This is a genomic window from Giesbergeria sinuosa, assembly GCF_042652905.1.
Taxonomy (GTDB): domain Bacteria; phylum Pseudomonadota; class Gammaproteobacteria; order Burkholderiales; family Burkholderiaceae_C; genus Simplicispira; species Simplicispira sinuosa.
In genome coordinates this window covers 191,594-249,264 of record NZ_JBHSHJ010000004.1, presented here as the reverse complement: position 1 = coordinate 249,264, position 57,671 = coordinate 191,594, and the positions used below count along the sequence as shown (strand labels likewise).

42 protein-coding genes, 7 tRNA genes, 1 pseudogene and 1 riboswitch (2 of these 51 running past the window's edge) are annotated in these 57,671 nt (G+C 57.7%); of the genes and pseudogenes, 16 read left to right on the top strand and 34 right to left on the bottom strand.

Going from position 1 to position 57,671, the window contains the following annotated elements; translation table 11 throughout:
* The 10 genes from ACFO6X_RS07715 to rpsB form a co-directional block, all read right to left on the bottom strand.
* Positions 1–514, bottom strand: the 5' portion of a protein-coding gene (locus tag ACFO6X_RS07715; protein WP_382431682.1) for an OmpH/Skp family outer membrane protein. The gene continues 2 nt to the left of window position 1, outside the view; only the first 514 of its 516 coding nucleotides appear in the window; its start codon is at positions 512–514; its stop codon straddles the left edge of the window (only 1 of its three bases is visible, at position 1).
* Complete coding sequence (bamA, locus tag ACFO6X_RS07710) at positions 514–2,811, bottom strand: outer membrane protein assembly factor BamA (RefSeq protein ID WP_382431680.1); 2,298 nt, start codon at positions 2,809–2,811, stop codon at positions 514–516. The genes ACFO6X_RS07715 and bamA overlap by 1 nt, the downstream gene beginning before the upstream one ends.
* Before the next feature lie 45 nt (positions 2,812–2,856).
* Entirely contained in the window at positions 2,857–4,218 is a 1,362-nt protein-coding gene (gene rseP, locus ACFO6X_RS07705; protein WP_382431678.1) for an RIP metalloprotease RseP, read from the bottom strand.
* Positions 4,219–4,249: 31 nt separating this feature from the next.
* Positions 4,250–5,440: a 1-deoxy-D-xylulose-5-phosphate reductoisomerase gene (gene ispC, locus ACFO6X_RS07700; RefSeq protein WP_382431676.1), complete on the bottom strand. Its 1,191-nt coding sequence runs from the start codon at positions 5,438–5,440 to the stop codon at positions 4,250–4,252.
* A gap of 20 nt (positions 5,441–5,460) precedes the next feature.
* Positions 5,461–6,309 carry a phosphatidate cytidylyltransferase gene (locus tag ACFO6X_RS07695; RefSeq protein ID WP_382431674.1) on the bottom strand — a complete coding sequence of 283 codons (849 nt, stop codon included), beginning with the start codon at positions 6,307–6,309 and terminating at the stop codon, positions 5,461–5,463.
* Between the two features lie 9 nt (positions 6,310–6,318).
* Complete coding sequence (uppS, locus tag ACFO6X_RS07690) at positions 6,319–7,056, bottom strand: polyprenyl diphosphate synthase (RefSeq protein ID WP_382431672.1); 738 nt, start codon at positions 7,054–7,056, stop codon at positions 6,319–6,321.
* A 19-nt stretch (positions 7,057–7,075) separates the two neighbouring features.
* Complete coding sequence (gene frr / locus ACFO6X_RS07685; protein ID WP_382431670.1) at positions 7,076–7,636, bottom strand: ribosome recycling factor; 561 nt, start codon at positions 7,634–7,636, stop codon at positions 7,076–7,078.
* A 63-nt stretch (positions 7,637–7,699) separates the two neighbouring features.
* Complete coding sequence (gene pyrH, locus ACFO6X_RS07680) at positions 7,700–8,422, bottom strand: UMP kinase (RefSeq protein ID WP_382431668.1); 723 nt, start codon at positions 8,420–8,422, stop codon at positions 7,700–7,702.
* A gap of 58 nt (positions 8,423–8,480) precedes the next feature.
* The gene (gene tsf / locus ACFO6X_RS07675) at positions 8,481–9,380 is read right to left on the bottom strand and encodes a translation elongation factor Ts (RefSeq protein WP_382431666.1); all 900 of its coding nucleotides are present in this window, start codon (positions 9,378–9,380) and stop codon (positions 8,481–8,483) included.
* A 97-nt stretch (positions 9,381–9,477) separates the two neighbouring features.
* A complete protein-coding gene (rpsB, locus tag ACFO6X_RS07670; protein WP_382431664.1) occupies positions 9,478–10,233 on the bottom strand; it encodes a 30S ribosomal protein S2 in 756 nt (251 codons plus the stop codon).
* A gap of 165 nt (positions 10,234–10,398) precedes the next feature.
* Here rpsB and ACFO6X_RS07665 point away from each other — a divergent pair, with 165 nt between their 5' ends.
* From ACFO6X_RS07665 to ACFO6X_RS07655, 3 genes are all read left to right on the top strand, one after another.
* A complete protein-coding gene (locus ACFO6X_RS07665; protein WP_382431662.1) occupies positions 10,399–11,769 on the top strand; it encodes an amidase in 1,371 nt (456 codons plus the stop codon).
* A 135-nt stretch (positions 11,770–11,904) separates the two neighbouring features.
* Positions 11,905–14,595, top strand: coding sequence for a bifunctional acetate--CoA ligase family protein/GNAT family N-acetyltransferase (locus tag ACFO6X_RS07660; RefSeq protein WP_382431660.1), 2,691 nt, complete (start codon positions 11,905–11,907; stop codon positions 14,593–14,595).
* Positions 14,596–14,607: 12 nt separating this feature from the next.
* Positions 14,608–16,122 (top strand): NAD(P)H-hydrate dehydratase, encoded by a 1,515-nt coding sequence (locus tag ACFO6X_RS07655; RefSeq protein ID WP_382431658.1) that lies wholly within the window; start codon positions 14,608–14,610, stop codon positions 16,120–16,122.
* A 33-nt stretch (positions 16,123–16,155) separates the two neighbouring features.
* Here ACFO6X_RS07655 and rnr read toward each other — a convergent pair whose 3' ends face one another.
* Positions 16,156–18,399 carry a ribonuclease R gene (rnr, locus tag ACFO6X_RS07650; RefSeq protein ID WP_382431656.1) on the bottom strand — a complete coding sequence of 748 codons (2,244 nt, stop codon included), beginning with the start codon at positions 18,397–18,399 and terminating at the stop codon, positions 16,156–16,158.
* A 34-nt stretch (positions 18,400–18,433) separates the two neighbouring features.
* On the opposite strand from rnr, the gene ACFO6X_RS07645 reads away from it, so the two are divergent.
* Positions 18,434–18,518 (top strand) — tRNA-Leu (locus ACFO6X_RS07645).
* 104 nt (positions 18,519–18,622) lie between these two features.
* A tRNA-Leu gene (locus ACFO6X_RS07640) sits at positions 18,623–18,707 on the top strand.
* 119 nt (positions 18,708–18,826) lie between these two features.
* Here the strand turns inward: ACFO6X_RS07640 and ACFO6X_RS07635 are convergent.
* Both ACFO6X_RS07635 and ACFO6X_RS07630 read right to left on the bottom strand, forming a co-directional pair.
* Positions 18,827–21,496 (bottom strand): DUF349 domain-containing protein, encoded by a 2,670-nt coding sequence (locus ACFO6X_RS07635; RefSeq protein ID WP_382431654.1) that lies wholly within the window; start codon positions 21,494–21,496, stop codon positions 18,827–18,829.
* Positions 21,497–21,657: 161 nt separating this feature from the next.
* Positions 21,658–25,368 carry a DUF748 domain-containing protein gene (locus ACFO6X_RS07630; protein WP_382431652.1) on the bottom strand — a complete coding sequence of 1,237 codons (3,711 nt, stop codon included), beginning with the start codon at positions 25,366–25,368 and terminating at the stop codon, positions 21,658–21,660.
* A gap of 323 nt (positions 25,369–25,691) precedes the next feature.
* Between ACFO6X_RS07630 and ACFO6X_RS07625 the strand changes: the two genes are divergently transcribed.
* The 3 genes from ACFO6X_RS07625 to nrdR all read left to right on the top strand — a co-directional run bounded on the left by ACFO6X_RS07625 (position 25,692) and on the right by nrdR (position 28,483).
* Positions 25,692–26,543 (top strand): lytic transglycosylase domain-containing protein, encoded by an 852-nt coding sequence (locus ACFO6X_RS07625; protein ID WP_382431650.1) that lies wholly within the window; start codon positions 25,692–25,694, stop codon positions 26,541–26,543.
* Between the two features lie 33 nt (positions 26,544–26,576).
* Positions 26,577–26,736: riboswitch (ZMP/ZTP riboswitch) on the top strand.
* Positions 26,737–26,774: 38 nt separating this feature from the next.
* Positions 26,775–28,019, top strand: a complete 1,245-nt coding sequence (gene glyA, locus ACFO6X_RS07620; protein WP_382431648.1) for a serine hydroxymethyltransferase — start codon at positions 26,775–26,777, stop codon at positions 28,017–28,019.
* Positions 28,020–28,033: 14 nt separating this feature from the next.
* The gene (gene nrdR / locus ACFO6X_RS07615; protein ID WP_382431646.1) at positions 28,034–28,483 is read left to right on the top strand and encodes a transcriptional regulator NrdR; all 450 of its coding nucleotides are present in this window, start codon (positions 28,034–28,036) and stop codon (positions 28,481–28,483) included.
* A 27-nt stretch (positions 28,484–28,510) separates the two neighbouring features.
* On the opposite strand, the gene ACFO6X_RS07610 is transcribed toward nrdR, so the two are convergent.
* From ACFO6X_RS07610 to fumC, 4 genes are all read right to left on the bottom strand, one after another.
* Positions 28,511–30,286 (bottom strand): bifunctional metallophosphatase/5'-nucleotidase, encoded by a 1,776-nt coding sequence (locus ACFO6X_RS07610; RefSeq protein ID WP_382431644.1) that lies wholly within the window; start codon positions 30,284–30,286, stop codon positions 28,511–28,513.
* A 5-nt stretch (positions 30,287–30,291) separates the two neighbouring features.
* Entirely contained in the window at positions 30,292–31,386 is a 1,095-nt protein-coding gene (gene aroC / locus ACFO6X_RS07605; RefSeq protein WP_382431642.1) for a chorismate synthase, read from the bottom strand.
* Positions 31,387–31,431: 45 nt separating this feature from the next.
* Positions 31,432–31,896 carry a CBS domain-containing protein gene (locus tag ACFO6X_RS07600; protein WP_382431640.1) on the bottom strand — a complete coding sequence of 155 codons (465 nt, stop codon included), beginning with the start codon at positions 31,894–31,896 and terminating at the stop codon, positions 31,432–31,434.
* A gap of 89 nt (positions 31,897–31,985) precedes the next feature.
* On the bottom strand, positions 31,986–33,389 hold the full coding sequence (fumC, locus tag ACFO6X_RS07595) for a class II fumarate hydratase (RefSeq protein ID WP_382431638.1): 1,404 nt from the start codon (positions 33,387–33,389) through the stop codon (positions 31,986–31,988).
* Positions 33,390–33,552: 163 nt separating this feature from the next.
* On the opposite strand from fumC, the gene ACFO6X_RS07590 reads away from it, so the two are divergent.
* Positions 33,553–35,109, top strand: a complete 1,557-nt coding sequence (locus tag ACFO6X_RS07590) for a fumarate hydratase (RefSeq protein WP_382431636.1) — start codon at positions 33,553–33,555, stop codon at positions 35,107–35,109.
* Between the two features lie 153 nt (positions 35,110–35,262).
* A complete protein-coding gene (murI, locus tag ACFO6X_RS07585; protein ID WP_382431634.1) occupies positions 35,263–36,129 on the top strand; it encodes a glutamate racemase in 867 nt (288 codons plus the stop codon).
* Between the two features lie 5 nt (positions 36,130–36,134).
* On the opposite strand, the gene ACFO6X_RS07580 is transcribed toward murI, so the two are convergent.
* The 13 genes and pseudogenes from ACFO6X_RS07580 to ACFO6X_RS07520 all read right to left on the bottom strand — a co-directional run bounded on the left by ACFO6X_RS07580 (position 36,135) and on the right by ACFO6X_RS07520 (position 48,596).
* Complete coding sequence (locus tag ACFO6X_RS07580; protein WP_382431787.1) at positions 36,135–36,608, bottom strand: M48 metallopeptidase family protein; 474 nt, start codon at positions 36,606–36,608, stop codon at positions 36,135–36,137.
* Positions 36,609–36,716: 108 nt separating this feature from the next.
* Positions 36,717–37,337, bottom strand: a complete 621-nt coding sequence (locus tag ACFO6X_RS07575) for a DUF6806 family protein (RefSeq protein ID WP_382431632.1) — start codon at positions 37,335–37,337, stop codon at positions 36,717–36,719.
* A 13-nt stretch (positions 37,338–37,350) separates the two neighbouring features.
* Positions 37,351–37,442 (bottom strand) — tRNA-Leu (locus tag ACFO6X_RS07570).
* 102 nt (positions 37,443–37,544) lie between these two features.
* A tRNA-Gly gene (locus ACFO6X_RS07565) sits at positions 37,545–37,620 on the bottom strand.
* A gap of 58 nt (positions 37,621–37,678) precedes the next feature.
* Positions 37,679–37,752, bottom strand: a tRNA-Cys gene (locus ACFO6X_RS07560).
* A 50-nt stretch (positions 37,753–37,802) separates the two neighbouring features.
* Positions 37,803–37,878: transfer RNA gene (locus ACFO6X_RS07555), tRNA-Gly, on the bottom strand.
* A gap of 69 nt (positions 37,879–37,947) precedes the next feature.
* Positions 37,948–40,413, bottom strand: a pseudogene (gene lon / locus ACFO6X_RS07550) (endopeptidase La).
* 119 nt (positions 40,414–40,532) lie between these two features.
* Positions 40,533–41,795: an ATP-dependent Clp protease ATP-binding subunit ClpX gene (gene clpX / locus ACFO6X_RS07545; protein ID WP_382431630.1), complete on the bottom strand. Its 1,263-nt coding sequence runs from the start codon at positions 41,793–41,795 to the stop codon at positions 40,533–40,535.
* Positions 41,796–41,905: 110 nt separating this feature from the next.
* A complete protein-coding gene (clpP, locus tag ACFO6X_RS07540; RefSeq protein ID WP_382431628.1) occupies positions 41,906–42,514 on the bottom strand; it encodes an ATP-dependent Clp endopeptidase proteolytic subunit ClpP in 609 nt (202 codons plus the stop codon).
* Between the two features lie 129 nt (positions 42,515–42,643).
* The gene (tig, locus tag ACFO6X_RS07535) at positions 42,644–43,954 is read right to left on the bottom strand and encodes a trigger factor (RefSeq protein ID WP_382431626.1); all 1,311 of its coding nucleotides are present in this window, start codon (positions 43,952–43,954) and stop codon (positions 42,644–42,646) included.
* 86 nt (positions 43,955–44,040) lie between these two features.
* A tRNA-Leu gene (locus ACFO6X_RS07530) sits at positions 44,041–44,127 on the bottom strand.
* An 85-nt stretch (positions 44,128–44,212) separates the two neighbouring features.
* On the bottom strand, positions 44,213–47,404 hold the full coding sequence (locus ACFO6X_RS07525; RefSeq protein WP_382431624.1) for an efflux RND transporter permease subunit: 3,192 nt from the start codon (positions 47,402–47,404) through the stop codon (positions 44,213–44,215).
* Positions 47,405–47,411: 7 nt separating this feature from the next.
* The gene (locus ACFO6X_RS07520) at positions 47,412–48,596 is read right to left on the bottom strand and encodes an efflux RND transporter periplasmic adaptor subunit (RefSeq protein ID WP_382431622.1); all 1,185 of its coding nucleotides are present in this window, start codon (positions 48,594–48,596) and stop codon (positions 47,412–47,414) included.
* A gap of 79 nt (positions 48,597–48,675) precedes the next feature.
* Between ACFO6X_RS07520 and hpnC the strand changes: the two genes are divergently transcribed.
* The gene (gene hpnC, locus ACFO6X_RS07515) at positions 48,676–49,527 is read left to right on the top strand and encodes a squalene synthase HpnC (RefSeq protein WP_382431785.1); all 852 of its coding nucleotides are present in this window, start codon (positions 48,676–48,678) and stop codon (positions 49,525–49,527) included.
* Positions 49,528–49,539: 12 nt separating this feature from the next.
* Here the strand turns inward: hpnC and ACFO6X_RS07510 are convergent, their stop codons facing one another.
* Together ACFO6X_RS07510 and ACFO6X_RS07505 are read right to left on the bottom strand one after the other, a co-directional pair.
* Positions 49,540–51,153, bottom strand: coding sequence for a FapA family protein (locus ACFO6X_RS07510; RefSeq protein WP_382431620.1), 1,614 nt, complete (start codon positions 51,151–51,153; stop codon positions 49,540–49,542).
* A gap of 129 nt (positions 51,154–51,282) precedes the next feature.
* The gene (locus ACFO6X_RS07505) at positions 51,283–52,923 is read right to left on the bottom strand and encodes a methyl-accepting chemotaxis protein (RefSeq protein WP_382431618.1); all 1,641 of its coding nucleotides are present in this window, start codon (positions 52,921–52,923) and stop codon (positions 51,283–51,285) included.
* Between the two features lie 105 nt (positions 52,924–53,028).
* On the opposite strand from ACFO6X_RS07505, the gene hpnD reads away from it, so the two are divergent.
* Complete coding sequence (gene hpnD, locus ACFO6X_RS07500) at positions 53,029–53,868, top strand: presqualene diphosphate synthase HpnD (RefSeq protein WP_382431783.1); 840 nt, start codon at positions 53,029–53,031, stop codon at positions 53,866–53,868.
* On the top strand, positions 53,865–55,199 hold the full coding sequence (hpnE, locus tag ACFO6X_RS07495; RefSeq protein ID WP_382431616.1) for a hydroxysqualene dehydroxylase HpnE: 1,335 nt from the start codon (positions 53,865–53,867) through the stop codon (positions 55,197–55,199). Before hpnD ends, hpnE begins: the two co-directional genes overlap by 4 nt.
* A 16-nt stretch (positions 55,200–55,215) precedes the next feature.
* Here the strand turns inward: hpnE and ACFO6X_RS07490 are convergent, their stop codons facing one another.
* Both ACFO6X_RS07490 and ACFO6X_RS07485 read right to left on the bottom strand, forming a co-directional pair.
* Positions 55,216–55,428, bottom strand: coding sequence for a DUF2788 domain-containing protein (locus tag ACFO6X_RS07490; RefSeq protein ID WP_382431781.1), 213 nt, complete (start codon positions 55,426–55,428; stop codon positions 55,216–55,218).
* A gap of 136 nt (positions 55,429–55,564) precedes the next feature.
* Complete coding sequence (locus tag ACFO6X_RS07485) at positions 55,565–56,251, bottom strand: HAD-IA family hydrolase (RefSeq protein WP_382431614.1); 687 nt, start codon at positions 56,249–56,251, stop codon at positions 55,565–55,567.
* A gap of 221 nt (positions 56,252–56,472) precedes the next feature.
* Here ACFO6X_RS07485 and ACFO6X_RS07480 point away from each other — a divergent pair, with 221 nt between their 5' ends.
* From ACFO6X_RS07480 to hemH, 3 genes are all read left to right on the top strand, one after another.
* Positions 56,473–56,835, top strand: coding sequence for a TraR/DksA family transcriptional regulator (locus tag ACFO6X_RS07480; protein ID WP_382431612.1), 363 nt, complete (start codon positions 56,473–56,475; stop codon positions 56,833–56,835).
* 91 nt (positions 56,836–56,926) lie between these two features.
* On the top strand, positions 56,927–57,559 hold the full coding sequence (locus tag ACFO6X_RS07475) for an Lcl C-terminal domain-containing protein (protein WP_382431610.1): 633 nt from the start codon (positions 56,927–56,929) through the stop codon (positions 57,557–57,559).
* Positions 57,559–57,671, top strand: partial view of a ferrochelatase gene (gene hemH / locus ACFO6X_RS07470; RefSeq protein ID WP_382431608.1) — the start only. 1,003 nt of this gene lie beyond the right edge of the window; only the first 113 of its 1,116 coding nucleotides appear in the window; it begins with the start codon at positions 57,559–57,561; the stop codon falls past the right edge of the window. The genes ACFO6X_RS07475 and hemH overlap by 1 nt, the downstream gene beginning before the upstream one ends.

Below are 57,671 nucleotides of genomic sequence, written 5' to 3'. Positions count from 1 at the left end.
ACTTGGCTGCGGCATTCAACGCCTTGATCACTTTGTCAGTGATGTCGTGCTTGGGATTGATGTAAACCGCCTGATCCAGAATCACATCGTATTTTTCTGCCTCTGCCACCTGCTTGACCACCTTGTTGGCACGCTCCAACACTTGGGCCAGTTCTTCATTTTTGCGGGTGTTCAGGTCTTCTTGAAACTCGCGGCGCTTGCGTTGCAGGTCACGGTCTTGATCCACCAATTGGCGCTGGCGGGCCAAACGCTGGCTCTCCGCCATCGTGGGTGCTTCACGCTCGAATTTTTCTGTAGCAGCCTTCAGGGCGTTGCCTTGGTCGATGATTTCCTTGTCGCGGCGGGAAAACTCCTGCTCCAGACGGCCTTGTGCCGCTTTGGCCGTGCCAGCTTCACGGAAGATGCGATCGGTGTTGACAAAGCCGGCCCTGAAGTCCTGCGCCTGTACAGGTGCAGCCACAACCAAGGAACCCAGCACCAGTGCCAGGGACAGAGAGCGAGAAAATGTTTTCATTAGAAAGACGTTCCAATCTGGAATTGCAGTTTCTGGATTCTATCGCCAGCAAACTTACGCACTGGCTGTGCAAAGGCCAGACGCAGTGGCCCCAAGGGAGAAATCCAACTCAAACCCAAGCCCACAGATGCCCGCATATCACCCCAAGCGACCTTCTCGTTTTCGCCAAACACATTGCCTGCGTCAACAAAGGTAAACATGCGCAAAGTGCGGTCGTTACCCGCCCCTGGGAAGGGCGTGATCAACTCCAGGTTAAGCGTGACTTTTTTCGGGCCACCCAAAGACGCCCCTGTCACATCGCGTGGCCCCAACGTACCTTGGTCAAAACCACGCACCGAACCCAGACCACCCGAGTAGAAATTCTTGAACACTGGGAAGGGTCGGTTGTTCATCCCTTTGCCCCAGCCCAATTCTCCATTGAAAGCCAGCGTAAATCGCTTGCTCAATGGCACATATTGCTGATACTGGTAATTGGCACGCACGTAACGCGCGTCACCAGCCACCGACCATTCAGAATTCAGGCGCTGATAGCGGCCGGTGTTGGGTGCCAGCGCGCTGTCGCGGGCATCACGCGCCCAGCCAATGGTCAGAGGCACGGAAGTGCTGGTATCGCCAAACTCGTCTGCGTAGGCCAAGTAAGCCGCTGGGATATTGGTGCCCGCCTTAATCTGGTTGCGCTCGGCACCACCACCAAAGAATACGGTATCGGTCTCACTGAACGGAATGCCAAAACGGACGCTGGCCCCGGTGCTGATCAACTCGTAGTTGCCGCCCTGGTCTTGATAGGGCTTGTTGGTACGATGGTACAGGTCGAGGGTGCGCGAAATACCATCGGCTGTGAAATATGGGTTGGTGGTACTAAAAACCAAATTGCGGTTGTACTTGCTGGTATTGACATCCACCCCAAGGTAGTTGCCAGAACCAAACACATTTTCTTGCTTGATGGAGAAAGAGAACGATACCTTCTCGGCGCTCGAGAAGCCAGCGCCCAATTGCAGCGATCCGGTTGGCTTTTCCGCTACGGTAACGACCAAATCCACCTGATCGGGAGCGCCAGGGACTTCCTGAGTCTCAATGTCCACACTGGTGAAGTAACCCAACCGATCTACCCGGTCGCGGGAGAGACGGATTTTCTCGCCGTCGTACCATGAGGATTCAAACTGGCGGAATTCGCGGCGAATGACTTCATCGCGGGTGCGGTTGTTACCTGCCAACTGAATGCGGCGCACATAGGCTCGACGCGATGGCTCGGCCTGCAACACCAGTACCACCCGATTGTTTTCTCGGTCAATTTCTGGGGCGGCTTCTACACGGGCAAAGGCAAAACCAAAATTACCAAAATGCTCTGAGAATGCCTTGGTGGTCTCGGCTACTTGGTCAGCGTTGTAAGGCTCACCGGGGCGAATGGCTACCAATGCCTTGAATTCGTTCTCACGCTCCAGGTAGTTGCCCTCGAGCTTGACTGCCGACACCACGTAAGGCTCACCCTCCGTGACGTTGATGGTGATGGAAATATCCTGCTTGTCGGGCGAAATAGCCACCTGGGTCGAATCGATGCGGAACTCCAGATAGCCCCGTTGCAGGTAGTAAGAGCGCAGTGCTTCCAGATCGGCATTGAGTTTGGAGCGTGCATAACGGTCGGACTTGGTATACCAACTCAACCAGCCCCCGGTATCCTGATTGAACAAGTCTTTCAAGGTGGCATCACTGAATGCCTTGTTGCCCACGATCTGAATATCTTTGATGCGTGCGCTCTCGCCTTCGACAATGGTGAAGCTGAGGTTCACCCGGTTACGCTCCACAGGAGTGACGGTGGTGACCACCTCGGCCCCATAAAACCCTTTGTTGATGTATTGGCGCTTGAGCTCTTGCTCGGCCCGATCGGTCAGCGCCTTGTCATAGGGGCGGCCATCGGCCAAGCCCACATCGCGCATACTCTTTTTGAGTGCATCCTTATCAAACTCGCGGGTGCCTGCAAAATCCACATCGGCAATGGTAGGGCGCTCTTCAACCACCACCACCAGCACATTACCATTGGCTTGCAGGCGCACATCCTTGAACACACCCAACGCAAACAAGGCACGGATAGCTGCGGCACCCTTTTCGTCGTTGTATTGTTCACCCACCCGCAGCGGCATGGAGGCAAACACAGTGCCTGGCTCAATGCGTTGTAAGCCCTCAATACGGATGTCTTGAACCTGGAAAGGCTCCAGTGCCCACGCTGCCTGGGCAGCAAAAATCATGGCGGCAACAGCCGATGCAGTACGCATGCCAAAGCGGTGGATATGTGTTTTCATGGATCAAGCGAATGCCACCGCTGCCATCCAGCGGTGTGCGTAAGATTAGCCGAAAAGCCGGGTGATATCGTTGAACAAGGCGATAGACATCATGAGCAACAGCAGAGCAACACCGCCACGCTGTAGGCGCTCCATCCAAGCATCGGAAACCCCTTTGCCTGTTACGCCCTCCCAAAGATAATACATCAGGTGCCCACCATCCAAGACCGGCAAGGGCAACAGATTGAGCACACCCAAGCTGACACTGATCAGTGCCAAGAACAACACATACTGGGTCAGCCCCATGCTGGCAGAACGCCCCGCATAATCGGCAATGGTGAGTGGGCCGCTCAGATTTTTGAGCGAAGCCTCTCCCACCACCATACGCCCCATCATGCGCAGGGTCAGCAGTGCTACATCCCAAGTGCGCACAGCACCATTCCAGAGACTTTCCCCCAGGCCATATTCCACCACCACCAGTTCAGGAGGAGCGCCCACATAAGCACCAATGCGGGCCACCATACCGGCGGGCTCCTGCATCAAATCTGGGGTCACTTCCAGTGTCAATACCTGCCCAGCACGTTGCAAACGCCAAGTCTGTGTGATGGGCTGACCTGCGCGGACAGAGGTTCGGATCAGTTCACGCAACTGTTGCCCATCAACCACATCAACAGCGCCCACCTGCAAGACCAAATCGCCCTCGCGCAAACCAGCCCGCTGACCGGCCCCTTCAGGCTTGAGGCTACCAATCAGTGGACGAGTCCAGGGTGAAACAATGCCCACCTTGCGCAAAAGCTGGGCATCAGCCTCTCGCACATCGAGTTGCTCGAAAGACAATACCACTGAACGCAAGCGCGCACCTTCTGCCGACTGCACCTCTAACCGAATTGAGGTTGTGTCCAGTGCCGCCTGGGTCAACATCCAGCGCAGGTCTTCAAACGAACGCACCGGACGGAGTTCTTCGCTCCCCATAGCTGCATTGCGCACCCAATCGCCACCCTGCAAACCGGCCTTTTGCGCAACTGACTCTGGCACCGGACTGGCTAGCCGTGCTACTGGCTCTTCCACCCCTGTCCAATTCACCCCTGGATACAGGAAGATAGCCAGTAGCAAATTGGCTACTGGCCCCGCAGCCACGATGGCGGCCCGCACCCGTAAAGGTTGCGTATTGAATGCCAAATGGCGCTCATGGGCTGGCACAGGTGCCTCGCGCTCATCCAGCATCCGTACATAACCGCCCAAAGGAAAGGCTGCCAGTACAAACTCCGTTCCGGACACAGGGGATTGCCAACGCCACAACGGTTGACCAAACCCCACAGAAAACCGCAGCACCTTGACACCACAAGCCACTGCCACCCGATAGTGCCCATATTCATGCACAGCAATCAGGATCCCCAATGCCAATACAAAAGCCACAACGGTCAGCATGGTAGAGATGTCTCCAGCAGGACAAACCGCTTCATGCAGCCATACGTGCCGCAGCACGGTGTGCGGCGGCACGGGCCTGTGCATCCAGTGCCAACAGATCTTGTAAAGAATCTGGATGTGCCGGCACTACCGCCGCCAAGGTGGCTTGATTCACCGCATGGATCTGATCAAAGCGGATGCGGCGCTCCAGAAAGGTGGCGACAGCGACCTCATTGGCAGCATTGAGCACCGCTGTGGTGCCTGTTGGTGCCTCCAGCGCCTCCCAGGCCAGCCGTAGCCCTGGAAAACGCCCTGGGTGACCGTGGTCGTCAATGGCCTCGAAAGTCATGGCGGAGAGCGCATGAAAGTCCAATGCAGCCGCTCCAGACTCGATGCGATCGGGCCAAGAAAGGCCGTAAGCGATTGGCACGCGCATATCGGGCGTACCCAACTGTGCCACCACCGAGGTATCGCGGTACTGCACCATCGAGTGAATGATGCTTTGTGGATGAATGACCACATCCAGCCGTGCCGGAGCCAAACCAAACAGATAACGGGCCTCAATCACCTCCAAGGCTTTGTTCATCATGGTGGCTGAATCAACCGAAATTTTGCGCCCCATCACCCAGTTGGGATGGGCACAAGCTTGCTCTGGGGTCACTTCCCGCAAGGTTTCGGGGGCTCGACTGCGAAATGGCCCCCCCGAAGCAGTCAGGATAATTTTTTCGACCCGCCGCTCCCAAGTAGAAGGGTCTTCGGGCAGGGATTGGAAAATAGCGGAGTGCTCGCTATCGATGGGCAACAGGGTTGCACCACCTTCACGCACGGCACGCATAAACACCTCGCCCCCCACCACCAGCGCCTCTTTGTTTGCCAACAGCAATCGTTTGCCAGCCCGTGCAGCCGCCAGACAGGGAGCCAAACCCGCCGCACCCACAATGGCGGCCATCACCGCATCCACATCAGGGTGGGCTGCAATGGTTTCTAGCGCATCAGGGGTAGAGAGCACTTGGGTTGTCAGCCCCTGGGCTTGCATTTTGTCTGCCAGCAGCTGTGCATGGGGGGCACTGGCCATGACAGCATAACGGGGCCGGAACTGGGCACATTGCGTCAGCATCAAGTCCACTTGGGTGGCAGCACTGAGAGCAAAAACCTCAAAACGCTCTGGATGGCGTGCCAGCACATCCAAGGTATTGCTACCAATCGAGCCGGTCGAACCCAGCACCGTAATCCGTTGTTTCATGGGCTTCTTGTGCTCGCTTTTTACAGCAAAGAGAAAAACATCATCGCCAAAGGCAGGGTCGGCAGCAAGGCATCTACGCGGTCTAACACACCACCGTGACCAGGTAACAGGCGGCTACTGTCTTTAGCACCTGCAGCACGCTTGATGAGTGATTCGACCAAATCACCCGCCACACTCATCGCCACCATAAACAACACCACAGGCAACAGCAACCACCAGCTTTGCTGGGCTAGGCGCGCAAACAAACTGGCCACGGGTGTATGCCAAGCAGCCTCGGCTGCTACCCAGCCCCAAGCCAACAACAGCACACCCACCGCCGCGCCACCCACGCCTTCCCATGTTTTACCAGGGCTGATGGATGGTGCCAACTTCTGGCGAGTGAAACGCAAACCCAATGCCCGGCCTGCACCGTAGGCGGCAATGTCGGCCACCCACACCAAGGCCAGCGCCGAGAGCAAAAAATTGATACCTACCAGACGGGCTTGCACCGCTGCCAGCCAAGCCAGCCACAGCGCCACGACCCCAGCGACCAACCGCACTGTCATCGGAATGCGTGGCCAACCCGTGACCCCCGCACGCAACATGAGCACCACACTCACCACCCAAAACAGCCCAGCGCCCAACCACAATGGCATCAGGGCTTGCTGTAGCCAACCTAGCCACCAAGTCAGTAAACACAATGCCACACAGCCTGCACCTAACAACAAAGCAGGCAACATGGCACAGCCATTGAGCCGTCCCCACTCCCAAGCGGCAGCCGCCATCAGCACCAATACCACCAAGGCAAAAGGCACAAACGAGGGATAGATCAGGGCTGGCAACAAAATTGCCAGCAAAGCCAAGGCCGTGAGTACGCGCTGTTGCAGCATGGTGCCCTTTCAGGCTGGCAAAGAGGGGCTAGGCACGGCCAGCACTTGCTCGGAGGTTTTACCAAAACGGCGCTCACGCGTGCGGTAATCGGCAATCGCTGCGTCTAATGCAGCTTCATCAAAGTCGGGCCAGAGTTTATCGCTGAACAACAGTTCAGAGTAAGCCGACTGCCAGAGCAGAAAATTACTCAGGCGCATCTCCCCACCGGTGCGAATGAGCAAATCGGGATCAGACACCCCCGACAGAGCCATTGCTGCATTCAAACTAGCTTCAGTGATCGGCTCGCCACGAGCAGCCAATGTGGCCGCTGCTTGGGCAATATCCCAACGGCCACCATAATTAAAGCAAATGTTGAGCAGCAAGCGGCTGTTGTGGGCGGTGGTGGCTTCGGCCTGCTCCAAGCCTTGACGCACCCTAGAGGACAAACTGACGCGGTCGCCAATAAAGCGCACACGCACGCCATCCTTGCACAACTGGGGCACTTCACGCGATAAGGCCAAAGCCAGCAAGTCCAACAGACCCGTGACCTCTTCAGCAGGACGGCCCCAATTTTCGGAAGAAAACGCAAATACCGTCAGCACGGCCACACCCCGCTGTGCACAAGCTTGCACACATCGACGCAAGGCTGTTACACCCTGTTTGTGCCCGGCCAGACGCGGCAGGAAACGGCGCTGAGCCCAACGCCCATTGCCATCCATCACGATGGCAATATGGTGGGGAACTGGTGCAGAAAGAGCGGTAGACACAGAACGCTGCTGCCTGGCCTCAAACCGCCATAATTTCTTGCTCTTTGGCCGCTACCAGCGTATCGATCTCAGCAATATGCCGGTCTGTGACTTTCTGAATTTCGGTTTCAGATCGCTTTTGCTCGTCTTCAGAAGCGAGCTTGTCTTTGACAAGCTTTTTCACCGATTCGTTGGCATCACGGCGCAGGTTGCGAATGGCAATTTTGGCCGACTCGCCCTCGTTGCGCGCCAACTTGGTCATCTCTTTGCGGCGCTCTTCGCTCATAGGAGGCATGGGCACGCGAATCAAATCCCCCATCGAGGCGGGGTTCAGACCCAAATCACTCTCACGGATGGCTTTTTCGATCTTGGAGCCCAAGTTCTTTTCCCACGGCTGCACGCTGATGGTGCGCGAATCCAGCAGCGACACATTGGCCACTTGGCTCAGGGGCACCATCGAGCCATAGTATTCGACGTGGATCACATCCAACAAAGCCGGATTGGCCCGACCTGTGCGGATTTTTTGCAGGTTGCTTTTGAAAGCCACAATGGACTGATCCATTTTGGTTTCCATGGTTTTCTTGGTATCGGCAATCGTCATGTTGTTTCCTGAAATGCAATGCTGGCCCATGTGCCACACAGCGTGGCAATACAGACCCACATGTCAAGCGTAAACCAGCGTGCCTTCATCTTCACCGAGCACCACACGCTTGAGGGCGCCAGGCTTGATGATGGAAAACACTTTTACAGGCAGTTTCTGGTCGCGGCACAGGGCAAAAGCGGTAGCGTCCATGATGCCCAGATTGCGCACCATCGCCTCATCAAAGCTCAACTGAACATAGCGCGTGGCGGTAGGATCTTTGTGCGGATCGGCAGAATAGACACCATCTACCTTGGTAGCCTTTAGCACCAGTTCGGCCCCAATTTCGGCCCCCCGCAAAGCAGCCGCAGTGTCGGTGGTGAAGAAGGGGTTGCCGGTGCCAGCAGCAAAAACCACCACCTTGCCTTCTTCGAGGTATTGCAGGGCCTTGGGACGCACATAAGGCTCGACCACCTGCTCAATCGAGATGGCCGACATCACACGCGCTGTCAGACCCTGGCGATCCATGGCATCGGCCAGCGCCAAGGCATTCATCACCGTGGCCAGCATACCCATGTAGTCTGCTGTGGCGCGATCCATACCTGCCGATCCGCCCGCAACCCCACGGAAGATATTGCCCCCACCAATCACCACGGCCACCTCTACCCCCATGGCGGTGACTTCGGCCACTTCAGAGACCATGCGCTCGATGGTTGCTCGGTTAATACCAAAAGCATCATCGCCCATCAGGGCCTCGCCCGACAACTTGAGCAGGATGCGCTTGTAGGCCGGTGTCACGAGGGTCATGGGAAATTCTCCGTAAGGGTAGGTGATGAAAGGGGAAATGGGTGGGGCCAGTCAACAATCAGGCAGCAGCCTTGGCAGCGGCCACTTGGGCAGCCACTTCAGCAGCAAAGTCGTCAACCTTCTTCTCAATGCCTTCGCCCACTACGTACAGGGTAAAGCCCTTGATGGTGGTGTTGGCGGCCTTGAGCATCTGAGCCACGGTTTGCTTGCCATCGGCAGCCTTGACGAACACTTGGTCAGCCAGTGAGACTTCCTTGAGGTACTTGGCTACAGAGCCTTCGACCATCTTGGCAACGATGTCGGCGGGCTTGCCCGATTCGGCAGCCTTGGCAGTTGCCACGCTGCGCTCTTTTTCGATCAGGTCGGCAGGCACTTCGGCGCTGGTCAAGGCCACGGGCTTCATGGCGGCCACATGCATAGCCACGTCCTTGGCAGCCGTAGCATCACCTTCATACTCGACCACTACGCCAATGCGCGAGCCGTGCAGGTAGGAAGCCAATTGGCTACCGCCCGAGAAGGTCTTGAAGCGGCGGAAAGACATGTTCTCACCGATCTTGCCGATCAGACCCTTGCGCACGTCTTCCAAGGTGGGGCCAAAGCTGTCTTGCTCGTAGGCCAGAGCGCCCAGTGCTGCTACATCGGCAGGATTGTTTTGTGCCACCAGCTTGGCAGCAGCATTGGCCATAGCGATGAAGCTATCGTTCTTGCTAACGAAGTCGGTTTCGCTGTTGACTTCGATCAGACCACCCACATTGCCTTCAATGTGCACAGCCACCACGCCTTCAGCGGTGATGCGCGAAGCAGCCTTGCCTGCCTTGGTGCCCAGCTTGACACGCAGCAACTCTTCGGCCTTGGCCATGTCGCCATCGGCTTCGGTCAGTGCCTTTTTGCATTCCATCATCGGGGCATCGGTCTTAGCGCGCAGTTCAGCGACCATGCTTGCGGTAATTGCAGCCATTTGTTTTCTCCGTATTCAGTTCAATCGATTCAAGATAAAAAAAGGGGGCTACATCAGCCCCGCTTTTTACCGCGATCCGCGCAGTGAGGCTGGCCGATTAGGCGGCAGCGTCTTGCACTTCCACAAACTCGTCGGTACCTTCAGGTGCAGCCACGGCACGGGCTACATCTTCCACGGCATTGGCACGGCCTTCGATGATGGCGTCAGCAATCACGCGGGCGTACAGATCCACGGCCTTGGCCGAGTCGTCGTTGCCGGGGATAACGTAGCCAATGCCATCGGGCGAGTGGTTGGTATCGACCACACCAATCAGTGGGATGCCCAGCTTCTTGGCTTCAGCGATAGCAATCTTGTGGAAGCCCACGTCGATGACGAAGATGGCATCGGGCAAAGCGGTCATGTCTTGAATGCCGCCAATGTCCTTTTCCAGCTTTTCGATCTCGCGAGCAAACATCAGCTGCTCTTTCTTGCTCATGGCTTCCAGACCAGCTTCTTGCTGGGCCTTCATGTCCTTGAGGCGCTTGATCGAAGTCTTGACCGTCTTGAAGTTGGTCAGCATACCGCCTAACCAACGCTGGTTGACGAAAGGCACGCCAGCACGGGCGGCTTCAGCAGCGATGGTGTCGCGGGCTTGGCGCTTGGTACCCACCATGAGGATGGTGCCGCCATTGGCCGACAGTTGCTTGGCAAACTTGGCGGCGTCCTGCAACAAAGGCAGAGACTTTTCCAAGTTGATGATGTGAATCTTGTTGCGATGGCCGAAGATGAACGGGGCCATCTTGGGGTTCCAGAAGCGGGTTTGGTGACCAAAGTGGACACCGGCTTCCAGCATTTCGCGCATGGTAACGGACATGGTATTTTTCCAAAGGTTGGGTCTAAAACCCAGCCCGACATTTGTGCCCAATACGGACGACAACACCTTGAATGGGCTGGTTTGGGATTAGTCTTGCCACTAGACTGTAGTGCCCAAGGAAACGGCCTCTGACAGTCGGCAAAACCCTAATATTCTAGCATATCCATGATGAACGACCTTGACACCACACGGCAACTGGTGCAGCGTGGCCAAAGCAGCGCCAGCGCCGAGATGGAGCGCAGCATTGCCAGCGCCCAGTCTTCAGCCTGTGCACATGCCTTTACCCGCACGATGTTTGAGGAGGCGCGCCACCATGCTGCACAGCCTGCGGTGGCACGGTTGCCACTGGCGGGGCTGGCAGTCTCGGTGAAAGACCTGTTTGACATTGAAGGCCAGCCCACTCCGGCAGGTTCTGTGGCGCTCGCCCATGCGCCAGTGGCTCGACAAGATGCGCCTGCCGTAACCCGGCTGCGCACAGCAGGCGCTGTGCTCATCGGGCGGAGCAACATGGTGGAATTTGCTTTCTCGGGTGTGGGCACCAATCCGCACTTTGGCACCCCTGCCGCCTGGGATGGACGCTTTGGTGCCTTGCCCGGCCCAGCACTTGTGCCAGGAGGTTCCTCCTCAGGGGCCGCTATCTCGGTAGCCACTGGGGCTGCATTTATTGGCTTGGGTTCTGACACAGGTGGCTCATTGCGCATTCCAGCAGCACTCAACGGTCTTGTTGGCTTCAAGAGTACGGCCAGGCTGGTGCCCACCGCTGGCATGGTGCCACTGTCCCCCACCTTAGATACAGTAGGCGCACTGACACGCTCCGTGCGTGACGCAGTGCTGGCCCATGAGGTATTGGCTGCACGGCGCGTCCGGCACAATCCAGTCCCCTTATCGGGTTGGCGGCTGGCGGTGCCGGGGGCACTTTTTTTGGAGTCTCTGGACAGCCATGTGGCCCATGTCTTTGCCCGCACACTACAGACCCTACGCCGTGCAGGCGCCCACATCACCGAAATGGCCTTGCCAGAGACCACCGATGTACTGGCTTTGCAAACAGGCGGTGGTCTGACAGCGGCAGAAAGCTACGCTTGGCACCGCCAACTGCTCAGCCAATATGGCCCGCAATACGACCCACGCGTGCGCAGCCGCATTGAGCGGGGGGCCAGCATGTTGGCGGCTGATTATTTGGATCTGCTACGCACGCGCCAACACTGGATGGAACGGATGCAACGTCAGTTGGCCAATGTCGATGCTTTGCTGTCTCCCACCGTACCGATTGTGGCCCCCAGCATAGCCTCCGTGGCGCCTGCCAGACACCAAGATGCTGCCCAAGATGCCGAGCGCGATGCCGAATTCTTCCGCACCAATGCGCTGCTGCTGCGCAATACCAGCGTAGTTAATTTGCTGGATGGCTGTGCGTTGTCACTGCCCTGCCACCAGCAAGGTGAATGGCCTGTGGGCTTGATGCTCTGGCACACCGCACTCCATGACGATACGGTGCTGCATATTGGGCTGCGTGTTGAGGAAGCTCTGGCTCGGCAGTAGCCCGCTACGGCTTAATTTTTTCTCCAGATACAGCCCAAGACTGGCTACAGTGTCTGTGATGTAGTTTTGGCTGCATCTTCTGTGCGCCCGACTTGGTCGGGGTCGGCATTTTGATGGCCCTTCGAGTAAGAAAACATGGACAACCACTACCTTACCCCGCTCTTTTCCCCTCAATCGATTGTCGTTTTTGCGGGCCAGCCAGATGCCCCAGACACCCAAACGGCGCAAGCACGGATGTTGTGTGAATCGCTCAAGGCGCAACAGTACAGCGGCTCGCTTCAGTTCATCAGCATACAGTCCACCGGCACGCTGGCTGATCTGGCACAAACCAAGGCAGATTTGGCCATCATTGCCCTGCCCCCAGACGAGGTGGGCAATGCCCTAGAGCTGGCCGGACGAATGAAGTGCCGCTCGGCACTGGTCATCTCCAGCAGCACCAGTGCAGAAGAGGCTGCCCGGCTCAAGCATATTTCAGAGCGTGAAGGCATTCATCTGCTGGGCCCCAACTGCCTAGGCTTGCAACGCCCGCCCCTGCACCTCAATGCCAGCGCAGCAGGCGCACTGGCGCACACAGGATCACTGGCACTGGTATGCCAGTCTGGTGCGCTCACTTCCTCCATTTTGGACTGGGCACGCAACAATGGCGTGGGTTTTTCCTCCGTGGTGTCGCTCGGCCCCAATACCAGCATCGACATTGCCCAAGTGCTCGACTTCCTGGCACACGACCGCCTCACGCAAAGCATCGTGGTTTACATGGAAGGCATCAGCAACGCACGCCGGTTCATGAGCGCCCTGCGCTCGGCGGCCAATGCCAAACCGGTGGTGGTGCTCAAGGGGGGGCGCAAGGCCGCAGGCAACGAGGCAGCACAAACCCACAGCGGCGCCATTGTTGGCAGCAACGATGTATTTGATGCCGCTCTGCGGCGGGCTGGTGCCGTGCGCGTGCGCTCATTTGTCGAATTGTTCTCTGCCACCAAATGCCTGGCTTCGCGCTACCGCCCAGTGGGCAAACGGCTGGCTATTGTGGCCAATGGCGGTGGCCCCGGTGTGCTGGCAGCCGACTGGGTGAACGAAATTGGCCTAGAACTGGGCAAGCTCTCGCCAGAATCCATCAGCGCACTACGACCACAGCTGTCCAGCCGGGCCTCACTCACCGACCTGATCGATCTGTCTGAATGTGCTGGCCCCGAACACTACCAAGCCGCCATTGAGGCAGCCAACAAAGAGCGCCAGATTGACGGCGTGCTGGCTATTTTTTCTCCACGCCCTGGCGCCGATGCCGAAGCTATTGCCCAAGCATTGGCTAACGCCAAAGCCCACATGGCCAAGCCCTTGCTGACTTGCTGGATGGGCGATGCCTCTGTGGGCCCAGGACGCAGCATACTCAAAGATGCGGTTATTCCGAGCTTTCGGACACCTGAAGCTGCCGTTGGAGCCTTTGGCAACATTGCTTCGTTTTACCAAAACCAGCAACTGCTGCAACAAACGCCTTCACCGCTGTCCACCTTGGCCAAACCCGACATCGAGGGTGCCCGGCTGGTGATTGAAAGCGCCTTGGCCGAGCGGCGCAAGGTACTGACTGAAATGGAATCGAAAACGCTGTTGGCGGCCTTTCACATCCCAGTCACCAAGACCATTTTGGCCCGCAGCGCCCACGAGGCCATGATGATTGCCACGCAGCTGGGCTTCCCGGTGGCACTCAAAATTGATTCGCCCGATATCACACACAAATCCGACGTGGGGGGCGTGGCCCTCAACATCATGAACGGCACCAGCGCCCGTGACACCTTTACCGACATGGTGCAACGTGTGGCCCAGGCACAACCCCAAGCGCGCATCAATGGCGTTACGGTGCAAAAGATGGCCCGAACACACCGGGGCCGCGAAATTTGCATTGGTCTGGTCTGCGACGACCCCTTTGGCCCGGTGATCTCTTTCGGTGCTGGTGGCACCATGATTGAACTGATCAACGACAAAGCAATGGAATTGCCCCCATTGAATCAATTTTTGTCACACCGTCTGATCGAGCGTTCGCGTGTGGCCGAAACCTTGGGGGCTTGGCGCGGTACTGGCCCCGCCAATCTGGAGGCGCTCGAGCAAATTCTGCTGCGCGTCTCTGAAATGGCCTGCGAACTGCCCCAATTGCGCGAGATGGACATCAATCCCATCATCGTGGATGAACACAGTGCTGTGGCCGTAGATGCGCGCATTGCAATTGACCATGCACCCCAATCCAACACCAGCGGCAACCTGCAATACAGCCATCTGGCTATCCTGCCCTACCCAGCCCGCCACGAGCAAATCTGGCCGCTGCGCGGTGGCGGTGAATACACTATTCGACCGATCCATCCAGGCGATGCGCAAATGCTGCAAACGCTGGTGCAGAGCTTGTCGCCGCAAAGCCGCTATTACCGGTTTGTTTCCTCTATGGCGGAATTGCCACCTTCGATGCTGGCACGCTTCACGCTGATCGATTACGACCGTGAGATGGCGCTTGTAGCCATCCACAAACAGCGCACGGCTACCGAAGATGGAGAGATCCATGAAACCGAACGCATGGTGGGTGTATCGCGCTACGTCACCAACCCCGATCGCACCAGTTGCGAATTCGCTTTGGTGGTGGCCGATGACTTCAATGGCAAGGGGTTGGGCTCACGCCTGATGCACAGCATCATGGACGTAGCACGCGAGAAGGGTCTGAACGACATTGAAGGCTTGGTATTAGCCAACAACAGCCCCATGCTCAAATTGATGCGTAGCCTAGGATTCGCCATCAAGTCTTACGAAGAAGACCCCGACTTCAAGCTCGTCACCCACAAGCTCTAAAAGTCTTTTGCCATGTACCGCATCACACCTGGGCCAGCACATGCCTTACTGGACAGTGCGAGCACAAGGCAACTGGAGACTGCCGCAGCAGCCCTGTTGCCACCGCACACCCTGATGCAACGGGCGGGGCTGGCGCTAGCGCAGTTAGCCAGAGCGTTGGCACCCCATGCACGCACCTTTTGGATAGTCTGTGGCCCCGGTAACAACGGTGGTGATGGCTTTGAGGCAGCGATGCACCTGCACCAACACAACCTGCCTGTAGTCGTCACTTGGTTGGGCGAACGTGAGCGACTCCCAGCAGACGCGCTCCGCTCTTGGCAACGTGCCCAGCAGGCCGGTGTGTGCTTCTCTAACCAGCCTCCGGCCTTGGGGCCGCAAGATCTGTGCATTGATGCCCTGTTGGGGGTGGGGCTGTCCGCCAGCGGACAACGCCCTTTGTCGGCCCATCATCCACTGCTGAGTACCTTGGCCCAGATACGCTCCTGCACTGCGCCAGTGCTGGCTGTCGATGTGCCTAGCGGCTTGCTGGCTGACACGGGTCAGTTTGCTACAGGACTGGCCCCAGCGCCTGGCACCCTGAATGCCAACCCTCGCCATACCCTGAGTTTGCTCACGCTCAAGCCAGGGTTATTCACAGGGGCAGGGCGCGATGCCGCAGGCACCGTCTGGTTTGATGATTTGGGCTGCCCTCAGCTCCCACAGCAACCCACCGCCTGGCTCAATGCTCGCCCAGCACCAGCCACACGCCTGCATGCCAGTCACAAGGGAAACTATGGTGATGTGGCTGTCATCGGTGGGGAGGGCTTGGGCCAGCGCGGCATGGGCATGGGTGGTGCGGCCTTGCTCGCCGCCCGAGCAGCACTGCACAGCGGTGCTGGACGCGTCTTGCTGTGCCTGTGCGATGACGCCAGCCCCAGCATAGACACCGTGCAACCCGAACTGATGCTGCGCCATATCCAAGCTCTGAACCTTGAGCAGTTGACCGTGGTCTGTGGCTGCGGCGGCGGCCAAGCCATCCATGCAGTTCTGCACCAAATACTGACCCACTCGGCGCAGCTGGTGCTTGATGCCGATGCGCTTAATGCAATCGCTGTTGATCCCTTGCTGCAAGAAGCCCTGCAAGCGCGTGCGCATCGTCAACACCACACGGTGCTCACGCCGCATCCACTAGAGGCAGCACGGCTGCTTGGCACGGAGGTGGGCTGGGTGCAAGCACAGCGTTTACAGGCAGCCCAACAACTCGCACAACGTTTTGGGTGTATCACTGTGCTCAAAGGCACTGGCACCATCATTGCCACACCAAATCAACCCCCACGACTCAATCCTACAGGCAATGCCCGACTGGCCAGTGCAGGCACCGGCGATGTGCTGGCCGGCATGGTGGGCGCTTGTCTGGCCTTGGGTCTCAATCCAGATGCAGCAGCCTGCGGTGCAGTTTTTGCACACGGCGAGGCGGCAGACCTCTGGCCACCAAACCTACCACTGACCGCCAACGCACTGGCTTGCCGACTATTGCCACTGGCTTGAACCTGGGTGGCACACTGGGTCTAGCCCAGCCTTTTAGGAACGCCTACCACCACTTTTCGCCCGCCGCGCCTTGGCGTGGCCCTTCTTTGCCCCCACCACGCCTGCCGCATCGGTGCGCCCTGCAGGTTGGGCCTTGCTGCGTGCTGGGTTGTCTTTAGGACGGTCTTTGCTCCAATCTTTCGTCGGCCGTGCAGGCAGCCCCTCATCTTCATGGAGCAACCTGAAATCAATGCGCCGCGCATCCAAATCTACCCGGCCCACTTGCACCTGCACCCGTGTACCGATGGCATAACGGATGCCACTGCGCTCACCGCGCAACTCTTGGCGGGCTTCATCAAACTTGAAGTATTCGCCGCCCAGTTCAGTAATGTGTACCAGCCCTTCGACATACATGCTGTCTAACGTGACAAAAATGCCAAAGCTGGTCACCGCACTGACCAAACCGCTGTATTCCTCACCCAGATGCTCGCGCATGTATTTGCACTTGAGCCAAGCTTGCACATCGCGACTGGCCTCGTCGGCACGGCGCTCATTGGCGCTGCAATGCAAGCCCGCAGCCTCCCAAGACTGGGTTTCGGCCAATGCTGCGCCTGTTTCTTTCTTACGTGGCTTTTCTCCGGGAGCCAACGGTGGGGCCACACGTTTGGCCAGCCGTTTGGTCAACTTGGCATGGGCATCGCCAGGAGTGGGCAGTGCTGGCAATTGATACTTGGTATGGCTCAAAATCGCTTTGATCACCCGATGCACCAGCAAATCGGGGTAACGCCGAATCGGACTGGTAAAGTGCGTGTAGGCATCAAAGGCCAAGCCAAAATGTCCGCTATTGATGGGTGTGTAAATGGCTTGCTGCATCGAACGCAACAGCATGGTATGAATTTGCTGTGCATCGGGGCGGTCTTTGGTGGCCTCAGCAATCGCTTGGAATTCAGACGGCTGGGGATTCTCACTGATAGACATCCCCACGGCCATCGCCTTCAGGTAACTGCGCAGAATGTCTTGTTTTTCAGGCGTAGGGCCCTCATGAACGCGGTATAGGCCATGTTGTTTGCCTTGGGCAATAAAGTCGGCACTGCACACATTGGCGGCCAACATGGCCTCTTCGATCAGGCGATGGGCATCGTTGCGCGTACGCGGCACGATCTTTTCAATACGGCCATTCTCATCGCAAACAATCTGTGTCTCGGTGGTTTCAAAATCTACCGCACCGCGCGCTTGGCGTGCTTGCAATAGAGCCCGATACACATCATGCAAATTGAGTAAATCGCGCACACGCTCCGCACGCTTGGCCGCCTCAGGGCCACGGGTGTTAGCCAAAATAGCGGCCACCTCGGTATAAGTGAAGCGCGCATGGCTGAACATCACCGCCGGATAGAACTGGTAGGCATGGACTTCGCCCTTGGTCGTGACCAGCATATCGCAGACCATGCACAGACGCTCCACATCTGGATTGAGTGAGCACAAGCCGTTAGACAGTTTTTCAGGCAACATCGGAATGACGCGGCGCGGAAAATAGACGCTGGTGGCGCGGTCGTAGGCGTCAATATCAATGGCACTGCCGGTTTGCACATAATGGCTCACATCGGCAATAGCCACCAACAAGCGCCACCCCTTACTGCGCCCCACTTTGGCGGGCTCACAATACACGGCGTCATCAAAATCGCGTGCATCTTCGCCATCGATGGTCACCAGGGGGATATCGGTGAGGTCAATGCGCTGGCGTTTGTCGGTAGCGCGCACTTTATCGGGCAAGGCAGCCGCTTGTGCCAAGCAAGCCTCAGAAAAAATGTGCGGCACATCGTATTTGCGCACGGCAATTTCAATCTCCATGCCGGGGTCATCGACCTCGCCCAACACTTCAGTGATCCGCCCCACCGGCTGACCAAACAGCGCAGGCGGCTCAGTCAGCTCCACCACAACCACTTGACCGGGCTGTGCCTGCCCCAACGCATTGGCCGGAATCAACACATCTTGACCATAACGCTTATCTTCAGGGGCTACCAACCAAACACCGCTCTCTTGCAACAAACGACCTATCAGAGGACGTGCAGGACGCTCGATGATTTCGACCACCCGGCCTTCGGGGCGTCCACGCCGATCCTGACGCACCACGCGCACACGCACCCGATCTTGGTGCAGTACGGCCCGCATTTCATTGGGTGGTAAGAAAACATCCGGCTGACCATCGTCGCGCAACAAAAAACCGTGCCCATCCCGATGGCCCTGCACGCTGCCCTCAATTTCGTCCGAAGAAGGTGCTGCCTTGGTGTTAAATTTCATTTTTTTGGTATACAATCTGGTTCTTTCCTGAAATGCCCAGGTGGCGGAATTGGTAGACGCACTAGTTTCAGGTACTAGCGGGTAACTCCGTGGAGGTTCGAGTCCTCTCCTGGGCACCAAGTCTAACGACATGCAGCATTTTATGCCTTGTTTTCGACTTGGAAGTTTTAAGAAAATTTAAAAAGTTCTGGGTATTGTTTTACAATCCCATTCTTTCCTGAAAGCCCAGGTGGCGGAATTGGTAGACGCACTAGTTTCAGGTACTAGCGGGTAACTCCGTGGAGGTTCGAGTCCTCTCCTGGGCACCAAATTCAAAAGCCGTTGCATTGCGCAACGGCTTTTTTGTTTTTAACGCCTCCACCACGCCCCAAAAAAGCCCACAGGCGCATGCACCCGTGGGCCTCTATCTCACAAGGCAACTATCGGCTTAGGCCTTGCGCAGCAGTGCCTTGAGCACGTTCTGCAAACGGCGGGCGCTGGTGGCCTCGCTGGCACTGGCCAACACTGTGGCTACATCACGGCCCCAGGTTTCAGTGGGTGCTGGATCGTTGCGGCGCGTGAGCAATTGCAATTGCAACATACGCCGTGCCGACAACTGCTCTGCCGGAGTCGGCACTTCAGCAGCCATTTCTAGGCGCAGCAAAGATTGGGCAGCATCCCCTGTAGCAGCCTTACCCAAAGCCTGTGTCCATGCCGTGCGCACAGCGGGTGCCACCCGCCCACCCAGTTCTTGGGCAGAGGGCAACAGAGCCGGATCACGCTTTTCCCAAGCGGTAAGCAGCTGGGTCAAGGCTTCGCCATGTGCTTGGGCAGCCAACTTCTTCAGTGCCTGTTGGGCATGCTCCATGGCTTCACGCTGGGCGCGGAAGGCCGCATCACCCAAACGGGGGCCACGGTCTTCGAAGGCGGGAGCCCGATCAGCAAAACGACCCCCACGCGCATCTGGACGAACTCCATCACGGCCTGGACGGGCATCGCGGCGATCACCACCTGGTTTGCCATTACGGCCCACAGGGGCGGCAGCGGGGGCGTCTTTTTTCATACCGGGGCGGTCATCACCACGGACAGCCACCACCGGACGGCTGGCCGCCTTGGGGGCAGCCGTGGCAGCCTCTTCTGGCACGGCCTGCACATCGGCCGCCGTAGCGTCTGGGGTAGCTGCTGTCTCTGCTGCTGGTGCGGCTGTCCCTTGGTCGCTGGCCTGTGCCGCAGCATCTGCACGGGCTTGGGCCTGACCACGCAATGCTGCCTCCAATGCAGTCATGGCTTGGCGAATTTGCTGTGCATCGCCACTGGCATTGGCCGCTTCCAACGCTTTGGCAGCATCTACGACGGCACGGTCACGGGCGCTCAATTCGGTAGCCTGCTTTTCACGATCTGCCGTCTTGCGCTGGAAAGCATCGTCAATGGGTTTACGGAAGGTATCCCACAGCTTTTGCTCCTGCTTACGGTCCAAGGGCACGCCTTGGGCTTCGGCTTGCCAACGTTGTTGCAAGGCACGGATGGCATCAATGCGCAATGTTGGGGCAGCGCCCAACACCGTGGCTTCTTCAATCATGGCCTGACGGCGCAGAATGCTGGCCTTTTGTGCGGCCTCCAGTGGTGCCGCGGCTGCCGTGATTGCCTGCTTCCAAAGCGGTTGCAGCTCGGCAAAGAGCTTTTCACCCACATGACCACTGGCACGCCAGCGGTCGGCAAACTGGTACAGCGCGCGATTGACTGCTTTCCAGTCGGAAGAGGCGGCAGGGCTGGCAGCCCAAGCTTTGAGTTCCTCAATCAACGCCAACCGTTGGGCTTTATGTTCTGCTGCTTCAGCCCGAATCTTGTCTAACCACGCCTCCACGACCTTGTGCGCTGCATTGCAGGCCTCGTCAAATTTCTTCCACAGTGCGTGGTTGGGGGCACCGCCTTGGTCCGTTTTTTTCCATTGCTCGCGCAATTGGCGCAGACTTTCCTGAATCTTTCGGCCACCCAAAGACTGACCGTCGGGACGCTGGAGTAAGGCTTCGGCCTTAGTCACCAACTCTTCACGCACCTGATCAGCACTCCACCGCTGCCAGCCTTCGAGTTCACCCGCAGCCACCAATGCGCTATGCACCTGCTGCTCCAAGGCAGCATCAATGTGTTTGCCGTGGTCTTTCAGTACCGCACGCAAGGCAGCCGCAGCACCTGCGCTGGCTTTGCCATGTCCTTCTGCAGTTTCTTGCTCCAACTTGGCCAGGGCATCGCGAACCGACTGCACCGCCTTGGCGACCACTTCGGGAGCAACCTTGGGTTTAGCGACACGGGCCGGACGCTCGGCAACGGCCTCAGTGGGCAGGCCACGCGCAACACGCAATTCATCGGCCCAAACGGGCACAGGTGGCAGGGGAGCGGCGGCATCTTCTGCTGCTGCTACGGCCTGGGCCAAAGCGGGCTGGAAGGCATCCCACACGACCAGCAACTGGCCACGAGAGGCATCCAACAGGGCTGGAAAACGCGCCTCAACACTGACCCAGTTTGGGTCTCCGGCCAAGGCCTGCGCCTGATCCTGCCAATGTTGCACATCGGCACGCAACACCTCCAGTGCAGCCTGTGCATCACGCCAAGATTTGGTAGACAGCACCTCGATGCGCTGGGCTAACAGCACAGCGGCCTCACGCTGCACCTGCACACGGTGCTGCAAATCCTCAATCACCTTGATACGCTCAGCCAGTTGCACTTTCAGCAGCGACAGTGGCTCGCGCGACAGTGGAGCACCGGCCTTGGCCGCATCCCGCTGCCAAGCCAAGGCATCGGCAATATTGAGTTTGACCGCAGCCAACAACGCGTTGGCCTTGTCAGCCCATTCGGCAGCGATGGCTTCTTGGTTCTTAGCCCGGCGCAACTCATCAATGCGTTCGCGCACGGCGCGCGCCGCGCCCTTGTCACGGCCGCTCAGCTCTTTGAACACTTCTTGCAATTGTTCGGGGGTGGGCTGGGTAGAGAGCCACTCGCGGATACGCGCAGCACGCTCGCCCGACGTTGCCGCCGAAAAAGCCCCACCAGTGAGACCATCCAAGGGATGCGCTTCAGGGGTCTTGGCAGGGGCCGGATGGTTTTCGGGAGCGTCGGACATTTTATTGCGTGAAAGAAAAGAAAGCATGGATTGTGGAAGAAACGACCACCCGAGACGTATCTCGGGCAGCAATAGCGGACAAACTGCGGATCAGCATACTGACCCATGTCGAAGAAGGCGCTATTTTGACCGGGATTTGGCCTGACACCTACCCCATTGGATCAATGAACTGCCAAGCCCAGCTTGGCCTGCGGCTTCCAGTCGGCATCGGCACCTATGGTTTCTGGTGCCCCCAAAAATAAACGCGACAGAGGCAAATCACGCGAAGCCAGATAGTCACGCACCATCACCGCACGGGCCAGCGCCAGCTCACGCATGGCATCGTCAGGCACCGGAATACTATCCAACAGCACCGCTTCCATTTGTGCCAAAGGCACATCCTTGGTCATGCCGATCAGGTTGCGCTCTTTCTTCAAATCGGCCCGACGGTACACCTCTTTAAGCAGGACGGGATATTCTTCGGCACTCACCGCCTCCACTGTATCAACGTCCTGTCCGGCCCGCACCGCCACGCGGCGTTTGTGCGCCAACACCAACTGTTGCAGTTTGTCGCGCTGCCAAGCTTGGCGTTCTGCGGGGGCACTGGCCTGCCCCACCACGGTCATATTCAACGATGGCCGGTCTTTCATGGCCTGAGCCAACTTGTCTAGACTTTGACGGGCCACCGCATCCAGTTGTGCCGTGCCTGGTGTAAAGGCCACCACGCCCTGTTCAGCGCCACCACCCAAGATGCCTGCCAGCAAAGAGAATGGGGCGGTCACTGCTTTGACGATCAGATTTCCAACCACCTTCAAAATCACCGATCCGAGTCTAAATTCTGGGTCGTTGAGTGAGCCACTGATAGGCAAATCCACATCAATCACCCCATTGCGGTCGGCCAACAGGGCCACTGCCAAACGCACAGGCAGGCTGGCCGGTGCGCCCTCTATCGGGTCGCCAAACTTTAACTGGTGCAACACCAGCTTGTTGCCTGCCGTCAATTGCCCGTTGGGTTGCACTTGGTAGCTCACATCCATACTGAGCTTGCCACGTTCAATGCCATGCCCTGCATATTTGATGGTGTAAGGCGATAAGGGGGGCAGCTCCAAATCGCGCATCTGGCCCCGAATATCCAACGCCAAAGGCTGTGCCAATGGATTGAGCTGACCCGTGATGTCCAGCGATGCCGTTCCTTGTGCACGGCCCCGCAATTCCAAATCCGCCATGAGTGGAGGCATCCCCGGCACCGCTGGCACCGAAGAAAATGCACTGAGGCGCCCAGCCAATCCACTCAAGTCGGCAGAGTAGTTCGGTTTGATGAAGTGGTCGGAAAAGTCTACCCGCCCTCCTGTCAATGTGATCGGGCCAATGCGTACGATGGGGGCCGGGGCGGCCTGTCCAGCAGCCATGCTGGCCGGTGTTGTGGCCTCCCCTGTAGGGGCAGCAACAGGGATTGGTGCGGCTTTGCGCCAATCCTGCAAGTTGAGACGCCCATCTTCCTGCACCACCACACGGGCAAAAAAGTCCATCAGTGCCGTTTCGCGCACGTCCAGTTGCAAAGCCTGACCAGGCACCATGGCCATAGAAATGCCCCGCACAGCCAGCGATTTCCAGTTCAGTAACTCCTCTGCACGCCCCAGCATCGGCAAATCGGGTGAGGCGCTGTCACCCACATCCTGGCGAGAGACCACAGTGCGTACACGCACATCGTCCAGGGCGGCATCGCCCTCTACCCTGAGCTGAGGGCCAGCAGGCAACTGGGCATAGGCCACCTGCCCCTGAAAGCTGCCATCGGCCCGACGAATGTCCACATTCAGATCCTTAGTGACATAAGGCTCGAAGGCATGCAACGGCAATTGGTGCGCCCGCACCTTGCCTTGAACGGCCAAGGGGGCTAAGCCCACCGTCCCATCGTATTCCAGTCGACCTGGATCGGTACGCCCCGCCCCAACCCGAGCCGATACACTCAATGCCGATGGGGGTGTGTTGGAAGCCAATGGCGCAAAATCTTTGAGCTGCACTTGCAGCCCTGACACCAGCAAAGCCACCGGAGAGGCCACAAACCCGTCACGAAAGGCCACTGTGCCACCATGCAGTGCCAAATCAGCCCAGCGCAACGACCAAGGAAGTGGCGCCTCCCCCGCCTTGGTCGCAGTGGCAGGTTGTGGCTCATTGGCAGGCAACCAGCGTTCAAACATCCACTGCCCCTCACTGTCACGCTCCACCAACAAACGTGGCTGGGTCAGGGCCATGCTCTGCACCGTCACAGATCGCTTGGCCAGATGCACTTGTGCGCCTTCTATGCGAAGTTTCTTCAGCTCGGCCAGTGTGTTCTGACCACGTAAGGCCAATCCAGAGGCCACGGCTGGCACACACTTGGCATTGGGCGCACAAGCGAGTTCCAAGCCATCAATGTTCAGTTGTGCCACCTGAGCCACCAGCGCCGGATCATCCCAAGCCAAGCCCAGATCGGCATTGAGCATGCCCTCCAAACGAGGCACCAACGATTGCGCCAAATACGGCCTGCCCCAACCTAAGGGAAGTGCCTGCACCGACAACGCCACCTTGGCTTTTTGATGGGTGGCTTGTCCCTCAAAGGCCAGTGTTGCTGGCCCCCGACTATCATCAGGGGCCACCAGTTGCATCTGTCCAGCAAACTGCACGGGGTGCTCTAAGGGCCAGCGGAGATTGCTGGCCTGCAAGCCCAGCTCCTGCAACCTGAGACGTGCAGGCGTTGGCAGGGTTTCGTCTTGCCAGTCCAGTTGTGCGTGCTGCACAGTAATTTGGTTGACGTCCAGACGCCAGTCACTGCCTGTAGGGGCTTGGTCATCGGGTGATGTAGGTGTCACCGTGGTGGTGGTTGGAGACGGTGCCCCTCCACCCGCCCAGTTCAGGTGCCCCTGACGATGGCGGCGCACATGAACATGAGGCGCATCGATCTGCACCGATTGCAACTGCACACGGCGCTCCAGTGGACGCACATCCTCTAACTCCAACGTCAACGCAGCCACTGACAATAGTTCACTGGCGGCCACATCGGTCAATTGCAATTCACGCGCCCCCACACGACCACTCAGACGCAGCACAGGCGTCTGGGCTTGCGCAAAATGCACACGCAAATCGGCATCCAACAATGCCGACTGCAAACGCACAGGCAAACTGGCAGGCAAATAGCCCAAATAGGGTTTGAGATCCAACCCCGACCAATGCAAGCGAATATCCGCTTGGCGTTGCTGTGCAAATGGCGTCGCCTCGGCACTGGAGCTAAAAGGGCTACCGTTGAGCTCAAAAGCCAAATGCGGCTGCACTTTGATCTCGCGCTCAGTAGGCAAATTGCTCAGCAAGGGAAGCTGCAATTGCAAATGGCGCAGTGCATGGGTGCTGCCCACGGTCTGATCCTGAAAATGCACTTCCCCACCACGCAACACGATGTTGTAGAGGGCGAACACCATCGGCTCACTGTGGTCAGGCTCCTGCTGTCTTGCAGCCTCAAGCCGGGCCATGATGTCATCAATGTCATAACGCCCCGGTGCCTGTTGGGTCAGATGCAACACTGGCGCATCTACCTCCAGAGCATCAAGCACAGGCGCCAAATACCACAACGACTGCCATTGCGCATCCAGATAGAAACGCTGCACTTGCAGTAAGGGCCGGTCTGAAGCGGTACCGGCAATCTGTATGTCCCGCACCGTCAGCTCCAGACTCCAAGGACGAAAGTCGATCTGGCCAATTTGCACCGTACGCCCCAGGCGCTCAGTGCCCATCTTTTCTCCCAGACTGCGCAGCACCGATGGCAACACCAACCAGCCCAACAGCCAAAGCACCATCCAGCCAGCGAGCACGACAAGCCCCCAGCGCACCCAGGACTTGTGACGAAGAGAAGAAATTTGCATAACGAGATTTTGCGGGATATCCACTCTGCACGCTCAGCGGGAGCCACAGAATTCCCCTCAATTCATAACTTTAAAGTATTAAATGTAAAATCGTTAGTATTGACTTGCTATTTAACCCAATCCTAGAATCGCCTCAGCCTCACAGCAGGCCAGTACCAACCCAACCGCTGCCGAATCCGGCTAAGTCAGTTCCGTGCGTTCTTTCGGGCACCTTGCCCCAGCACGAACTTGATGGCGTACCAATCCAGGCGAGATCTCCTGACTTTGCGGTGCCTCACAAGGGCACCCGATGTCCAGGCCCCCGCCGCCGAGAAAGGAAAGCTATGACAGCGTCAGGAAAATGGGTCTCCGGTGTGCATACCTTTGCCACCGATGTGATCACAGGATTTCTTGCCATCACCCGCAACAGTTTTGCCCTTGTTGGGCTGCTCGTTGTTTTTACCACCGCTACCTTGGTGGCACGCCCCGACCTGCGCCAAGCAGGAGAGGAACAACTGATAGGCTGGTTACAGGCCCGGCAGGAAGCCCTGCTGGGGCCAATCGAGCCAGAACCTGAGCCCAGCGACCGCACACTGGCCGTCAACCCCAAAGACTTGCCCAAAGAGCAGGCCAAAGTGGCCTACTGGCTGAGCAAGAAATACCGCGTTGCCCCAGAACCGCTGGGCCTGTTGGTGGCAGAAGCCTATGCGACTGGCACACGGGTTCAATTAGATCCCACCCTGATTCTGGCCATCATGGCAGTGGAATCGAGCTTCAACCCCTTTGCCCAAAGTTCCGTGGGAGCGCAAGGCCTGATGCAGGTCATGACCCGCGTACACACCGATAAATATGAGCGTGTGGGCGGCAAACTGGCCGCATTTGATCCTGTGACCAACCTGCGCGTAGGCGTCAAAGTGCTGATGGACTGCATCACCCGCACCGGCTCCGTCGAAGGCGGCTTGGGCTGTTATGTGGGTGCCGCCGACATGGCCGATGATGGGGGTTATGCTGCCAAAGTGCTAGCCGAACATGCCCGTCTGCGACAAGTAGCCGGTCAGCGCAAAGCCCCCACATCCCCCTTCCCACTCTTGGCCGAGCGCAAGCCCGACAACAAGACAACCACAGCCACCCCACCTGCCGAAGCGGCTGCACCAGCCAACACCACAGAAAAGGTGGCGCTGCTGTCGGGCCTTTGAAGCAAGACAGCCATCTGCACTGTCAGCTACACTAACCAAGCACGCGACTGGCGATAGGCATAGCATCTCCAACTGCAAGATGCTGTTGCTGACGTGGAAACTGACCAAACCTTGGCGGTGAAACCACTGGGAAGCGTGCCGCCAGGGGTCTGTCAGACCCTTGGTGATTCCGCCGTTCGCCTGGGCAGCCCTTGCTTCAAGGGACTCCAATTCACAGGACTGCCACACACCATGTACCAACGCAATATCCTTGTCGAGCAAACCGACCCCGAGCTTTACGCTGCCATTCAGGCCGAGAATCAGCGCCAAGAAGAGCACATTGAGCTGATCGCCAGCGAAAACTATGCCTCGCCCGCCGTCATGGCCGCACAAGGCTCACAACTGACCAACAAATACGCCGAAGGCTATCCTGGCAAGCGTTATTACGGTGGCTGCGAATATGTCGATATCGCCGAGCAGTTGGCCATTGACCGCATCAAACAAATTTTTGGCGCAGAAGCAGCCAATGTGCAGCCCCATTGCGGCGCTTCTGCCAACGAGGCCGTGTTCTTGGCCTTTGTCAAGCCAGGTGACACCATCATGGGCATGAGCTTGGCCGAAGGCGGCCACCTCACCCACGGTATGCCCCTGAATATGTCGGGCAAATGGTTCAACGTGGTCAGCTACGGCCTTGACGCCAACGAGGCCATCGACTACGACGCCATGGAGCGCAAGGCCCACGAAACCAAGCCCAAACTCATCATTGCTGGCGCATCGGCCTACAGCCTGCGCATCGACTTTGAACGCTTTGCCAAAGTAGCCAAAGATGTGGGTGCCATCTTCATGGTAGACATGGCCCACTATGCGGGTCTGATTGCTGCTGGTGTCTACCCCAACCCCGTGCCATTTGCCGATGTGGTCACCTCCACTACGCACAAGAGCCTGCGCGGCCCCCGTGGCGGCATCATCCTGATGAAGGCCGAGCACGAAAAAGCCATCAACAGCGCCATCTTCCCCGGCCTGCAAGGTGGCCCGCTGATGCACGTTATTGCAGCCAAAGCCGTAGCGTTCAAAGAGGCGCTGCAACCTGAGTTCAAAACCTACCAACAACAGGTGGTCAAGAACGCGCAAATCATTGCCGAAACCCTGACCCAGCGCGGCCTGCGCATCGTCAGTGGCGGCACCGAAAGCCATGTCATGCTGGTGGACTTGCGTGCCAAGGGCATCACTGGCAAGGAAGCCGAGGCCGTGTTGGGTGCTGCCCACATGACCATCAACAAGAATGCCATTCCCAACGACCCTGAAAAGCCCATGGTCACCAGCGGGATCCGTGTGGGTACTCCTGCAATGACCACCCGTGGCTTTAAGGATGAGGAAGCACGCATCACCGCCAACCTGATTGCCGATGTGCTGGACAACCCGCGTGACGAAGCCAACATTGCAGCGGTGCGCGCCAAGGTCAACGCCTTGACCGCACGCTTCCCGGTGTACCGTTAAGCCGGTTTAATGCGATGAAATGCCCCTTTTGCAGCCACCAAGAGACGCAAGTCGTTGAAACCAGGGTGTCTGAAGAAGGGGACGTCGTTCGCCGCAGGCGGCGTTGCAGCGCCTGCGAGAAACGGTTCACCACCTATGAGCGCCCAGAGGTGAGCTTTCCGGTGGTTGTCAAAAAGGATGGCCGTCGCACCGAATACACCCGTGCCAAGCTGCTAGGATCGTTCAACATTGCGCTGCGCAAACGCCCAGTCAGCACAGCACAAATTGACACCGCCATCGAGGGCATTGAAGAGACCCTGCTCAATTTGGGCCAACGCGAAGTGCCCTCCAGCCGCATCGGCGAGCTGGTGATGCGGGCACTCCAAAAGCTCGACAAGGTTGCCTATATCCGCTACGCCAGCGTTTACCGCAGCTTTGAAGACATCAACGACTTCAAAACCTTGGTAGACGAAGTGCGTCAGTAAGCCAGTGGCTGCACATGTAGCCCAGCGTCAACGCCGTACGAGCACATCGGTGCGCTTGATGCGGTCTGGCATTGGTGGCTGCACCATGCCCTGCGCACCAAAATAGCCTTCCAGCGCATCCACATCCAACATCCCCCCCAGCACGTCACGACCTTGGGTGAATACGGGGTAGCGATCCCCCCCTTGGGCCAAGAAACTGCTAACCACCACCCGATAGTCTTGCGCCTCCTCCATCGCTTGTCCATGCAATGTCATTGCCATAACACGGGCACCAGGTGGTTTTGATAGGTCATAGCGGTAGCTAAAACCGCTGGACACCGACAACACACGGCTGCGCTGTGATGGCTGTGCCAATGGATCAAACTGCTGCTCCAGCAAAGTGCGAATTTGTGCGCCCGTCAGGGTTTGCACCACCAAATGATTACCAAACGGCTGCACCGCGAAAAGCTGTCCATAACGTACTTGCCCTTGCACATCGGGCAGCAAATCCGCCCGCAGCCCACCCGCATGCATCAAAGATATTTGGGCACCACCAGCATCGGGGGACTGGGTGGCCCAGAGCTGGGCATCGGCCACCAAGTTGCCCAAGGCACTCTCACCAGAGGGTGCTGTCTGGCGGGTCACTGTGCCCAACAATCGCCCCACGGGTTTGTCGATCCACGGGGCAGCAGCCACCCGGTAGCGATCCAACACCGCTTGCACCCCCACATCGGGCACATAGCTGGGATACAACGGTGAAGGCATGATTTTGCCTGCACTGCTCTCGTAACCGCCGTTCTGCACGGCCACATTGCGAGCACTCTTGTGTACCAAACGCCGCGTCGCCAAATCAAAGCGCAGCACAATGTCTGTGACCCACATACCGTAAGCCCCAGCACTGGTGAGCAAAAAAGGTTTAGCCGGGTTGATGCTGGCGTAATCGCAAACATAGGCTTGGTGGGTATGACCAGAAATGACCACATCAATGGCCGAGCTCAGTCGCTCCAATATCGGCACGATATCGCCACGCAGACCGGCACAACTGGTCTCTACGGCACTGGCCGTGGTGGCACCGCCTTCGTGCAAAGCCAGCACCACCATATCGGCCCCATTTGCCCGCAAACGCGCCGCTTGGGCATTGGCGCTCTCGGCCTCATCCGCAAACTGCAAACCACGCACACCAGCGGGCGAGACCACCTTGGGGGCTGCTTGCAAGGTCACGCCAATAAAGCCCACCGTCACGGTGTGATCGCCTTGTGTAAATCGCTTAATGGCAGTGGCAGGCAATGGCGACTCACCACGGCCCTCCGGCACGATATTAGCCGCCAGAAACTGAAAACGAGCCCCGGCAAAGGCTGGATTGAGCTGGCACGGCTGGCGGGCCGTATAACGCGCACAGCCCCCATTTTGCAAACGCAATAATTCCAGCCACCCTCGATCAAGTTCATGGTTGCCCACCGCGCTGACATCCACCTGCATCTGGTTCAGGGCTTCTATGGTTGGCTCATCCAAAAACAGCGCCGACATCATCGGCGAGGCACCTACCACATCGCCTGCTGCCACCACTGCATGGTGGGGCGTGCGGGCCTTCAGTGCCGCCACCGTGCCTGCCAGATAGGCCAAGCCGCCCACGGGCACGGTGATAGTGCCTTGGGCCTTGTGGGTGCTGGGCAGCACCACAGACTGGCGTGGTGGCTCTAACTGCCCATGCAGATCATTGAAGCCCAGCAGGGCAATCTCCATGTGCGGGGACGGTGGTGCGGCTACCCCAGCACACCCAGCCAGCACCAGCGCACCCACCAGCCCCGGCAGCCGCAACAGCATAGCGATCAGATGGCCGCAGGAATCGGCGGCACCGCCTGCACAACATCGCCACACTGAGCACGATGGCGCAAGGCGTGATCCATGAGCACCAGCGCCAACAAAGCCTCCGCAATGGGTGCAGCACGAATGCCCACGCACGGATCATGGCGGCCCTTGGTGCTCACCTCGACTGGCTTGCCGTGGATATCGATAGAATCGCGCGGGCTCAGAATGGAACTGGTTGGCTTGATGGCAATCGATACTTCAATATCTTGCCCAGTGCTGATGCCCCCCAAAATTCCACCCGAGTGGTTGCTGGCAAAGCCCTCTGGCGTGAGCGAGTCGCCATGCACAGTGCCGCGCTGGGCAACGCTGGCAAAACCAGCCCCAATCTCTACCCCCTTAACGGCATTCAGGCCCATCATGGCGTAGGCGATATCGGCATCGAGCTTATCAAACAGAGGTTCGCCTAAACCCACCGGCACACCTTGGGCCTGCACGCGGATGCGCGCGCCACAAGAGTCTCCCGCCTTGCGCAAGGCATCCATGTAGCTCTCATAGGCTGCAACATTGGCTACCGGGGCAAAAAATGGGTTGTGCGGCACATGCTCCCAGCTCTCGAATGGGATGGGCAGTTCGCCCAGTTGCGTCATGCAAGCGCGAAACTGGGTACCAAATTTTTCGGCCAGCCACTTTTTGGCTACAGCACCAGCAGCCACCGTAGGCGCCGTCAGGCGGGCCGAAGAACGACCACCGCCGCGCGGATCACGAATGCCATATTTGTACCAATAGGTGTAATCGGCATGGCCGGGGCGGAAGGTTTGCAAAATATCGCCATAGTCTTTGCTGCGTTGGTCGGTATTGCGAATCAGCAAAGCAATGGGCGTGCCGGTGGTATAGCCTTCATACACCCCCGAGAGAATTTCGACCGCGTCAGGTTCGTTGCGCTGCGTGACATGGCGACTGGTGCCGGGGCGGCGCCGATCTAGATCCAGCTGAATATCTGCCTCACTCAGGGCCATGCCTGGCGGGCAGCCATCAATCACGCAGCCAATGGCCGGGCCGTGGGACTCACCAAAATTGGTGACGGTAAAAAGGGTTCCGAAGGTATTGCCACTCATGGAGAAGGATTATCCCAGAGCCACAGCCCCAACCGGCCATTCCTCTCAAGCACCAGCGGCGGCTTGGGCTTTGTCCTCATCGGGCCAATCACGGATGTAGGCTTTGAGCATTTGGTTCTCAAAGTTCTGACTGTCTACCACCGCTTTAGCCACATCGTAGAAACTGATGACACCCATCAGCATCCGACTGTCCATCACCGGCATATAGCGGGCATGGCGATCGAGCATCATGCGTCGCACCTCATCCATATCGGTTTCCATCGTGCAGGTCAGGGGGGCATCGTCCATAGCGGCACGCACCCGCAGGGTGCCAACACTGCCATCGTTTTTGACCAAGCTCTGGATAATTTCGCGGAAAGTGAGCATACCCACCAGATCACCATGCTCCATGACGACCAAAGAGCCAATGTCCCGCTCCGACATGATCTGAATAGCTTCGGACAGATGCCGGGAGGGATCGACGGTGTAGAGGGTGTTGCCCTTGACGCGCAGGATGTCGCTAACTTTCATGATGTGTAAGGTGCCCAATCAACGGGTTGCTGGTATTGGGCGAATATAGCCCACAAAGCCTTTCTTTCGGGGCAGAACACAGGGCTTTATCAAAAACCTGCCAAATGTCCAGGGTCTACCCAAGCATCAAACTGCTCGGCGGTCAGATAGCCCAGCGCAATGCCTGCCTCGCGCAAGCTGGTGTGTTCGGTGTAGGCCTTGCGGGCAATTTCAGCCACTTTCTCCTCTGCGAGATGGGGACGAAGCGCAGCTACCAGCACCAACGAGCGACTGAGCAGCTCAGCAATATGGCTACGCTGTGGCTCGATACCGACCACACAATGGTCATGAAAGCTCTGCATACCTTGGGCCAGCAAACGCACACTTTGCAGAAAATTGTGAATCACCACAGGCCGAAACGCATTGAGCTGAAAGTTACCCGAAGCGCCGCCGATGTTGATCGTCACATCGTTGCCCAACACCTGACAGCACAACATCATCAGTGCCTCGCACTGCGTGGGGTTGGCCTTTCCGGGCAAGATAAAAGCTCCAGACTCATTTTCTGGAATCGTGATCTCGCCCAAACCAGCACGCGGACCACTGGCCATCCAACGAATATCGTTGGCAATCTTCATCAAACTGGTCGCCAAAGTCTTGAGAGCACCATGGGCATGCACCAAAGCATCGCAAGAGGCCAAGGCCTCAAACTTGTTCGGGGCGGTCACCAGCGGCAGCCCCGTCAAGTCGGCCAGCTCTTGGGCCACCTCCGGAGCATAGTCGGGCAGGGCATGTAAACCTGTACCAACCACCGTGCCACCCAAGGCCAATTCACACAGGTGGGGCAAAGCATCGCGCACATGCTGCTCTGCTTGCTGCAACTGCGCCGCCCAACCCGAAATCTCTTGACCCAAGGTCAAAGGAGCCGCATCCTGCAGATGCGTACGGCCCAGCTTGACCAAGTCTGCAAAAGCCTGTGCCTTGTCGGTCAAGGTACTGCGCAGGCATTGCAGTGCGGGCAACAAACACCGCAACAACACCTCGACAGCCGCAACGTGCATGGCCGTGGGAAACACGTCATTGCTGGCCTGCCCCAGGTTCACATCCTCATAGGGATGTATCCAGCGCCCCTGCCCACAGGGGCCGCCCAACAATTCGCTGGCCCGGTTGGCAAGCACTTCATTCACGTTCATGTGGGTCTGGGTGCCAGAGCCACTCTGCCACACCGACAGTGGAAACTCATCCGCATGCTCACCATTGATCAGCTCATCGGCTGCGGCAATGATGGCGGTAGCCTTGGCAGCTTGCAAACGCCCTTGGGCATGGTTGACATAGGCACAGGCGCGCTTGATTTGTGCCAGCGCCCGCAGCAACTCCGGTGCCATGCGCTCTTCAGAAATAGCGAAATGCACCAAAGCACGCTGGGTCTGGGCTCCCCAAAGCCGCTGTGCTGGCACCTCGATAGGGCCGAGGGTATCGAATTCGGTGCGTGTAGAAGTGGAAGATTCTGTCGTCATGGCCTAGCTCCTGCATCCGACACGCATGTGAGAAAAAGAAAACGGCGGATGGACAGGCCACAGCATACCGCTAGCGCAGTCCTGGGCTAGCGACAGCACAACGCAAGCCTGGCCGGGGGATAATCCACGCTTCGAAAACGGACTACTCCCCACCCTCGACGCCATGAGCACCACCACTATCCGCCAACAAGACCTGATCGATTCCATCGCTGCTGCGCTGCAATACATCAGCTACTACCACCCCAGCGACTACATCGAGCATCTGGCACGCGCCTACGAGCGTGAACAAAGCCCTGCCGCCAAAGACGCAATGGCCCAAATTTTGACCAACAGCAAAATGAGTGCCACAGGCCACCGGCCCATCTGCCAAGACACTGGCATCGTCAATGTGTTTTTGAAAGTGGGTATGGACGTGCGCTGGGACGGCTTTACCGGCAGCTTGGACGACGCCATCAACGAAGGCGTGCGCCAAGGGTACAACCACCCTGACAATACCCTGCGCGCTAGCGTGGTAGCCGACCCTCTGTTTGCCCGCAAAAACACCAAAGACAACACGCCCGCCGTGATCTTTACTGAAATCGTGCCAGGCAACACCGTGGACATCACCGTAGCAGCCAAAGGCGGCGGCTCGGAAAACAAGTCCAAAATGATCATGATGAACCCCAGCGACAACTTGGTGGACTGGGTGCTCAAAACCGTCCCCACCATGGGTGCCGGCTGGTGCCCACCGGGTATGTTGGGCATTGGCATTGGTGGCACGGCCGAAAAAGCCGTGCTGCTGGCCAAAGAGAGCCTGATGGACGACCTGAACATGTACGAGCTGCAAGCCAAAGCTGCCAGCGGTGCCGCTTTGGACGATGTGGAAAAGCTGCGTCTGGAGCTGTTTGAGAAGGTCAACGCCTTGGGCATTGGCGCCCAAGGCTTGGGCGGCCTGACCACCGTGTTGGATATCAAAATCAAGATGTATCCCACCCACGCGGCCTCCAAGCCCGTAGCCATGATTCCCAACTGCGCCGCCACACGCCACGCCCACTTTGTCATGGATGGCTCGGGCCCGGTGTACCTCGACCCACCCAGCCTCGACCTGTGGCCCAAAATCGACTGGGAACCCGACTACAACAAGAGCAAAAAGGTCAACCTTGATACCCTGACCAAAGAAGAAGTAGCCAGCTGGAAGCCCGGCGATACCCTGCTGCTCAACGGCAAAATGCTCACCGGCCGCGATGCCGCACACAAGCGCATCCAAGATATGCTGGCCAAGGGTGAAAAGCTGCCAGTCGATTTCACCAACCGCGTGATCTATTACGTTGGCCCGGTCGATCCTGTGCGTGACGAAGCCGTTGGCCCCGCTGGCCCTACCACGGCCACGCGCATGGACAAGTTCACCGACATGATGCTGGAAAAAACCGGCCTGATCGCCATGATCGGCAAAGCCGAGCGCGGCCCGGTCGCTATCGAAAGCATCAAAAACCACCAAAGTGCCTACCTCATGGCCGTGGGCGGTGCAGCCTACCTCGTCTCCAAAGCCATCAAAACGGCCAAAGTGGTCGGCTTTGAAGACTTGGGCATGGAAGCGATTTACGAATTCGATGTGGTCGATATGCCTGTAACAGTGGCAGTGGATGCTGGTGGCACCAGTGCCCACATCACCGGCCCTGCCGAATGGGAAAAACGCATTGCCACAGGCGAGTTCAAGGGCATTGGAGTCACTGCAGCCTAAACCTGCACTAGCCCTCTCTGTATGCCAAGAAAGCCGCCTTTGGGCGGTTTTCTTTTGGCCCACTCCATGCCTGCGCATTGTGTCACGGGTATAAGGGGGCACTGTTTTCCTACAATCGGGCCTTGATCTTTGTCCATCCGGCCGTTTTGCACCATGCCACTCCCATCCTCCCCCATTGGTGTTTTTGATAGTGGTGTGGGAGGACTGAGCGTGCTCCAAGCCCTGCGGGCCGAATTGCCACATGAGCGATTTGTCTATCTGGCCGACAGTGCCTATGCACCCTATGGAGAACGGGGTAACGCTTTTGTCACGGCACGCAGCCGTGCGATTGCTGATTACCTATGCCAACAACACCAGATCAAAGCACTGGTGGTGGCCTGCAACACTGCTACGGCTGCGGCCATTGATGAACTGCGCATGCAGTATCCAGACCTCCCCCTCGTCGGTTTAGAGCCTGCACTCAAACCCGCTGTGGCCCAAAGCCAGACCAAACGCATCGGGGTAATAGGCACCCGTGGCACGTTGGGCAGCACCCGCTTTGGCAAACTACTGGCCTCTCTGCAAGGGCAAGCCGATTTTGTCTTGCAAGCCTGCGATGGGTTGGCCCATGCAATCGAATGCAGCACCCTGCACACCGTGTCAGAAAACAACCCTGGCCACACAGCTACCCGTGCCTTGTGCGCACGCTACACCCAAGCCCTGGGTAATTTTGGTCATCGACCAGGGGAGATAGACAGCCTCGTACTGGGCTGCACACACTATCTGTTTGCACAGGACGATTTCCGGGCATTGCTAGGCCCAGAGATACGGCTGATTGCCACTGGAGAGCCTGTAGCCCGCCAAACCCGGCGCCTGTTGCAAGCGGCAGGCACCTTATGCGATGAAGGCACACCGTCTGCCAGCCAGACTCCCGTGCAGTTGTACACCACGGGCACCCTATCGGCACTGCAAACAGCAGCCATGCGCTGGCTACAAGTGCCAGCCACTTGGTGCCAAACCATCACACTACCCCACAACTAAAACGCCTATTCCATCCCCAGCGGCCCGGTGGTTTGCCACAGCCGCATTCCAGATTTCTCTAGATGGGTTAAATACAAGCGCAGATCCAGTTCGTATTGGTGGTAAGCAGGCTCCATGTACTCGCACAGTTGGTAGAACGCTTTGTTGTGCTCACGTTCGCGCAGATGTGCCAGTTCATGCACCACAATCATGCGCAAAAACTCGTCAGGCACCTGCTTGAACATGGCCGCAATGCGAATCTCGTGCTTAGCCGCTAAGCGCCCTCCCTGCACCCGAGAGACTGTGGTATGCAGCCCCAGTGCATGGCGTACCACATGAATTTTGCTGTCAAACACCACCTTGTTGACCACCTCTGCATTGCGCAGATAACGACTCTTTAAGGCGCTAGCGTAGTGGTATAAAGCCTTGTCGGTACGCACTACATGTGCCTGTGGATATTTGCGCTGCAATAGCGCAGCCAAGCCACCATCCTGCGCCATCACAGCCGCTACTTGTTGACGCAAGGCTTCAGGATAAGCCTGCAAATAGGGAAAGTCTTTGAGGGGCGAAGCTGCTGCTGGCACCCCATGACCAACCAAGGCCACTGCTCAGTGCAAATGGCGGGGCCGACGGCCACCCCCATGACCGCCCCCCGAACCACCACGGGGGGGCTTGCTGATTTCTAGCGAGTCCACCAAAGCATCGAACCGCTGGGTAAACAACTTGTCAATCTCTGTCACTACCCCACCCAACTCGGCGCCATCAAAATGGCGCTCCATCATGTGAACCACATCCCGCACCAACAAATCACGCTGGACTTGCATAATGGCTGCGGGCGTTGGCCCCACAAATAGCATCAAAAAGTCGTCGCGAGACTCGGTGCCATCATCCTCTTCGTCTTCGTCAAAATCGGTGTCGTAGAACGTGACCTCAATGGGAGCGCCCTGCTCGGCCAGCTCATTGAGGCCCATACACATCTCGTCCAAGGATTGACGGAAATCATCATTTCCGCGCACCGTCCAGCACATGCGCAACACATGGTCTTGGGCATCAAACTTGATGCCTGGCTCCTCTTCATAGGAACTGCTTGCCCCAGCAGCCAAAGAGCGCGCCCCAGCATAGTGCCACAAGGGCTTGAGCGCCTCTTGCAACTGTGCATATTGAACATCGGGGCGCAGCAACACCTCGCCATGCACATGGATTTCAAAGGGAGCGTTGTAATTTGACATGATTGAATCGTAATGGTGCCCCGAGCCGGAATCGAACCGGCACGCCCCTTTTCAGGAAGCGGCGGATTTTAAGTCCGCAGTGTCTACCAATTTCACCATCGGGGCATGGGCGCTGTGTACACGGTTTTACCACAGCGTAACCCGGCCTTCACGCCAAGGCAATAACCAAAACAAAAGGGAAGCGGTTGCTTCCCTTTTATTCTAATTTGGAGCGGGATAAGAGGCTCGAACTCTCGACCTATACCTTGGCAAGGTATCGCTCTACCAACTGAGCTAATCCCGCAGAGTCACCACAATTTTGTGGTTTCTGATTATACCAGAGCTTTTACAAGCTCTAAATTTGGAGGCGCGGTCCGGAGTCGAACCGGACTAACCGGATTTGCAATCCGGGGCATAACCGCTTTGCTACCGCGCCTTACTGTCCGAATACAAAAGGGAAGCGGTCGCTTCCCTTTTATTCTAATTTGGAGCGGGATAAGAGACTCGAACTCTCGACCTATACCTTGGCAAGGTATCGCTCTACCAACTGAGCTAATCCCGCATACTGCAACAACCTAACGATTGCTGCAATCTCGCTATTGTAGCGTAGTTTTTGTGTTTGGCGCAAGTTTTAGTGTTTCACCGGCACTTTTCTGGTTTTTGCTGGGACAGGAGCCGCGACGGTGGCAGCTACCGCACTAGTGGTTGCTTTGGATGCAGCAGCCACCTGTGCCTGCACTTGCTCCCCGGTCAGTGGTACGGGCTGGCGCTCAAGGGCAATTTCTAGCACCTTATCAATCCATTTGACGGGCACAATCTCCAAGCCACTTTTGACGTTGTCTGGAATTTCTTGCAAATCCTTGATGTTTTCCTCAGGGATCAGCACCGTCTTGATGCCACCACGCAAGGCAGCCAACAGTTTTTCTTTCAGACCGCCAATGGCCGTGACTTCACCGCGCAAGGTGATTTCGCCCGTCATGGCTACATCACCACGCACAGGGATGCCCGTGAGCGCCGAGACAAAGGCTGTGGTCATGGCGGCACCAGCACTGGGGCCATCTTTGGGGGTCGCACCATCAGGCACATGGATATGGACATCTTTCTTTTCAAAAGCCTCATCCAAAATACCCAGTGCATGGGCACGGCTGCGCACCACGGTGCGCGCCGTCTCGACCGATTCCTTCATCACATCGCCCAGCGAGCCGGTGCGGGTAATCACACCCTTGCCGGGCATGGTGGCCGCCTCAATGGTCAGCAAATCGCCGCCCACCTCTGTCCAAGCCAAACCAACGACTTGACCGACTTGGTTTTGTTGCTCGGCACGGCCATAACTGTATTTGCGTACGCCCAGATAGTCGGACAGATTGTCACCGCCCACCACCACCGGGGCTTGTAACTGCTGGAGCTGCAAGCCTTTAATGACCTTGCGGCAGATTTTGGATAGTTCACGCTCTAACGAGCGCACGCCAGCTTCGCGGGTGTAATAGCGCACGATGTCGCGTACGGCTGACTCCTCAATGCGCAGTTCTTCGGCCTTGACGCCATTGTTGCCAAACTGCTTGGGAATCAGGTATTTGGTCGCAATGTTGGTTTTCTCATCCTCGGTGTAACCCGACAGGCGAATAACCTCCATACGGTCAAGCAGGGCAGGAGGAATGTTCATCGAGTTCGAGGTGGCAACAAACATCACATCGCTCAAGTCGAAATCGACCTCCACATAGTGGTCGGCAAATTTGCTGTTTTGCTCTGGGTCGAGCACTTCAAGCAAGGCGCTGGATGGATCACCCCGAAAATCGGTACCCAGTTTGTCGATCTCATCGAGCAAAAACAGTGGGTTGCGCGCACCAGCCTTGTTCAGACTCTGCAACACTTTGCCCGGCATGGCACCAATGTAGGTGCGGCGGTGGCCGCGAATCTCTGCCTCATCGCGCATGCCCCCCAAGGCCATACGCACATACTTGCGCCCAGTGGCCTTGGCAATAGATTGCCCCAACGAGGTCTTGCCCACGCCAGGCGGCCCGACCAAACACAAAATGGGAGCCTTCACCTTGTCCACGCGCTGCTGCACGGCAAGGTATTCCAAAATACGGTCTTTAACTTTGTCAAGGCCGTAATGGTCTTCATTGAGCACAGTTTCGGCATGGCCCAAGTCGTGCTTGACCTTAGTCTTTTTGCTCCAAGGCAGGCCTACTAAAACGTCGATATAGTTGCGCACCACAGTGGCTTCTGCCGACATGGGCGACATGAGCTTGAGTTTTTTCAGCTCGTTCTCGGCTTTTTTGCGCGCCTCCAGCGGCATCTTGGCCAAGCGGATTTTTTTGTCCAGTTCTTCTAGATCAGCGCCCTCTTCGCCTTCACCCAGTTCTTTTTGGATGGCCTTGACCTGCTCGTTCAGATAAAAATCACGTTGATTTTTTTCCATCTGGCGCTTCACGCGGCCTCGGATTTTTTTATCAACGTTGAGGATATCGACTTCACGGTCAAGCTGCTCAAACAGGTTCTCAAGCCGATCTTTGATGTCGGACAGGTCTAGCACCGCCTGTTTGTTTTCCAACTTGAGCGGCAGATGGGCGGCAATCGTATCGACCAAGCGACCTGGGTCTTCAATGCTGGAGATGGACGTCAGGATCTCTGGGGGAATTTTCTTGTTCAGTTTGACGTATTGGTCAAACTGTTGCATCACCGCACGACGCAAAGCCTCGATCTCGCTGGGTTTACCTGCTGTCAGCTCCAACTCCACCGGTAGGACGGTGGCAGAGAAGTGGGTCTGCACATCTTAAATCTCTTTGACCAGTGCGCGCTGCTGGCCCTCAACCAGCACCTTCACGGTGCCATCGGGCAGCTTGAGCATTTGCAAGATGGTGGAGATGCAGCCCACATCAAACATATCGCCCACCGATGGCTCATCTTTGGCGGCTGCTTTCTGTGCCACCAGCATGATGCGCCGGTCGGCCTCCATCGCCAGCTCCAAAGCCTTGATGCTTTTGGGCCTACCGACAAACAGCGGTATGACCATATGGGGAAAAACGACCACATCGCGCAAAGGCAACAGTGGCAGATCAACGGGGGTAGCGGGCAAGGGGGTGTGTCCGGACATGGGAATTCTCATGAAACTGGATGGAAGATGGCCCACAGACAGGGGTTTTCAACCCACCAGCGTAGCAATACCTGTAGAAGAACGCTGGCCTGCCCTGAACCGGGCAAGGCCATCAAAGATCAGGCTTGCTTGGCGGCTTCGCGGTAGACCAGCAGCGGGGGCTTACTTTCTTCGATCGTGGATTCTTCCACCACCACCTTTTCCACGTTGTTCATGGTGGGAAGATCGAACATGGTGCCAATCAAGGCCTGCTCCAAAATGGAGCGCAGACCGCGCGCACCTGTCTTGCGTGCCAGCGCCTTGCGAGCGATAGATTTGAGCGCAGTGGGCCGAATTTCCAGCTCAGCCCCTTCCATCGCCAACAGTTTGCTGTACTGCTTGACCAATGCATTTTTGGGCTCGGTCAGGATTTGTACCAATGCGTCTTCGCTGAGTTCAGCCAGCGCCGTCACTACGGGCATCCGCCCCACCAGTTCAGGAATCAGGCCGAACTTGATCAAATCTTCAGGTTCGATCTCGGTGAACACATCGGACAAAGATCGCTGCTTCTTGCTACGCACAGCCGCACCAAAGCCAATACCAGAAGCTTCCGTACGGTTTTCGATCACTTTTTCCAGACCTGCAAAGGCACCACCACAAATGAACAGGATATTGGTGGTATCAATTTGCAGAAAATCTTGGTTGGGGTGCTTGCGCCCACCTTGGGGCGGGACGCTAGCCATCGTGCCTTCAATGAGCTTGAGCAGCGCCTGCTGCACGCCTTCACCAGAGACATCACGGGTGATGGAGGGGTTGTCGGCCTTGCGCGAAATTTTGTCAATTTCATCGATGTAGACAATGCCACGTTGGGCACGCTCAACATCGTAATTGCAGCTTTGCAACAGCTTTGCCACGATGTTTTCTACGTCTTCGCCCACGTAACCCGCTTCGGTCAGGGTCGTGGCATCGGCCATCACAAAGGGCACATCCAACATCCGGGCCAGTGTCTGGGCGAGCAGGGTTTTGCCCGAGCCAGTAGGGCCAATCAGCAAGATGTTGCTCTTGGACAGCTCCACATCGTCTTTGTGGGCCTTGTCTTTGTGGCGCAAACGCTTGTAATGGTTGTACACCGCCACCGACAGGGTGCGCTTGGCCATCTCTTGGCCGATCACATAGCTGTCGAGGTTGGCTTTGATCTCTGCGGGGGTGGGCAGATCACCGCGTGCATCACGGCCAGCATCGGCGGGCAACTCGTCACGGATGATTTCATTGCACAGGTCGATGCACTCATCGCAGATGAAAACCGACGGGCCGGCAATCAGCTTCTTTACCTCGTGCTGGCTTTTGCCACAGAAAGAGCAGTAAAGGGTTTTTTCGCTGGGAGAGCCTTTTTTATCGGCCATGGGAAGAATGCCTTGTCACGAGAATGAAGAAAATGGGCCTGCGATGATAACCAAACAGAAACGGCGCCTTCCCTGTGGGGAAAACGCCGTCCACGGTACAGTGGCTACGTTCAGGCGCGTTTGTCAATGACTTGATCGACCAAACCGTAATCCTTGGCTTCAGAGGCCGAGAGGAAATAGTCGCGCTCAGTGTCGCGTTCAATCTTTTCCAGCGGCTGGCCGGTGCGTTCGGCCAAGATCTTATTCAACTGCTCGCGGGTCTTGAGGATTTCGCGGGCATGAATCTCAATCTCGGTGGCCTGACCTTGCATGCCGCCCAAGGGCTGGTGGATCATGACCTTGGAATTGGGCAGCGCAAAACGCTTGCCTTTGGCTCCAGCGGCCAACAAGAATGCGCCCATGCTAGCCGCCATGCCTGTGCACAGGGTGGAAACATCGGGCTTGATGAAGTTCATGGTATCAAAAATCGCCATGCCAGCACTGACCGAGCCACCGGGCGAGTTGATGTAAAACGAAATATCCTTATCGGGATTTTCGCTTTCCAGGAACAACAGCTGGGCCACCACCAAGTTGGCCGACTGGTCATTGACGGGGCCAACCAGAAAGATTACCCGCTCTTTGAGCAGACGTGAATAAATGTCGTAAGACCGTTCACCACGGCCCGACTGCTCGATGACCATCGGGATCATGCCCAGGCCTTGTGTTTCCAGTGCGCTCATGTTTTTCTCCTGTCAGGCGGGTACTGTACCCAGAAACAAATTGGGGCTTGTGCGCACCAGCACAAGCCCCCAGGATGCCAAAGAGCTTGGGCGAAACGAAAATTCACCCCAGCATGATGGAATCGTGGATTAGCTCTGGCCCATCAATTCGTCAAAGGCTACCGCTTTTTCAGTCACTTGGGCCTGACCCAGCACGAAATCAGACACATTGTTCTCAACCACTACCGCTTCTACTTGGGCCAGACGTTGGCGGTCGCCAAAGTACCAACGCACCACTTCTTCGGGCTTTTCGTAGCTGGCAGCCAACTCGTCAATATGGGCCTTGAGTTGTTCTGGCTTGGCATGGAGATCGTTGGCACGCACCAACTCGGCCACCACCAGACCCAGACGCACACGGCGCTCTGCTTGGGGCAGGAACACGTCGGCAGGAATCTCTACCTTGTCGGCGTCTTTGATACCACGTTGCTTGAGGTCAGCCACGGCACCTTCACGCAGGCGCTCGACTTCGGCATCAACGCTGGCCTTGGGCAGATCCAGTTCAGCTTTGGACAGCAGGGCATCCATCACGGCTTGCTTGTTGCGTGCCAGCAAACGGAACTTGACTTCACGCTCCAGGTTGCTCTTGATGTCTGTGCGCAGACCATCGATGCTGCCATCTGCAATGCCCAACGACTTGGCCATGGCTTCGTTGACTTCAGGCAAATGGGCGGCTTCGATCTTCTTCACGGTGACCAAGAAGTCGGCTGTCTTGCCAGCCACATCTTTGCCGTGGTAGTCCTCAGGGAAGGCCAGCGGGAAGGTCTTGCTTTCGCCAGCCTTCATGCCACGCACAGCGTCTTCAAACTCTTTCAGCATTTGGCCTTCACCAACCAAAAACTGGAAGTCTTCTGCTTTGCCACCTTGGAACGGTTCGCCATCGATTTTGCCTTCAAAGTCAACCGTTACACGGTCGCTGTCTTCGGCGGCAGCGTCTTGTGGGCGTTGGGCAAAGGTACGGCGTTGTTTGCGCAGGATGTCGATGGTTTTGTCGATAGCACCGTCATCGACTTCAGCGGTGAGCTTTTCTACCGTGACTTCGCTCAGGTTGCCGATTTTGACCTCGGGGAACACTTCAAACACGGCATCGAAAGTCAGTTCGCCTTCGGGGGCACCTTCTTTTTCGGTGATGCGGGGTTGACCAGCCACGCGCAGGTTGGCTTCGTTGGCGGCAGCGGCAAACGCCTCACCCACCTTGTCGTTGAGCACTTCGTATTGCACTGAATAGCCGTAGCGTTGGGCCACCACGCTCAGTGGCACCTTGCCAGGACGAAAGCCGTCCATCTTGACAGTGCGGGCCAGACGCTTGAGGCGAGATTGCACTTCGGTCTCGATGGCAGTGGTAGGCAAACTCAGGGTGATCTTGCGTTCGAGTTTTTCGAGGGTTTCAACGGTAACAGCCATGGCGATTCCTATTTTTTTGGGGGGATTCAACCTGCCTGTGACGCCATAGCGCGCGCCGGAAGGGGGCAAGGTTTTACAAAAAAGAGTGGTGCGCGGGGGGGGACTCGAACCCCCACACCATTGCTGGCGTCAGGACCTAAACCTGGTGCGTCTACCAATTTCGCCACCCGCGCACTTCTACAAACAGGGTGGCAAAGCTCAATTTGCCACCTGTATGAAATTGGTTAGTTTGTCATTTTAACCTGTTGGCAAAGGGTTTCAGACATCTGGCAGCAAAGGATCTGGTTGGCGCACCCGAAAACAGGCTGCATACAAGGCCGGTAAGCCCAGTAAGGTCAAGACCGTAGCCACGATCAATCCCCCCATGATTGCTATGGCCATCGGCCCCCAAAACACACTGCGCGACAGTGGAATCATGGCCAGCACGGCCGCCGCTGCGGTGAGCACAATGGGACGCAAGCGGCGCACGGCAGCCTCGACAATGGCATCCCAAGCGGGCACACCACGCGCCCGGTCTTTCTCGATCTGATCGATGAGGATGACGGAATTTCGCTGAATCATGCCCATCAAGGCAATCACACCGAGCAAGGCGACAAAACCAAAGGGGCGATCCAACAACAGCAGTGCCGCCGCGACACCCGCAATTCCCAATGGCCCGGTCATAAACACCAGCAACGCCCGACTAAAGCTGTGCAATTGCAACATGAGCAGGGTGAATGTGATGAAGAGCATGACCGGCACACCCGCTGCAATCGATGCCGAACCCTTGGCACTTTCTTCTACGGCACCGGCCACCTCAATGCGGTAGGCATTCTGGCCTGCCGCGTGCCAACGCGCCTCTATTTGGCGCAAGGCGGGCGATAAAGCCTCTGTGACGGTAGCCCCTTGTACGCCCTGCACCACATCGCCCTGCACCGTAATCGCATAGTCACGGTTCTCGCGCCACATCACCCCTGGCTCCCAGGCAAATACAGGCTTGGCAATTTGCATCAACGGAATGGACTGGCCTGATGCTGTGGGCAGATAGGCATTGGCAATGTCGGTGAGAAAGCGGCGTTCTTCTTCGGGCTGGCGCAACACCATATCGATCAGTTTGTCGCCTTCGCGGAACTGACCAATCTGCACGCCCGACTGCATCACCCTAGAGGCCTGGGCAATGGCCTGACTGCTCACACCCAAGGTGCGGGCTTTGTCTTGATCGACCTCCAAACGCATGACCTTGATGGACTCATTCCAGTTGTCGTTGACCCCATGCATCTGTGGTGACGTGCGCAGCACTTCTTTGACCTCGTCTGCTCTGGCACGCAACACCAGTGGATCGGGCCCCACTACACGAAACTGCACTGGATACGGCACTGGTGGCCCATTGGGCAAGAGCTTGACGCGCCCCCGTACTTCTGGAAATTCGCGGGCCAAAACGGCAGGCAGTTGATCCAACAAAACAGCACGGGTAGCCAAGTCCTGGGACATCACGATGAACTGCGACACATTGGTTTGTGGCAATACTTGGTCTAAGGGCAAATAGAACCGGGGTACGCCCGAGCCGATCCAGGTAGTCACGCTGGTAACACCGGCCTCGGTACGCAGTCGGGCCTCTATGCGGCGCGTGACTTCCTCGTTGCCCGCAAAGGAGGTGCCCTCGGGAAACCATGCGTCCACCAAAATTTCTGGGCGATTGGAATCAGGGAAAAACTGCTGCTGAACCCGGCCCATGCCTGCCAGCCCCAAAACAAAAATCAGGATAGTGGCGCCAATGGTGAGCCAGCGGTGCCTGACACACCAATGCACCAAACGACGGAATGCGATGTAGAACGGGGTGTCAAACACTTCATGGGGGTCGGCATGCATGCCTTCGGGTGTCCCTGGTGCAGCGGGCAACCGTTGGACATGCGGGGGTGGTTTGAGGATCAGGGTGCCCAGGTAAGGGACGAAATAGACCGACACCACCCATGACAACACCAAGGCAATCACCGTAACGGCAAAAATGGCAAAGGTGTATTCGCCCGTGACCGATTTGGCGATGCCGATAGGTAGAAAACCTGCGGCTGTGATGAGGGTGCCAGTGAGCATAGGCATGGCGGTGGCCTCGTAGGCAAAAGTGGCGGCGCGCACTTTGTCGTAGCCCTCTTCAAGCTTGAGCACCATCATTTCTACGGCAATGATGGCATCGTCCACCAGCAAACCCAATGCGATGATGAGCGACCCCAACGAGATTTTGTGCAGCCCGATGTTCCAGTACCACATCGCCAGAAAAGTGATGGACAGCACCAACGGGATGGTGATGCCTACCACCAAGCCCGGCCGAGGATCTAGCGTCCAGCGCCGCCACCACGGCTGGCTGCCTGGGCGACGGTGCAGACCTAAGCTGATGAAGCTGACCAGCAACACGATCACCACGGCCTCCATCAGCACTTTGACAAACTCATTGACTGAGTGGGCTACCGCTTGGGGCTGATCTTGCACATTGACCAACCGAACACCCGCAGGAAGCTGCTTGCCAATCACGTCAATGGTGTGGTGCAAGGCTTTGCCTAAGGCGATGATGTCGCCCCCCTTGGCCATAGAGACGCCCAGCGCAATCACTTCTTGGCCTTCGTGACGCACCTTGACGTTGGGCGGATCGACATAGCCGCGCCTTACTTCGGCAATATCACCCAAACGCAACTGGCGCCCAGAAGCCCCCCGAATAGGCATGGCCTGCAAGTCTTCAACCGCATTGAACTGCCCGGCCACACGCACTTGCACTTGGTCGGTGGGTGTTTGTACTGCCCCCGCACTTTCGACCGCATTTTGCTGCCCCAATTGGGTCAGCACGGCATTCATGTCCAGTCCCAATTGGGACAGGCGCCTTTGCGAAATTTCGATAAAGAGCTTTTCATCCTGCACGCCAAAGAGTTCAACTTTGGCGACATCAGGTACGCGCAACAATTGCTGGCGGGCTTCATCGGCAAAAACCTTGAGTTCAGCCGGGGTGAAGCCGTCGGCTTGCAACGCATAAATCACACCATACACATCACCAAACTCGTCATTGAAAAACGGCCCCTGGATACCCTGTGGCAGGGTGTGGCGCATGTCCGTGATTTTTTTGCGCACGGTGTACCAGACATTAGCCACCTCACTGGCCCGAGAGGAGTCTTTGATCTGGAAAATGATTTGGGACTCGCCCGGCTTGGAATAGCTGCGAATCTTGTCGGCATAAGGGGCTTCTTGCAGGGTGCGCTCTAGCTTGTCCGTCACCTGCTCGGCCACCTGTTGTGCGGTGGCACCGGGCCACAAGGTGCGTACCACCATGACCCGAAAGGTGAACGGTGGATCTTCATCCTGACCGAGCTGGAAATAAGCAGCAAAGCCGAGCAACATCAACACGATCATCAAATAACGTGTCAGTGCCGGATGGTCTAGCGCCCACTGGGACAGATTAAAGCCCTCGGGCTTGGTCTTGAAGGTCATGGCCGCTTCAATGCTGAGAAGAAACAAGAGCCGCTGGGCTGGCAGGAACCGTATCACCGGGGCCGGTCTGGGCCTTGCTGGCTGTACCAGCCACCGCCTTAGGCTGATACACCACCACCTTCTGTCCCGGCGACAGCACATGCACGCCAGTGGACACCACCTGCATACCCACGCTCAATCCAGACGCTACCACTGCGGCATTGCCATCGGCAGTGGCTATTTGCACAGGCTGCAAGCGCACAGTGCCGGTAGCCGCATCGTAGACCCATACCGCAGTACCATGACCTTGCTGCAGCAAGGCAGTGGTCGGCACGGTGATGGCCGACACCCCTGCACGGCTCAGGGACTGGGGCACCACGTAGACGGTGGCCCCCAACGGCGGCACCTCCATGCCCTCTAGCCCTACCTTGACTGCATAGGTGCGGGTCACAGGATCGGCACTGGCGGCCACTTCGCGAACACGCCCAGACAGCGGAGCGACACCCTGCGCCCAAGGCCGTACCTGCACGGCCTGTCCATTGCGCAGCATGGCTACCTTGTCTTCTGGCACGGCAAAAACAACATCGCGAGGCCCATCGTGGGCCAAACGCACCACAGGCGTCCCTGCCGTGACCACTTGGCCAGGCTCGGCCTCAATGCCAGTAATGATTCCGGCTACATCGGCCAACAAGCGTGTATAGCGGGTTTGGTTGCCTTGTACAGAGGCCTGGGCCTGGGCCTGGGCTAACGTGGCCTGGGCTGCCTTGAGGGTGGCTTCGCGCCGCTGCAACTCGGCACCACTGATAAAACTTTGCTCTTGCAGACGGGCATAGCGTTGGTAATCGGCAGCAGCCAAGTCCTGTTGCGTCTGTGCTGCCGTAACTTGGGCTTGTGCGGCCTGTGCAGCCCACTGGTAGTCCTGCGGATCGAGCTGCGCCAACACCTGACCGGCCTGCACCCGCTGCCCCAGCTCTACTGGGCGTTGCACGATCTTGCCCGCCACCCGAAAGCCCAAGCGCGACTCGACACGGGCACGCACCTCACCCGCATATTCATGCTGGGCCTGCAAACTCTGGGGGCCCACCGTGAGGAGCTTGACTGCACGCAAAGGCTCGGGAGCAGGCTCAGGCCGTGAACAGGCGGCTAAACACAACGTGGCAGCACAGACCCAAAAAAGCCCCTTGCGGGACGATGGTGCGATCAAGAAAGGCATGAAGAATCCAGAGTAGCGGGCAGTTACTGACTGACTGGTTAGTAATCTAGGGGATAGTAGCCCTGCTTGTCAAGCGACAATCCAGCCTGTGACTCAATCCCCATCCATAACCCACTACGAAAATTTTCCGGTGGCCTCGCTGCTGTGCCCGCCCGCACTGCGCCCACCTATTGCAGCCATCTATGCCTTTGCACGCACTGCAGATGACATCGCCGATGAAGGCGATGCCCCTGCATCGGATAGGCTGGCCGACTTAACGGCCTACCGCATGGAACTGCATGCCACGGCGGCTGGTGCCGCCCCCCATGCCCGTTGGGCAGGGGTGTTCAAACCGCTGGCCGCTGTATTGCGCAGCCACCAACTGCCGGTGGTGTTGTTAGATGAATTGCTGAGTGCCTTCATTCAGGATGTGCAAAAAACAGCCGCTGCCGCAGGCTATGCCCATCGCCCAGAACTGCTGGATTACTGCCGCCGCTCGGCCAACCCGGTCGGACGGCTGCTGTTGCACCTGTATGGTGTGCATGACGCCCTTGCCTTACAACAAAGCGATGCCATCTGCACAGCACTACAGCTGATCAATTTTTGGCAAGACCTGAGTGTGGATATTCCACGGGGCCGGTTTTACCTGCCCGAGGCCGACTGCACCCGCCACGGTGTGCAACAAAGCGACCTACTGGCCCAACAACTCACCCCCGCCAGCGTGGCCTTGGTCATGGATTGTGCGCAATGGGCACGCAGCGAAATGTTGCGTGGTGCGCCGTTGGTACACCAACTGCCGGGGCGCATTGGCTGGGAACTGCGGTTGGTGGTGCAAGGAGGCCTGCGCATCTTAGACAAGGTAGACCGTTTGCACGGGGCCAGCCTGCAAAAACGCCCCCGCATACGCGCCTGGGATGCGCCGCTGATGCTGGCGCGGGCGCTGGCGATGTAGAAACTAGACCGCTTAGCCCAGCGCCAAAATAACGGGCTTGCCATCACGGCCCGTGAAGATCAGATTGCCGCCTTCATCCAAATTGAAGGCGCCCGCACTGAAATCTTGGCGCAAACGGGCCACCAGCTTGCACAGGGCAATCTCTACAGTGCCTTCTGTACCTACGGTAACTTCTAGGCGCGCAAGGCGGGCTTTTTCCAATTCTTTCTCTAGGGCTTCACGCTCTTTGAGCGATTTTCCCCAGGTTTGCACGGCCTGTTGCCAAGAAGCACGGGCACGCTCCAACAGCCCCTTGGGGTCTGCCGTTTTGAGCTGTTTGACCAATTGCTCCAAACGGGTTTCTTGGGCTTTTTCCTCCTCAATACGCTTGAGCAGGGCCGCATACTCTGCATCAAGGGCTGGGTTGACCCCCAAAGTCACTTTGGTTGTGCCCCCTTTGTCCGAGCCCAGTGTGGCCACGCGAATCGCCATCATGGCCGAAGCCGTTCCACCCACCAAGCGTCCCGTTTTGCGCGATCCGGTGCCAATGGTGATTTGGTTGATGGCGTGCAATTCGCACTCCAAGGCCATGTCTTTCAGGGCAATCACGGTACCGGCACGAATCTCTACCCCCTCGGCAAACCGGGCAGTGACAGAGCCTTCGGCCTGGATTTTGGAGCGTCCAATAATGCCCCCGGCAATGCGCACATCTCCACCCGCCTGCAAAATGCCGGAGTCCACCATGCCATCGACCACGATGTCGCCAGTGGCATGCACTGTCATGCCCTGCACCACTTCGCCAGTGACATGCACACTGCCATCAAAGTGGATGTTGCCCGTAGCCATGTTGACTTCTTTGAAGCGCAGTACCGGCTCTACATTCACCCCCGCGTCGACACGCACAGGCAAGCCCCCTACCGCAGCCACCAATACAAAGGGGTCGTCTGCAGAGACTTCGGCCCCTTGAAGCCCAGCAGCAAAGGAGCGATCCCGGCCCGGCTGGGCCTTGACCACGGCACCCTTGACACTTTGTCCATCGGTGCCGGTGGTGGCTGGCACGCGCCGCATCAAAAGATCGCCGGGCTGCACCGCCACGATCTCGCCACGTTCGCGGTAATCGATCAAGCCGTTCTCATCCACCTTAGGCTCACGGTCTACGGTGTGGGGCGTCAAATCTTCAAACAAGGCATCGTTGCCATCGACTGCATCTTGCCCGCGGGCCACAATGACATTGGTACAACTGCCACGCTGGCAGGCGTCTTGTACGGCAATTTGGTCAATGCCAAAGGTAACGCCCACCTTGGTGAGCGCACGCAAAGCATCTTCTGTGTTGGCTGCCTTACCGCCGATGGGCGGAATGATGGTCAGGGTGGCATTCATGCCATCCGAGGCAATGTGAACCTGGTACTCGGCATCGTAGCGGCGTGCAAGCTCGATACCAAACGGTTCTTTCTGCACATTGCACATCTCGGCAGCACTCTGGACTGCCTCTTGATTGATCGAACAATTGCCATAACCCGCCTGCTCCAACAAGTGGTGCAGGGTGTTGCCATCTATTGGCTCACGATCTGGTGCGGGCAAAGCCACCAGCAGGATCTGGTTATCAGCTTCCTCAAAGGAAAGACCTGGAATTTGAAGAACGGACATGGATTTCCCCACTGAATCAGCACAAGGCCCAAGATAATCGGCCATCATCAACGTCAAGAACGGCAATGCCCGCCCGCTCCGTGCAACACGGTAGCAGCACTGGCCCTGCCCCACAATGCCTGCAATACATCAACGCCCCAGCAGCGCCACGGGTGCCCGCGCAGCAGCGTACTGCATTGGCGCAGTAGCTTGGCCGGCAGCAGGCTCCAAGGTAAAGGAGGCCGCCAGCACTGCCAATTGGCGTGCCTGCTCCTGCAAGGCACTGGAGGCTGCCGAAGTTTGTTCAACCAAGGCCGCATTTTGCTGCGTAACACCATCGAGCTGGGCCACCGCCTGATTGATTTGGGTCAGCCCCGAAGACTGTTGCACACTGGCCGAGGCAATTTCGCCCACGATGTCGGATACCCGCTGAATGCCTGAGACAATTTCTTGCATGGTCGCACCCGCTTGTGACACTTGGTTGCTGCCCAGTCCGACCTTGTCTACCGAGTCAGTGATCAGCACACGGACTTCTTTGGCGGCTTGGGCACTGCGCCCCGCCAAATTGCGCACTTCGCTGGCCACTACGGCAAAACCACGCCCTTGCTCCCCTGCCCTTGCAGCCTCTACGGCTGCATTGAGCGCCAAAATATTGGTTTGAAAGGCAATGCCATCAATCACCCCGATGATGTCGGCAATCTTGCGCGAAGACGTATTGATGGCCTCCATCGTGTTGACCACTTGGGCCACGACCGTACCGCCGCGCTGTGCCACCCCAGTGGCGGCAGAGGCCAGTTGATTGGCTTGGCTGGCATTGTCGGCATTGTGCTGCACCGTGCCGGAGAGCTGCTCTGTGGCAGAGGCTGTTTGTTGAAGCGAGCTGGCCTGGGATTCGGTGCGTTCAGACAAATCATGGGTACCAGTGGCCACCTCAGAGGCTGCGCCCGCAATAGCATCGGCCCCCCGGCGCACTTGGCTGACAATTTGGTGCAAATTGCTGCGCATGATTTCCATCTGGCCCAACAGGGTACCAATTTCATCATGGCCTGCGTGGGGTACTGGACGCGACAGATCGTTGCCCGCAATCTCATGGGCTGTCTCAATGGCCATGCCAAAGCCCGAACGCAAACGCGACAGCAGCGTCAGTGCCAAGAAGGTGGCAGGGATGCCGCCGAGCAGGGTGGTCAAACCAAAGACCCACAGGCCGGTTTCGTAACGTTGTTGCGCTTCTTGGTAGGCCTGGTGGGCACGGCCCATTTGGTAATCACGAAACTGCGACATCGACTTCATGACAGCCTCGCCCTCGGTGCGGCTGGCTACCAAAAACCGCTCCAGCACCTCGGCACTGAAGTTGCCTACACGAATGGCCTCTGTGGCCTCATCGAGCTTGACTCGCCAAGCAGCCCGGATCGGTTTGGTAGCGTCATATACCTTGCGCTCCTCAGGGTCCACGATCCCATCTTCCATTGCCTTGTTGATGGTATTGGCTTTGGCACGGGTTTCGGCAATGGCCTCCAAATGGTTGCTGGTAGGGTGGTTGTGTACGGCAGCCAACGGATTCTCAGGGGCGTGCTGAAACGCCAGCAGCACCTGTAGCCGGTTGCTCACGGTGGCGCTCATGGACTCCTCGGCCATCATTGCCCGCTGCATGGCTTGATCATGGACAATGCGCAGACTGTCACGCGCAGCCACCAACCCAGAAAAACTGACTCCCACCACAGCGGTAAAGGATATCCAGTACGCAAAAAGAATAACGATAAAACGCTGGGTGATACGCAGGTTATTGAACATGGGGAACAAGCGAAAGAAGTGGCACCAACAGGCCAAGGTGGCGGCGATGATAGCGCCCGAGAGCCACTGCCGAAGCGGTCATGCATCATGGGACAATCCCGCACCATGAATCCGGAACAGTACGTCCAGCAAAAAGCCGCCGCCTCGGGCAGCAGCTTCTATTACGCCTTCCTGTTCCTGCCCCCACCACGGCGGGCGGCCATTACTGCGTTTTATGCCTTCTGCAGGGAGGTTGACGATGTGGTCGATGAGGTCTCTGACCCCAGTGTGGCCCGCAACAAATTGGTATGGTGGCAGGCAGAGGTGCATCGGGCCTTCCAAGGCCAGCCCAGCCATCCGGTGATGCAGGCCTTGATGCCACACGCCGCCAGCTACCACATGGAACAGCGCCATTTGCAGGCTGTGATTGATGGCTGCCTGATGGACTTAGACCAAACCCGCTATCTGGACTATGCCGGCCTGCAACGCTATTGCCATTTGGTAGCGGGCATCGTGGGCGAGGTAGCGGCACAAATCTTCGGCCAGACCGACCCGGCCACCACGCAATATGCCCACCGCCTAGGCCAAGCCTTGCAACTGACCAACATCTTGCGTGATGTGGGTGAAGATGCGTTGCGCGGGCGTATTTACCTGCCCGTGAACGATTTGCAGCAGTTTGATGTGAAAGCCCACGAAATCATCAAACGCGAATATTCTGACCGCTTCACGGCGCTGATGCGTTTTGAGGCCGAACGGGCGCACCGGCTGTACGACGAGGCGCTGGCCTTGCTGCCCACAGCCGACCGACGCGCACAAAAGCCCGGGTTGATGATGGCCAGCATCTACCGCACCCTGCTGCGTGAGATTGAGGATGAAAACTTCCAAGTGCTGCACCAGCGCATCAGCCTGACACCACTGCGCAAATTCTGGCTGGCCTGGAAAGTCCAAGCCTTGGGGCGCCTGTGAAAAAAGTGGCCATTATCGGCGCGGGCTGGGCGGGCATGGCGGCTGCGATAGCCGTGGTGCAGGGCGGGCACCGTGCCACTGTGTTTGAGGCAGCACGCGTTATTGGAGGCAGGGCGCGGGCCATTTTGTGCCACAGTGACAACCAAGACACCCCCCTGGTGCTAGACAATGGGCAGCACATCTTGATTGGAGCCTACACCGAATCCCTGCGGCTGATGCGCCAAGTGGGTGTGGATGTGGACGCCGCACTGCTGCGCTTGCCGCTGGCGCTGCGCTTTGCCGACGGCAGTGGGTTGCAATGGTCTCGGCTCCCACCGCCTTGGGATGCTTTGCTGGCTATTGCCAGCGCCCGAGGCTGGCAACGCAGCGAGCGACTGGCCTTGCTACGCACGGCACTGAAGTGGCGGCTGCGGCGTTTTCGCTGCGATGCCCATGTCACGGTGGCCGAGTTGTGTTCTGCCCTGCCCCAACGCCTGCTGGATGAGTTCATTGACCCACTGTGTGTGGCCGCACTCAATACCCCCGCCATGCAGGCCAGTGGTCAAGTTTTTTTACGGGTGCTGCATGACAGCGTGTTCAGTGGTCAGGGGGGCTCCAATTTATTACTCCCCCGCGTCAATCTGGGTGAGGTGTTTCCGGAGGCGGCCGCCCGTTGGTTGCGGGGTCAAGGCTCGATTGTGCGCACTGGAGTGCGGGCACGCACCCTCAACGCCATGCCACAAAGTGGCCGCTGGCTGATCAATGGCACCCCCTTCGATGCCGTGGTGCTGGCCTGCTCCAGCAGTGAAGCAGCACGGCTGGTATCGCATTGTGTGCAAACGGCCCCCCCCGCGATGGTGGTGCCTCTGTGCGACTGGACCGCAGCAGCGCAAGCACTACAGTTCCAAGCCATTGCCACCGTCTACGCCCAAGCCCCCGTGCCCGAGTCTGGCCCTGGGCCGGTGTTGCAACGCCCCATGATGACCCTGCGCAGCCACCTGCATGGGCCAGCACAATTTGTGTTTGACCGAGGCCAACTGGGCGGCCCTGCCGGACTGCTGGCCTTTGTAGCCAGCGCCAGCCAAGGTGACCGCAGCAGCGTGCAAGAGCAGGTGCTGGAGCAAGCCCGCCGCGAACTGGGCTTGGAAGGCTTGGTGCCCATACAAACCGTGATAGAGAAGCGCGCGACTTTTGCCTGCACTCCGGGGTTACAACGGCCTGCACGCAAAATCTCTAATGGTCTGTGGGCCTGCGGCGACTATATTGCTGGCCCTTACCCGGCCACCCTAGAAGGTGCCGTGCGCAGTGGCACCGCAGCGGGCTTGGGCGTACTAGACCAGCCGTCCACCTGAAGGGCGTAGGCACCGTTCAGGGCTGCAAGAGTGCTTGCAACACCATTTTGGCCACAAAGCCCAGAATGCCCAGCCCCAGACCAATGAACATGATCATGGTGCCAAACTTGCCCGCCTTGGACTGCCAAGCCAACTGCCCAATGATGAACAGCATCAACAAAATAAAAGCACCCACACCGTAGGTGAGAAAGAAATCGGCGATCTGCTCTTCAGTAAAGCCAAAAATCATGGCAGCCACCGCTGCAACGCCAACAGGGGAAACGACAACATCAGAAAAACACCTCCAGAAAGCAAGGGCCATATTGTCCTGCGCCCGCCAAAGCAGCAGCACAAACAGGGGTTTGAGTTTGAGCGCCGCCTGATGCTCAGACCAACAAGCTACACAGCTGAGGCAGCCCCGGCACCGTCACAGGCAATGGCTCGTTCGGGCACGACCAAGCCTGCGCTGCCGTATTAACCCACACGGCCTGCATTCCTGCCCGGCGTGCGCCTTGCACATCCAACACGGCATCATCGCCCACATGCAGCACAGCCTCCACTGGCAATTGCAAAGTTTGGGCCGCCAGTTGGAACATACGTACATCCGGCTTGGCCACACCCGCCTGTAAGGCATGAACGCTGCCACAAAAATACTGACCAATACCAATGCGATGCACATCGGCGTTGCCATTGGTGAGTGCCAGCACTGGATAGCGGGCCGCCAAAAACTCCAACGCCGACGCGACACCCTCAAAAAGCTCTACACGTTGGCGCTCGGCAAAAAACACCTCGAACGCCGGTTCGGCCAGCGCCGGATTGTCTCCCGCTTGCTGCAAAGCCACACGGATGGATTCACGGCGCAAGGCGCTCAGATCGTAGGCCAGATCGGGGCGTTCAGTATTCATGCGGTTGCGAACAGCCCGCAAGGCGCCTGGCTCTGCATACAGCGCATGGGTGGCGGGGGCATGATCGGCCAACCAAGCTTGCAGCACCACCTCGGCACGGTCAATTGCGGGCCAAACAGGCCAAAGGGTGTCATCTAAGTCCAGAGTGATGGCTCGGATACGTTCCAAATCAAGGCAAGGTACAGACACAGAAAGACAGGGCACCAAAAGAAAAACCAAAGGACAGACGCAGCACAGAATGGAGCAGTACCACAGCCACAATGCACGCGCCCACGCAAGAAACCCCGATTGTTGCTGCATTTGCCCTGCATCGGGTGCTGAAGCGGGTATTCTGGAACCGTGGCCCCAGGCCCATCTTTTTTGATCCCATTCCCCTACAGGAGAAGCACATGCCCCAAGCACTGACCGCAGCCCAACGCGATGAACTCAAAGCCCTGCTGCAAACCCACCGCAGCGAATTGCTGGCACAAATCGCACAAAAGCGCGAAAACCTCGCCCCCCCTTCTGCCGATGAAGGTGGCATGGTGCAACGCAATGTGGCCCGCGAAGTGGAACAGGCGCTGACCGACATTGAGGCTGCCGACATCCAACGCATTGACCACGCCCTCAAGACCTTGGAGGACGGCAGTTATGGCCTGTGCGGCGAATGTGGCTGCCATATCCCATTTGAGCGCCTCAAGATCGAGCCACAAACACAGCACTGCGTGGCCTGCAAGTCACGCTGGGAACAACAACACCACAAGGCACACTAAAAGCCTACAGGGGTCGGGCGCTGTCTGGCCCCTGCACAGGCTTTGGTGATCTTTCTATTTTGGTTGATGGCGTCCTACCATGTTCAGCTCCATGCTTTTTTCCCCGGCTCTGTGTGCATTGGCTTGTTTGGTGGCGGGTGCTGCTCCTGTCCGGGCACTGGCACAGGCCGCATCAGGTGGCATCACCGTGACCATCACCCCAGAACTGCCCAGCCCCCCCGCCACACCCACACCGCCGCACCTGATCATCTCCACCGATGGCGAGTATGTCCTTGACCTGCGCAGCCGACTGGCATGGCCCCGCTGCGCCGAAGGTATGCGCTGGACGGGCAATACCTGCATCGGGCAACGCATGTTGTTCCAGTATGCCGATGCACTGGAGCTGGCAGCTGCACGCAGCCAATCAGAGGGTGTGCGCTGGCGGCTGCCGCGTGTGGCCGAGTTGCGGCATCTGGTAGAAAAATATGGCAAACCACCCGGTTTGCATCCGGGGCTGTTTCCTAAATCGCCCACCGAACTGCACTGGACATCGACCCCGTCTATTCAGCACAGCACGGGCAACCAGTACGACTACTCCAACATTTCCCAAGGCCGCACAGGCGAGGGCGGCAGCAGACTATCCCCCCTGCTAGGTTGGGCACTAGACACCCGAACCGGCGAGGCCACGAGCGACCTGCCCAAAACCACCCCCCTGGCTCTGCGCTTGGTGCGCTCTCTGGATTGATGCCCATGCCCTTTCATACCGAACCTCCCTACACCCACGGGCAGGCAGCCCGCACAGCCATTTTGCTGTGCAACTTGGGCACACCCGATGCCCCCACCGCATCGGCGCTACG

Bases quoted from the DNA above. Each gene is read 5' to 3' on its own strand.
- nrdR (WP_382431646.1), top strand. From the start codon at position 28,034: ATGAAATGCCCCTTTTGCAGCCACCAAGAGACGCAAGTCGTTGAAACC.
- fumC (WP_382431638.1), bottom strand. From the start codon at position 33,389: ATGACGACAGAATCTTCCACTTCTACACGCACCGAATTCGATACCCTC.
- ACFO6X_RS07610 (WP_382431644.1), bottom strand. From the start codon at position 30,286: ATGCTGTTGCGGCTGCCGGGGCTGGTGGGTGCGCTGGTGCTGGCTGGG.
- murI (WP_382431634.1), top strand. From the start codon at position 35,263: ATGCCACTCCCATCCTCCCCCATTGGTGTTTTTGATAGTGGTGTGGGA.
- bamA (WP_382431680.1), bottom strand. From the start codon at position 2,811: ATGAAAACACATATCCACCGCTTTGGCATGCGTACTGCATCGGCTGTT.
- ACFO6X_RS07655 (WP_382431658.1), top strand. From the start codon at position 14,608: ATGTACCGCATCACACCTGGGCCAGCACATGCCTTACTGGACAGTGCG.
- ACFO6X_RS07475 (WP_382431610.1), top strand. From the start codon at position 56,927: ATGCTTTTTTCCCCGGCTCTGTGTGCATTGGCTTGTTTGGTGGCGGGT.
- hpnD (WP_382431783.1), top strand. From the start codon at position 53,029: ATGAATCCGGAACAGTACGTCCAGCAAAAAGCCGCCGCCTCGGGCAGC.
- ACFO6X_RS07695 (WP_382431674.1), bottom strand. From the start codon at position 6,309: ATGCTGCAACAGCGCGTACTCACGGCCTTGGCTTTGCTGGCAATTTTG.
- ACFO6X_RS07525 (WP_382431624.1), bottom strand. From the start codon at position 47,404: ATGACCTTCAAGACCAAGCCCGAGGGCTTTAATCTGTCCCAGTGGGCG.
- ACFO6X_RS07510 (WP_382431620.1), bottom strand. From the start codon at position 51,153: ATGTCCGTTCTTCAAATTCCAGGTCTTTCCTTTGAGGAAGCTGATAAC.
- ispC (WP_382431676.1), bottom strand. From the start codon at position 5,440: ATGAAACAACGGATTACGGTGCTGGGTTCGACCGGCTCGATTGGTAGC.
- ACFO6X_RS07505 (WP_382431618.1), bottom strand. From the start codon at position 52,923: ATGTTCAATAACCTGCGTATCACCCAGCGTTTTATCGTTATTCTTTTT.
- ACFO6X_RS07660 (WP_382431660.1), top strand. From the start codon at position 11,905: ATGGACAACCACTACCTTACCCCGCTCTTTTCCCCTCAATCGATTGTC.
- rpsB (WP_382431664.1), bottom strand. From the start codon at position 10,233: ATGTCCGTTACCATGCGCGAAATGCTGGAAGCCGGTGTCCACTTTGGT.
- ACFO6X_RS07575 (WP_382431632.1), bottom strand. From the start codon at position 37,337: ATGTCAAATTACAACGCTCCCTTTGAAATCCATGTGCATGGCGAGGTG.
- ACFO6X_RS07665 (WP_382431662.1), top strand. From the start codon at position 10,399: ATGATGAACGACCTTGACACCACACGGCAACTGGTGCAGCGTGGCCAA.
- ACFO6X_RS07635 (WP_382431654.1), bottom strand. From the start codon at position 21,496: ATGTCCGACGCTCCCGAAAACCATCCGGCCCCTGCCAAGACCCCTGAA.
- ACFO6X_RS07625 (WP_382431650.1), top strand. From the start codon at position 25,692: ATGACAGCGTCAGGAAAATGGGTCTCCGGTGTGCATACCTTTGCCACC.
- rseP (WP_382431678.1), bottom strand. From the start codon at position 4,218: ATGCTGACCGTTGTGGCTTTTGTATTGGCATTGGGGATCCTGATTGCT.
- ACFO6X_RS07480 (WP_382431612.1), top strand. From the start codon at position 56,473: ATGCCCCAAGCACTGACCGCAGCCCAACGCGATGAACTCAAAGCCCTG.
- rnr (WP_382431656.1), bottom strand. From the start codon at position 18,399: ATGAAATTTAACACCAAGGCAGCACCTTCTTCGGACGAAATTGAGGGC.
- ACFO6X_RS07580 (WP_382431787.1), bottom strand. From the start codon at position 36,608: ATGGCGCAGGATGGTGGCTTGGCTGCGCTATTGCAGCGCAAATATCCA.
- clpX (WP_382431630.1), bottom strand. From the start codon at position 41,795: ATGGCCGATAAAAAAGGCTCTCCCAGCGAAAAAACCCTTTACTGCTCT.
- ACFO6X_RS07520 (WP_382431622.1), bottom strand. From the start codon at position 48,596: ATGCCTTTCTTGATCGCACCATCGTCCCGCAAGGGGCTTTTTTGGGTC.
- clpP (WP_382431628.1), bottom strand. From the start codon at position 42,514: ATGAGCGCACTGGAAACACAAGGCCTGGGCATGATCCCGATGGTCATC.
- glyA (WP_382431648.1), top strand. From the start codon at position 26,775: ATGTACCAACGCAATATCCTTGTCGAGCAAACCGACCCCGAGCTTTAC.
- ACFO6X_RS07600 (WP_382431640.1), bottom strand. From the start codon at position 31,896: ATGAAAGTTAGCGACATCCTGCGCGTCAAGGGCAACACCCTCTACACC.
- ACFO6X_RS07590 (WP_382431636.1), top strand. From the start codon at position 33,553: ATGAGCACCACCACTATCCGCCAACAAGACCTGATCGATTCCATCGCT.
- pyrH (WP_382431668.1), bottom strand. From the start codon at position 8,422: ATGACCCTCGTGACACCGGCCTACAAGCGCATCCTGCTCAAGTTGTCG.
- frr (WP_382431670.1), bottom strand. From the start codon at position 7,636: ATGACGATTGCCGATACCAAGAAAACCATGGAAACCAAAATGGATCAG.
- ACFO6X_RS07490 (WP_382431781.1), bottom strand. From the start codon at position 55,428: ATGATTTTTGGCTTTACTGAAGAGCAGATCGCCGATTTCTTTCTCACC.
- aroC (WP_382431642.1), bottom strand. From the start codon at position 31,386: ATGAGTGGCAATACCTTCGGAACCCTTTTTACCGTCACCAATTTTGGT.
- ACFO6X_RS07630 (WP_382431652.1), bottom strand. From the start codon at position 25,368: ATGCAAATTTCTTCTCTTCGTCACAAGTCCTGGGTGCGCTGGGGGCTT.
- tsf (WP_382431666.1), bottom strand. From the start codon at position 9,380: ATGGCTGCAATTACCGCAAGCATGGTCGCTGAACTGCGCGCTAAGACC.
- tig (WP_382431626.1), bottom strand. From the start codon at position 43,954: ATGGCTGTTACCGTTGAAACCCTCGAAAAACTCGAACGCAAGATCACC.